We start from the raw sequence: 56115 nt of genomic DNA, 5'->3' as shown, positions 1-56115 counted from the left end.
CGCGCACGATTGATCTTTCTTTTCGTCAGCGGGTTGAAACCCGCGCTGATCTCTCCGCGGCGAAGGTCTATCGACACCGTTTGTCGATTCAGGTGCACGCGGCCGAAAAATGCCGCTTCAGAAGCCAGATGCGGATGAAACCGTCCCAACTCGGCCACGACCCCATGTGCGCAACACCACTGCTGCCATAGCGCCCATGCCGCCTGAAGCCTTTCGCGATCGGAGCACGTGGTCAGGATGCCACCGTACCCATAGGGCGAAATGGCACCTTGCCAATCCGAACGCCCCAAAAAAGGCTGCAAGTGCACCGAGGTCATCCATTCAAACTCGCAATACTCAAGGGCCACGTGGATGCACCGCAACGCCGGACTTCTCCGCGCGTCGGCAGCTGCGAACGCCGGACTCATGCTCGCGACTTGCAAACTCGGTGCAAGCCCCTCGAACCGCCGCTGCGCCTCGTTAAGTTCGATGACGCGCAGTCTCATAAACCCGTCCCCCCAATTGGAGTCGTCGCGCAACATCCAACACTGCATCGGTGGCAGAAAGAGCCAAGTCGCTCGGCAGGTTCTGTTCTTTGCTCAGACCCATCAGAGGTCCCGACCATGCACTTCCCAATTCATCCCACCCCACGGTTCGGGTGGCCACGCCCATCCGGTCAAACGGACTCAACCCATCGAGAATGGAGCCTCGCACCTGCGTAACTGGCCGTCCGGCAAGCGCCGCCTCGACGCCGACCGTGGAAACCGTCACCAGCACCTCGTCACCAGCGTGCAGCCAGGCGTGCAGCGGCACCTCAGCGCCGGCTACGCGGATGCGCGGGTGCGCGAGGGCGGCAACCACGTCGGCTGGCGGCTCGCTGGGGTGGCGGCGCAACCAGAGCGCGAGCCGCGGGTCACCCCGGACCGTTTCGATCAGGCGCTGCTCGATACGTCGCGGCCACTGCGGGTCGCCAACGGCGGTGATTCCCGGGACGCGCGCCGGCTCTGACGAGGTGGCGAGCAAGAGCACGTATTTCCCTTCGAACCCGGCCTCACGACGCAGCCCGGCGCCCAGCGCGGGCAGCGTCGGGTCGCGCAGGCCGTCAAAGGCGGGGTTGCCCGTGGCGAACACTTGCTCAGGCGGGCGCCCTGCAGCGATGAAGGCTGCTCGCACCGCTTCGTTGAGGACGCAGAGCGCGTCGGCATAGTCGGCACGGACGAGGCGTTCGCGCTCCCAGATGCCAAAGAGGTCAAGCAGGCAGAGGCTCGGGATGCCAAGCGCGCGGGCGGATTCGATCGCAGCCTGCTCCGCGCGCGGCGAGTTGGTGGCGAGCACCAGCGCCGGTTGCACGCGCCGCAAGGCTCGCTCGAGGACGGTGAGCGGCAGGAAGGCCAGGCGACCATAGCGCGCGTAGCGCTCGGCCGCCTCGGCCGCGCCGTGCCGTTGCTCGAGATCGGTGTAGGACAGGCCCAGATAGGCCACCGATTCGTCCCGCTCGGCAGCCTGCACGGTGAGTTGATCTGCAAGCCGCTCGCCGATCGCGAGCGCGAGGTGGTCACCAGGTTCGAGAAGGTCACGAAAACCGAGGGTGGGCACCCCCCGGGCGCGGGCGATCGGCGCCGCCGTAGTGAGCGCAAGCATCAGCGGCTCGGCCACGCCCAGAGCGCGCACGCGCTCGGCCACTGGCAACAGGGCCTTTACGTGCCCGCCGCCATAACAGACGAACAGCCAAGTAGGCCGCTGCTTCATACGCGACCCTCCCCAGTCAGCGCCATGCCCAGCCCAAGTCTCTGGGTCTGCGCCCACACCGCCAACGCCGCCAACGCCCGCAACTCGCGCGTGTAATTGGCGCTGCCGGATCGGTGCTTTTCCAGCATCAAATCTATCTCTTTCGCCTGAAAATACTGCATAAGCAGCTCACTATTTTGAAGTAAATCGCACAACCAGGGGTAGCATTCTGCGCGGAACCAGTCGCCTATGGGTACGGTGAACATCTGTTTCTTGCGGTACGCCAGGTCTTCGCCGATCAGCGGGGCCACGGCGCGTTTGAACCAGTGTTTTTTGTCGCCATCGGGCGCCAGCTTGGTCGCGCCGCGGGCACGGAAGGCGAACTCCATCAGGCGCCAGTCAAGGAAAGGCGTGCGCGCCTCCAGGCCCACGGCCATGCCCATGCGGTCGGGCTTGACCAGGTTGTTGCCGCTCAGCAGCAGTTGCATGTCCAGGTACAGCGCCTGGTTGATGCGGTCGAAGTGCTGCGCCTCTTGCAACCAGGGCTGCGCGGCCGCGCTGAAGCTGTCCAGGCCTTCGAGCCGTGCGCGCACCTCAGGGCGGTACAGCGCGTTCTTGGCCGTGGGGGTGAAGAGCGAAATGCTGTCGAAGTAGCGGCGCTCGAATGCCGGCTGCGGCAGGGCCAGCGCGTCGGGTCGGGCGAAGAACTGGGCGTATTTGTCGTAGCCTGCAAACAGTTCATCGCCGCCGTCGCCGGTCAGCACCACCTTCACGTGCCGCGCCGCGAGTTCGCTCACGCGCAGCGTGGGCATGAAGGATGCGTCACCGTGCGGCTGGTCGAGCTGGTGCAGCACCTGCGGCCAGCGGCTCAGCATGTTGAGTACGGCCACCTCGCTGGTGTGCGCGCAGCCAAAGCGCCGCGCCGCCAGTTCGGCATGGCCGGATTCGTCGTAGCGCGGATCGGCAAAGCCGATGCTGAAGCTGCGCACCGGTGCCTGCACATGCCGCGCCATGAGGGCGACAATGGTGCTCGAATCCACCCCGCCCGAGAGAAAGGCGCCAAAGGGCACGTCGGCGCGCAGGCGTATGCGCACGGCGTCGTCGAGCAGGGCCAGGAATTCTTCGGCCCAGTCCTCGAAGCGCTGATCGCACTCGCGCTGGCCTGCCAGGCTCCACCAGCGCTCTGTGTGCACGTGGCGGCCGCGCGTGTATTTGTGCCAGGTGCCGGGCATGAGGTGGCGCACGCCGGCGTAGGCCGTCCAGGGCGGCGGGATGTAGTTGAAGCTGAGGTAATGGTGAATTGCTTCCAGGTCGATAGCTGCTCGTGCCCGCTGCGCAAGCGCTGGCGGCCAAAATGCCTTGATTTCTGAAGCGAATAGCAGGCGCTGCCCGTCGTCGGCCACGTACAGCGGTTTGACGCCGATACGGTCGCGCGCCAGGTACAGCGCATCCTCGCGCGCGTCGTCGATGGCGATGGCAAACATGCCGTTCAGGCGCCGCAGGCAGGCGATGCCTTCGCGCTCGTACAGGCGCAGGATGACTTCGGTGTCGGAGTGGGTATGCAGCCGCACGCCCTGCGCGCGCAGCTCTGCAGCCAGTTCCACGTAGTTGAAGATTTCGCCGTTTTGCACCACGGCGATCCGGCCGCAGTCGCTCACGAAGGGCTGGTGCCCGCCGGCGATGTCGATGATCGCCAGCCGCCGGTTGCCCAGGGCCACGCCGCGCTGCGGCTGGTGGCGGATGCCCTCGTCGTCCGGCCCGCGGTGCGCGAGCGTGCGCGCCATGGCTTGCAGGGCCTCGTGCGGCAAGGCACACAGCGCCCGATCCCAGTAGCCGAAGATGCCGCACATGCTCAGTTTCCCCCTTTGCCTGACAGGCGCTTGCATGTGAGGAGCAGGATTTTCAGGTCGAGCCAGCAAGAGGCCTCGTGCGTGTAGCGCAGGTCGGCGGCGAGGCGCTGCGCCTCGGTCGATTCGGAGCGGTACAGCGCCTGCGCCAGGCCGGTGATGCCGGGGCGCACGCTGCAGCGCTGTGCCCAGTCGGCGTCGGAATACAGCGCGCGTTGCGCCGGCACGTCGGGCCGCGGGCCGACCAGGCTCATCTCGCCTCGCAGCACGTTGCACAGCTGCGGCAGTTCGTCGATGCTGGTGCGGCGGATGAAGCGCCCCACGCGGGTGATGCGCGGATCGTCGGTTTGCGTGAAGTAGGGGCCGATGGCCGCGGCATTCTGGACCATACTGCGGAATTTGAGCATGCCGAAGGGCTCTCCGTGCAACCCCAGCCGGGTCTGTCGGTACAGCACGGGGCTGCCGCTTTCGAGCACGATCGCCAGCGCCGTCAGCAGCAGCAGCGGGCTCAGCAGGCACAGCAAAAGCAGCGACAGGGCCACGTCCAGCAAGCGCTTGCAGCTCATCATTTACGTAGCATTTCCTGCGCTGCAGGCTGGCCTGCGGCGATCGCAGCGATGCGCGTGGCGATGCGTGCGCGGTCGGCCTGTACCTGCTGCGCCGTGCGGCGGGCAAGCGCGGCCTCGGCCTGTCGCAACTCGGCAATGGCTTCTTCGAGGGTTGTCGGCGCATCGCTGCGGTGAAAGGTGCGCGAGAGGATCACGGCTTGCGAGCCCAGGCGCAGGTGCTCGGCCAGCACATCGCGCCCCGGCAGCAGCCCCTCGTCGAGCCGCGCAAGCCCGCCGAAGCCAAAGCGCAGGCCCCGCGCCCGCGCCTGCGCCGCCACAGGCTCGAGCAGGCCCAGCGCCAGCGGCTCGAACATGAAGCGGCAGCCCAACTCCAGGTGCAGGTCGTTGAGCCCCACGAACACCTCGCACAAACCGGGCGTAGCTACCCACGCCTCGATCGAGTGCAGCGCGCCCGCTGTCTCCAGCAATGCGACGATGGGCGCACGCCCCGCGACCAGGGCGCTGAAGGCGTGCAGCTCAGCGGGCGTGTGAAACATCGGCAGCATCAGCCAGTCGGCCCCCTGCGCCAGCACGGCATCGACTTCCTGCGCACTGCCAGGGTGCAAGGGGTTCACCCGCACCATGAGGCGCGCCTTGTGCGCCTTGTTCGCTTTGGGGCCAGCGTCTTGCGCGTGAACCAACGCCTGATCCAGGGCGCAACGCATGCGGCCCACGTCGTCCAGGGTGTGCGTACTGATGAACGTGTTGCGCCCGGCCTGGCGCTCGGCCTTGCCGTGGCGCTCCAGATCGACGAACAGGCGCATGCCCTGCAGCGCAGCGCAACGCCGCGCCAGCACAGGGTCGTTGGTGATCTGCAGAAAATCGATCATGAGGGCGGGATTATGACCGCAAGGCCTCGCGCAACTGCGGCGCCCCGAACCAGCCTGAAGCTATCACTAGAATAGCTGCCCATGCTGAACAGGCAAGCATGAATGCCTGATTTTTCCCAAAGCCCCGCACCAGCGTCGCGTGTCCCAGATCGCCCATTGCCGCAGCCCACCACTGGGCGGCGCAGGCCAGGGCGAGCAGCACCGCCAAAGGCACCAGCATGGCGCGCACTGGCAGGCACTGGCGCGCTGCCGGCCCCAGCCCCCACCAGGCGGCCAAGGCCACGCCGCAAAACAACACGTTCAGCAAACCCATCAGCGCGCCCCCCTGGTGCAAGCCCGCCGCGCCCGCCAACAGCAGCACGGCCAGCGCCAGCGCGTACGCCAGCACGGCCAGGCGCAGCCGCCCCAGCGTGGCCAGCACGGTCAGCGCCACGGCGGCCAATGCCTGCGGCAGCAGCCCCCACGCCCCGGTGGCCCCCCACGCAGCCACTTGTGCGAGCGCCTCGGGCTGCATGCGCCCCCAGCCGAACAGCAGGCTGGCCAGCGCCGGCGCGCCGACGACCAGGGCCGCAGCCGCGGCGCAGGCCAGCGTCCACGCCAACGCCAGAGAACTGCGCACGGCCTGGACCATGGCGGGGCTGTGCAGCCCGTCGGGAGCCTCGGCCGTGGCCGCGTGCGCATGCGCGCGCGCGATCGCCGGGAAGGCCAGCGCAGCCACCAGCTGTATGGCCAGCACCAGCGGCAGTTCGACCAGTTTCCAGGCGTAATTGAACACGGCCAAGGCCCCTGCGCCGGCCGCCGAGGCCAGGCTGCGCGCCGCAAAAGGCAAGGTCAAAGGCAGGCCCGCTGCCAACGCTGCCCACAGCCAACTGTGCCAGCCTGGGAGCCCGCCGACCTTGGAGAGGGCCGGCTGCGAATGCGCCGCAGGCCCGTCCACCCCGTCCACCCCGTCCACCCCGTCCACCCCGGCAGCCAAGGCAGGCCCGAACGCCGTCGCAGGTGCGCGCTTCAGCCTCCTCGCCTTCTTCGCCCCGTGCAGGCGCCAGCCTTGCCAAGCCAGCCGCAGCAGCATCGCGGCCAGCAAGCTCAGCCCCAGCAGCGTGCTGACGCCGTGCGGCACACCCTGCGCGCCGCCCCCCCAGGCAAGCAAGAGCAAGGCCGCGATCACCACGGCGTTCACCACCAGATTGGCGCTGTAGAGCCCGACGAAATCACACTCGTGCTGCAGCCGCGTGCCCCAGAGCCCCGCGAGCAAGGCTGCCGGCAAAGCCAGCGCGCTCCAGACCAGGGCGGCGTTGCGCAGCTGCGGCGCCGCGCCCGGCAAGAGCCATGCGGCCAGCGGCCCCTGCGCCAGCCACAACAGCACAGCAAGCGCTGCCGCCAGCCAAAGCAGGCGCCACTGCACCCACTTTTGCGTGGCGTCCTGCTGCGCGGGCGTCTCGCGCGCCCAGTGCGGCAGCAGCACATACGCGAGCGCCCCGCTGCTCAGCACGCCCGCCAGCCAGTCGGGCAGGCTGAGCATCAACACGGCCACGTCGCCCAAACCCGTAGCGCCAAAAGCCGCCGCCTGCGCAGATTCGCGCACCAGGCCGAGCACGCGGCTTGCCAGCAGCAAGGCAAAGGACAAGACCCCGGCTTTGAAAAACATGGGCGGATTATCCCAAGGCCACAAAAACCTAAAATCAGCCGTTTTTGGCCTCTTCGGTCAGCGCCACGCTGATGCCCCCCCCCATGCCGCACACCCCAAAACCCGCCGCCGCCCCCGCCCAGCCAAGCCACGCTCCCAACCCCATCGCGCACGACGAAAACCAGCTCATCGCCGAGCGCCGCGAAAAACTGCGCGCGCTGCGCGAGCAGCAGGCCGCAGGCGGCCCGGTAGCGTTCCCGAACGACTTCCAGCCCACGCACCACGCGGCCGAGCTGCACGCCGCGCATGGCGAGACGCCGGCCGAGCTGCTCGAATCCAGCCCCATTGCGGTCAGCGTGGGCGGGCGCATGATGCTCAAGCGCGTCATGGGCAAGGCGAGCTTTGCCACGCTGCAAGACGGCTCGCTCAGCGAAGTGGGCGAAGGCGGGGGGCGCATACAGCTCTACATCACGCGCGACGCCGTGGGCGAGGAGCTCTACGCAGCCTTCAAGCACTGGGACTTGGGCGACATCCTCGGCGCCGAGGGCACTTTGTTCAAGACCAAGACCGGCGAGCTTTCGGTCAAGGTCTCGAACCTGCGCCTGCTCACCAAGAGCCTGCGCCCGCTGCCCGACAAGTTCCACGGCATGGCCGACCAGGAGCAAAAATACCGCCAGCGCTACGTCGACCTGATCACCGACGAGCACGCGCGCCGGCGCTTCGTCGCGCGCAGCAAGGCGGTGGCGGGGATTCGCGAATTCATGGTGCAGCACGGCTTTCTCGAGGTCGAAACGCCCATGCTGCACCCGATTCCGGGCGGCGCCAACGCGCGCCCTTTCGTCACGCACCACAACGCGCTCGAGCAGGACATGTACCTGCGCATCGCGCCCGAGCTCTACCTCAAGCGCCTGCTCGTGGGCGGCTTCGAGCGCGTGTTCGAAATCAACCGCAACTTCCGCAACGAAGGCATCTCGGTGCGCCACAACCCCGAGTTCACGATGATGGAGTTCTACGCGGCCTACTGGAACTACCGCGACCTGATGGACTTCACCGAGCAGCTGATCCGCGACGCGGCGCTCAAGGCCGTGGGCAAGCTGCAGCTCTATTACCAGGGCCGCGCGGTCGATCTGGCGCAGCCCTTTGCGCGCCTGACCATCCGCGAGGCGATCTTCCAGCACACCGAAGCCGGCGCACACGTCGATGACCCGGTCTGGCTCATCAGCGCGCTCAAGCGCCTGGGCCGCAGCGAAGAAAACGACCGGCTCTCGAGCCGCTCGCTCGCTGGACTGCAGGTGCTTTACTTCGAGGAGGCGGTCGAAGACAAGCTCTGGCAGCCCACCTTCATCATGGAGCACCCGACCGAAATCTCGCCGCTCGCGCGCGCCAACGACCTGCGCCCCGAAGTCACCGAGCGCTTCGAGCTCTACATCACGGGGCGCGAATTCGGCAACGGCTTTTCCGAGCTCAACGACGCCGAGGAGCAAGCCGCACGCTTTCACGCGCAGGTTGCGGCGAAAAACAGCGGCGACGACGAAGCCATGTATTTCGACCACGACTTCGTGCGCGCGCTCGAATACGGCATGCCGCCCGCGGGCGGCTGCGGCATAGGCATAGACCGCTTCATGATGCTGCTGACCGACAGCCCCAGCATTCGCGACGTGATCCTGTTCCCAGCGCTGCGCCGCGAGGGCTGACCAGCCGCCCGAAAGCGACACGGTTGACGCAGCGCGGATAGACATATACATTTTGGCATATACAACGAAAGCGATGTCATGCCAAATCTATTGACGCCCTCCAGACCCAAAGAGGCCAAGCTGTTTCGCAACAACCGCAGCCAGGCGGTGCGAATTCCTGTGGAGTTCGAGTTGCCGGGGGATCGTGTGCTGATCCACCGCGAGGGCAGCAAACTCATCATCGAGCCAGTGACCAGACCAACGAACATCGTCGAACTGCTGGCCGAGTGGAGAAAAGAAGCGCCGCTGGGGCCAGAAGATCAGTTCCCGGCCATCGAGGACATGCCCGCCCGGCCGGAGGACCTATTTTGAGCGGATACCTGCTGGACACGAACATCATCAGCGACATGATTCGCAGCCCCGATGGGCCCGCTGCACGCCGCATCGAGCAGGTCGGGCCGAAGGAAATATTCACCAGCATCATCGTCGCAGCCGAGTTGCGCTATGGCTGTGCAAAGAAGGGCTCACCCAAGCTGCGTGCCAGGGTGGAGGACATTCTTCAAACGATTCCTGTGCTACCGCTGGATATCCCGGCTGACGCTGAATATGGCGGCATCCGCGCCGAGCTGGAAGCGGCGGGTCAGCCTGTCAGCATGAACGACCTGCTGATCGCCGCCCACGCCCTTGCGCTCGGCCTCACGCTCGTGACGGACAACACGCGCGAATTCCACCGCATCCGGGGCCTCAAGCTGGAGAACTGGCTGGAAAGATAGCCAGCCCAGAAAGCGGGTGCCATCGTTTACTGGAAGTCCGGCAACTTTTTGGCAAAAAATCTGCCTGCAGCGGGAAAGAAAAAAGCACCTACCGCGTCTCCGCCGTAAGTGCTTGATTCATTTGGTGTTTTGGTAGGACGTACAAGATTCGAACTTGTGACCAACGGATTAAAAGTCCGCTGCTCTACCAGCTGAGCTAACGTCCCATTTTTCCCATTTCTCTGCCCAGGTTGGTTTACCTGCGTTCAGGAAAGCCTCGCATTATAGCTTCTTTTTCAGACACCTTGATTTTTTGCGTTGGGCTCGCGAGCTGATCGAGCACCCAGCCGGCGGCGCACAGGCCGAAGGTGGCGGTCACGGTGACGACCGAGCCGTAGCCGTGGCAACTCAGCGTGCCGTCGCCCTGCACGACGCAGGAGACGTCTGGCGGGGCGACGGCCTCGCGGCTGAAGACGCAGGGGGTGCCTATGGGTTTGCCCGCGCGCGGCGCGCCATGGTGTTTGCGCAGGCGGTAGCGCAGCTGCGCGAGCAGCGGGTCGTGCGTGACGGCGCTGAGGTCGGCAATGTCCACCTTGTGCGCCAGACGCTTGCCGCCCGCGGCGCCGGCGCAGATGAACAAAGCTCCGGTCGCACGCGCCCAGGCCGCCATCGCGGTCTTGGCCTGCACCTGGTCGCAGGCGTCTATGACGGCGTGCGGCAGCTCGGGCAGCAAGGCGGGCCAGTTGTCCGCTGTGGCGAACTCTTCGATGCAGGTGACGCGGCAGCACGGGTTGATCTCGGCGATGCGCGCCTGCATGGCCAGCACCTTGGCCTGGCCCAGGGTGGAAGACAGGGCGTGGATCTGGCGGTTGATGTTGGATTCGGCCACGTGGTCGAAATCGATCAGCGTGATGCGCCCGACGCCGCTGCGCGCGAGCGCTTCGGCCGCCCAGGAGCCCACGCCGCCCACGCCGACCACGGCCACGTGGGCCGCACGGATGCGCTGCGCACCTGCGATGCCGTAGAGGCGCTCGAGGCCGCTGAAGCGGCGCTGCAAGTCCACATCTTGCGGCCCCACAAGCAGCACACGGTCTGCATGAGCAGCACTCATTTCAATAGCGAAAGACGCTCTTTGGCCGCCACGGCCGCTTCGGACTGCGGATAGCTGCGCAGCAGGTCTTCGAGCGTTTTGCGCGCGCTGCGCGTGTCCTTGAGCTCGATCTGGCAATTGGCGATGGCAAGCTGGGCCTCGGGTGCCTTGGCATGCAGCGGCGCTTGCGCGAGCAGCTGTTTGAAGCTGTCGATCGCCGCCTTGTAGTCACGCAAGGCGTATTGCGCATTGCCGAGCCAAAAGCGCGCCGAAGGGGCGTAGCCGCTGCGCGGGTATTGCTGCAGGAAACTGGCGAAGGCCGTGCGCGCGTCGGCGAATTTGCCGGCGCGGAAGGTCGCGAGCGCGGCTTCGAAGTCGCGCTTTTCTGCGGGGTCGGCCTGGAACTCCTGGCCATCGACCGACACCTTGACCGGCTCGAACTGGCGCAGGCGCGCGTCCACCCCTTGTGCCATGTCTTTTTGCTGGCGCTGCAGGTCGGCCACGTCGCGCATCAACTGCTCGTTCTGCCCGCGCAACCTGGCCTGGTCGGCACGCAGCGTCTCGATTTGCGCTTGCAGATCGAGCAGGCCGCGCCGCTGCTGTTCGTTGTCGCGCGTCAGTTGATCGACACGCTGGCGCAGCTCCAAAATGGCGCGGCGCGCCTCGCCATCCTCGAACAGGGCCGCACGGCCCGCAGGCAAGAGCGCACAGAACAAGGCCAGCGCCAGCAGCGCTCTGGTCGGCCGCAAGAACGACCATGAATGTGCTGCCATGGCCATCAGCGGTAGGAGATTTCGGCGCGGCGGTTCTTCGCCCAGGCGTCTTCGTTGTGGCCTTCGAGGGCGGGCTTCTCTTTGCCGAAGCTCACGGCTTCCATTTGGCTGTCGGGCACGCCCAGCAGCGCCAATGCACGGCGCACGGCCTCGGCGCGTTTTTGGCCCAGCGCGAGGTTGTATTCACGCCCACCGCGCTCGTCGGTGTGGCCTTCGATCGCAAGCTTGCGGCCCGGATTCGCCTTGAGAAAGCGCGCGTGGGCTTCGAGCAGCGACTGGAACTCGGGCTTGATGACGTAACTGTCGAAGTCGAAATACACGAGGCGGCTCACGCCCTGCGGGCCGGCGGCGTCGCGCGCGCTTTGCCCCAGGTCCACCCCCGCCACGGTGCTTTGCGCGGTGTTGGCGGTATCGGCCCCCGTCGTCGGGACGGCGGTTTTGTCTTCGACGGGCGGCTCGCTCAGTTTGACGCCGGAGCTGCAACCGGCCACGAGGGCGGCGATGGAAATGGCCAGGGTGAGGCGTTGGATCATGGAAGTTCTCCGCAAAGTCATGGATGTGGGATAGGAATTGGGGGAGCAGCGCCCCGAACGGCAATTCATTGTTTTTGGAACGGCCCCCAATCGGGCTCTCGGATGTCGCCGCTCTGCCCGGCTAGGCGCGCCTTGATCTTGCCGTCGAGCGTGGTCGTCATGAGCGCCTCACGCCCTTGGACTTGCGTGGCGTAGAGGATCAGGCGGCTGTTGGGCGCAAAGCTCGGGCTTTCGTCGGCGTTGGTGTCGGTAATGGCGGTGATCGCGCCCGAGCCCAAGTCCATGACGTGCAGCTTGAAGGCGCCGCCGATGCGCGCGATGTAGGCCATCCAGCGGCCGTCGGGACTCAACGAGGGCGAAATGTTGTAGTTGCCCGTGAAGGTCACGCGCTCGACGTTGCCGCCGCCCACGGGCATTTTGTAAATTTGCGGCGAGCCGCCGCGGTCGCTTACGAAATAGATGCTGCGGCCGTCCTTGGTGAAGACCGGCTCGGTGTCTATGCCCGCGCTCTGGATCAGGCGGCGTGGCTCGCCGCCGTTCGCGTCGATGAGGTATAGCTGCGAATTGCCGTCGCGCGTGAGCGTGACGGCCAGCGTGCGACCGTCGGGCGACCAGGCGGGCGCGCTGTTGGAGCCGCGGAAGTTGGCGATCAGCCGGCGCCGGCCCGTGGCCACCTCGTGCACATAGACCACGGGCTTGCGCGACTCGAAGGACACGTAAGCGATCTGCGCGCCGCTGGGCGACCAGGCGGGCGAGATGATGGGCTCGGGGCTCGTGAGCGCGGGCTGGGCGTTTTCGCCGTCGGCGTCGGCGATCCAGAGGCTGTAGCGTCCGCCCGATTTGGTCACGTAGGCGAGGCGCGTGGAAAAAATGCCGCGCTCGCCCGTGAGTTTTTCGTAGATGAAGTCGGCGATGCGGTGCGACACCAGGCGCAGGTCGCCCTGCGTGACGACGAAACCCTGCCCGCCGAGGTCTTGCCCGCGCACCACGTCCCAGAGGCGAAAGCGCACGTCGTAGCGCCCGTCGGCCAGGCGCGTGACGCTGCCCGTGGCGAGCGCGTCGGCAGCCTTTTGCCGCCACGGCGTGAGGTCGGGGCGCGACATTTCGTCGAGCGCCGCGCCCGCGGTATCGACGCCGCGAAACTGCCCGCTGCGCTCCAGGTCGGCCTGCACGATCGCGGCGATCTTCTGCGGCGCCTGTGTCTCACCACGAAACGGCACGATGGCCACGGGCAGCTGCGTCAGCCCCACGCCCGTGACTTCGACGCGAAACTGCGCCAGCGCCGGCAAGGCCGGGCTGACCGCCAAGGCCGCGAGCATCTGGCGACGCAAGAGCCCAGAGCGCTGCGGCAGGGACGAAGGGAAGCGGAGAGAGGAATATGAGTGATCAGTGGTCATGGACTGCCTGCGAAAACCGCGCAAATGCCGCGCCAAGCTGAAAAGCCTCGAATGGTACACACTGCACCCGCCGCGGGCGTGACAAACCGTATGCAAAACCATAGCACCCAGCCTTCGCACCATTAATCCCAGATTGTCCATTAGGCGGCCCTTCGGGCCTCACCAGCGACCAAACTGCCGCGCCAGCCGCCTCGCCATCGCTCCGCGTCCTAATGGACAATCTGGGTTGAGCCCCAGTTCGTTTGACCACAGCACAGCGCTTGACTACAATTGTGGTAAATCAACTTCAGAGGAAATTGCGATGAGCACCGTGTCTGTGCGTATCGATGAGAGTCTGGTCAGCGCCGCACGCGCGGCAGCCAAAGCCGAGTTCCGTACCGTGCAGGGTCAGGTGGAGTTCTGGGCCAAGGTGGGACGCGCCGCGCTCGACAACCCGGATTTGCCAGCCTCGTTTATTGCCGAGAGCCTGATGAGCATGGCCGAGCCACGTGAGGACAGCACCGTCTTCGTACCCCGCTCAGCAGCCAAGGCATGAGCTGGGACGTTCGCCAAACCCGGCGCTTTGCCCGCATCTACAAGAAGCTGCACGACAACGTGGTAGCCGAAGTGGATACAGCCGTCGAGGCCGTAGCCAAGGACCCTGGCATCGGCGAGAAGAAGAAAGGCGACCTCTCGGAGCTGTGGGTCTACAAGTTCCGCTGCCTCGGCCAGCTCTACCTATTGGGCTACACCCGCGATGACGGCGTCCAGCTGGTGTATCTCGAATCCGTCGGCCCCCACGAGAACTTTTACCGCGACCTCAAGCGCTAACCCGAACCTGGCGGGGCAGCCGCCGGGAGGGACTCACGCCCAAAGCGCAACCCCAGGCTGTCCTCACGGCGGTGGTCACCGGCGATCGCGGCATCGACCATCGCGGGGCATCGCCGCCTCGTTCACCGATGGCCTGGGTACGCGACTTGAAGCCGGACTGGATCGCCAGGGTTTCCGCGCGGATGTAACCCTGCCCCCGAAAAACGTGCTCCACAGCTGCGACAGAAAATGAACCGTAGAATCCGCGCGCCATGCAAAGTTCTCCACCACAAGACGCGGCGCAAGAGCTTGCGCCGCCTGCGCCCGCCCCGTCCCCGGCGCCCGCAGCCGGCCTGCGCGCACGGCTGGCGCGGCTCGCGCCCTACTTTGGCAACCAGCGCCTGGCCTGGATCGTGGCCTTTGCGGCCACCATCGCGGGCGCGGCGACCGAGCCCTTGATTCCGGCGCTGCTCAAGCCGCTGCTGGACCACGGCTTTACCGAGCGCGACTTGCCGCTGTGGACGGTGCCCGTGGCCATCGTGGGCATTTTCTTCGTCCGCGGGCTCGCGCAGTTTGCCGGCCAATATGCGCTCGCACGCATCGCCAACGACGGCATGCAGAAATTGCGCCAGCGCCTGTTCGAGCGCATTTTGGTGGCGGACATGGCGCTGTTTTCGCGCAAGACGGCGAGCGCGCTCTCGAACGCCGTGGTCTATGAAGTGCAGACCGGCGCGATGCTGCTGGTGCAGGCGCTGCTGGGCATTTCGCGCGACGGCTTCACGCTGGTGGCGCTGCTGGGCTACCTGATTTACCTGAACTGGCAGCTCACGCTGATCGTGGCCGTGATGGTGCCGGGCGTGGGCTGGATCATGAAGACGCTTTCGGGCCGCGTCTATCGCCTGACCAAGAGCAGCCAGGAGGCCACCGACGAACTCGCCTACGTGGTCGAGGAAAACGTGCTCGCACACCGCATGGTGCGCCTGCACGGCGCGCAAGCCAGCCAGGCCAAGCGCTTTGCACGCCTGAGCCAGCGCCTGCGCCAGCTCGCGATCAAGTCCACCATCGCTTCGGCGGCGACGACGCCGCTCACGCAGCTGCTGGCCGCGGTGGCGTTGTCGGCGGTGATCTGCATCGCGCTGTGGCAAAGCCAGGGCGCGATGGCAAACCGCGAAGTGACCGTGGGCGGTTTCGTGGCCTTCATCGCGGCCATGCTGATGCTGATCGCGCCGATCCGGCGCATGGCCGACATCACGAGCCCGATCACACGCGGCGTGGCGGCGCTCGAGCGCGGCCTGGCGCTGCTCGACGAGGCCGGCGCCGAAAGCGGCGGCAGCTACGCCGTCGCGCGCGTGCAGGGCGCGATCACGCTGCAGGACGTGAGCGTGCGCTTCGACCCCGAGCGCGCACCCGCGCTCGATCACGTGAGCCTGAGCGTGCAGCCCGGCGAAGTGGTGGCGCTGGTCGGCCCCTCGGGTGCGGGCAAGACCACGCTCGTGAACCTGCTGCCGCGCTTCATCGACCCGACTTCGGGGCAGGTGCTGCTCGACGGCCACGCGCTGCCAGAGTGGCGCCTGGACGCGCTGCGCGCACAGTTTGCGATGGTGAGCCAGGACGTGGTGATGTTCAACGACAGCATCGCCGCCAATGTCGCGCTCGGGCAGGAGGTGGACGAGCAGCGCGTGCAGGCGTGTCTGGCTGCGGCCAACCTCGGCGACTACGTGGCCGCGCTGCCGCAAGGGATACACACGCTGGTCGGGCACAACGCCACCCAGCTCTCGGGCGGGCAGCGCCAGCGGCTCGCGATTGCGCGCGCGCTCTACAAGGACGCGCCCATCCTGATCCTCGACGAAGCCACCTCGGCGCTCGATACCGAATCCGAGCGCCTGGTGCAGGAAGCCCTGCAGCGCCTGATGCAAGGGCGCACCACGCTGGTGATCGCGCACCGCCTCTCGACCATAGAGCACGCCGACCGCCTCATCGTGATGGACCGGGGCCGGGTCGTCGAACAGGGCACGCACGCAGAATTGATGGCGCGCGGTGGTCTTTATGCGCGCTTGCAGACGCGGCCCGGGGGGCTGGAGTCCGAAGGTGCTTGAGCCCGAGGCCGCAACGCTGGCGGGTTCATCGTCGCGCAGACCCCCAGACGCTCAACGGTAGCCGCTGAACAGGATTGCGATGTTCGCGGCGAGCGCCAGCGTCCACACGGCGCTGCGCGCCATGGCCTTGTCGGCCACGTAGAGCCAGATATAGACGATGCGCAGCGCGATGAAGGCGAGCGCGAGCGCATCGACCAAACCCTGGCGCGCGCCGAGCTGGTGCGCGATGATCACCGCGCCGATGAAAAACGGCAGCGCCTCGAAGGTGTTGGCCTGCGCAGCGTTGGCACGCGCAGCCGCGCCCTGCTGGCGCGCAAGCCATTCGCGCGGAGCGTGGTTGTCGTAGCCGCCGGCCTGCGGCGCGCGGCCGAAGCCGCCTTTTTTCGCGAGCGTGGCGCAGACCAGCGGCAGCAGTGCCGCGATCAGCACGCACCAATAGGCCAGGGTGAAGTGGGCGGTCGTTGGCATGTTCTCCTCCATGGGTGTCATTGCGGGGGTGGCGATGTTGCCAGAAGCCTGACGCCTGCGCCGTGACCACGGCTGCGTGAAGAAAAAACGCCCTCAGCGCCGGTCGGCGAGCGCGTGCGCGATGGTGCCCAGGTCCACGTATTCGAGCTCGCTGCCCACGGGCACGCCGCGCGCCAAGCGCGTGACGCGCACGCCGCGGCGCTGCAGCGCCTCGCTGAGCACATGCGCCGTGGCCTCGCCTTCGGCGGTAAAACTCGTGGCGAGGATGACTTCCTGCACCACGCCGTCACTCGCGCGCGCGATCAGCTCCTGCAGGCCGATCTCCTGCGGCCCCACGCCGTCGAGCGGGCTGAGGCGCCCCAGCAGCACGAAGTAGCGCCCGCGAAACGCGCCGGTGCGCTCGAGCGCCGCCTGGTCAGCCGGCGTCTCGACCACGCACAGCCGTGTGGCGTCGCGCTGCGGATCCAGGCAGGTGCTACAGACTTCAGCTTCAGTGAAAGTGTGGCAGCGCGCGCAGTGGTGCACCGAGCGCACGGCGTCTTCGAGCGCACGCGCAAGCTGCTCGGCGCCTGCGCGGTCGTGCTGCAGCAGGTGAAAAGCCATGCGCGTGGCCGACTTGACGCCCACGCCCGGCAGGCGTCGCAAGGACTGGATCAGCGCATCGAGCGCATGGGATTGGGTCATGCGTACTGCAAAAAATCAGAAGAAAACGCGCGCAAAGGCAGATAGGTCAAGCGCTAGCAGCTATCGAATTAAAAAGGGAACTTCATCCCACCGGGCAATCCGGCGGTGAGCTTGCCCATTTTCTCGGCCGAGGTCTCTTCGGCCTTGCGCACAGCGGCGTTGAAGGCCGCGGCCACCAGGTCTTCGAGCAGGTCCTTGTCTTCGGCGAGCAGGCTCGGGTCTATGGTGATGCGCTTGACGTCATGCTTGCAGGTCATGAGCACCTTGACCAGGCCCGCGCCCGATTCACCCTCGACTTCGATCTGCGCAAGCTCCTCCTGCGCCTTCTTGAGGTTGTCCTGCATGGCCTGGGCCTGCTTCATGAGGCCGGCGAGCTGTCCTTTGTTGAACATGGAATTTCCTTTGCGAATGAAAAAATGGAGAGGGGAAGTGGATCGCGGCGGCTTTTCGTCAGGCCGGCCGGATGCTGCCGGGCACGATTTTCGCGCCGAACGCGCGCTGCAGTGTCTGCACGTAAGGGTCGTTCATGACGATGGCCTCGGCCTCGCGCTGGCGCGCGCTCGCGGCGGCGGCGTTGCGGCGCGCCGGGCTGTCCGTGACGAGGCCCACCTCCACGCTGATCTGGCTGGCGTAGCCCGCGGCTTCGAGCGCACTGCGCAGGCGCTCGCGCGCCGTGGACTGATTCAGCGCCTCGCGCTCCACGCGCAAATGCCAATGGCGGCCATCACGCGCCACGAGCTGCGCCTGCAAGGCCAGCTCGCGCACGAGCGCGCCGATGGTCTCGCTGGCCACGAGCTGCTGCACCGCGGCGTGCCAGACGTCGCCATCCTCACTACCTTCGCCCGCCACACCACGCGCGCCTGCCACGATCGGCGCTGGAGCGGCCGCCGTGGCATTGCTGGTGGCGCTGGCCAAGGGTGGTGCCGCCGTAGGCGCGGGTTCGGGCATGGCTTCTGGCACCGTGGGCACCCTGGGTTGCAAACGCGGGCTCACCGGCTCGGCCATGTGGCGCACCGGAATTGCTATGACGGGAGGAGCTGCTTGCGCTGTATCCATCTGCCTTAGAGGCGTTTTTTGCTCTATATCGGAAAGCGCAGCAGGCTCCGCAGGGGCATTGCCGGCAGGCGTCGCAGCGGCATGCTGCACCGACGCTCCATTCACTCCCACATCGATAGCTGCTTGCGCAGGTGGAATGGGCGCTAGAGCCTCTTTTGGCTTGAAGTTTGGCGCAGCAGCCGGCGGCATCGGCGCCGCTGCAGCAGGCGCGCGCGCGGCGGCATCAGGCGGCGTCAGTGTTTTTTTTTCCGCGTGGGCGGCACCGCCAGTGCCGCCGGCCGGTTTGAAAGCCAGCAGGCGCAGCAGCACCATGGTGAGCGCGGCGTATTCGTCGGGCGCGAGGCCCAGCTCGGCGCGGCCGTGCAGGCACAGGCTGTAGAGCAGCTGGGTTTCGTCGGCCGGCAGCAGCGCGGCCAGGCGCGCGGTTTCGATGGCCTCGGGGTCTTGCGCATCGACGGCGGCGGCCATTTGCGGCACGGCCTGCAGCACCGCCATGCGCTGCAGCACGGCGCTCATTTCTTCGAGGGTGGAAGCGGCCGAGAGGCCATGCAGGCGCAGCGCCTCGGACGTTTCCACCACCGCGCGGCCGTCGCCCTGCGCCAGCGCATCGATCAGGCGAAAGACGTAGCTGCGATCGACGCTGCCCAGCATCTGGCGCACCGCGGCTTCCTGCAGCTGCCCGCTGCCGTAGGCGATCGCCTGGTCAGTCAGCGAGAGCGCGTCGCGCATGGAGCCGCGCGCGGCGCGCGCGAGCAGGCGCAGCGCCTGCGGCTCGGCGGGCACGTTTTCTGCCGCGAGCACCTGCGCCAAATGCCCCTGCACCGTCTCGGGCGCCATGGGCCGCAGGTTGAACTGCAGGCAGCGCGAGAGCACCGTGACGGGCACTTTTTGCGGGTCGGTGGTGGCGAGCACGAACTTGAGGTACTCGGGCGGCTCCTCCAGCGTCTTGAGCATGGCGTTGAAGGCCGTGTTCGTGAGCATGTGCACTTCGTCGATCATGAAGACCTTGAAGCGCCCCTGCACCGGCTTGTAAACGGCTTGCTCGAGCAGCGCCTGCACCTCCTCGACGCCGCGGTTCGAGGCCGCGTCGAGCTCGGTGTAATCGACGAAGCGGCCGCTGTCGATCGCCGTGCAGGCCGCACACACGCCGCACGGACTGGCCGTGATGCCGCCCTGCCCGTCCGCCCCCTGGCAGTTGAGCGACTTGGCCAGAATGCGCGACACCGTGGTCTTGCCCACGCCGCGCGTGCCCGTGAACAGGTAGGCGTGGTGCAGGCGCTGCTGCGTGAGCGCGTTGCGCAGGGCCTGCACCACGTGCTCCTGCCCCACCATTTCAGAAAAGTTGCGCGGGCGGTACTTGCGGGCGAGCACGACGTAGGACATGCGGCCGATTCTACGGGCAGGCTACAATCGCCGGCGACGGGCCTCCTCGCATGGTGAAGCGGCCAACCGGGTCAGGTGGGGAACCAAGCAGCCCTCACCGTGGAGCCAGTGCCGGGGTCAGGCTCGTCACCTTTCTTCCTTTCCCTTTTTTTCCGCCTTGCGCCCTTTGCGTGCGCAGGTTCGGTTTTCCATGCGCCAGGGGCTTTTCCCCCAGCGCAAGGCTTTTGCCATCGCTGCGGCTCCAGCCCCTCGCTGCCTCATGCATTGCCCCTCCAGCCAGTTCTCCGATTCCTCTCGGCGCAAGTCCTTGTTTTGCAAAGGGCCCGTAAGCCGGCATGACGGCCGGCACGGCGGCTGGCAGTTTGCGCTGCTGGCCCTGTGGCTCTGGGCCTGCAGCCTCCCTACGCAGGCTGCGCCGTGGTTGACCGAGGGTCGCCCCACCGCGCGCGCCCACGAGGCCGTGGAAATTCTTGCCGACGCCGCAAGCGAAGGGCTAGAACCTGAGGATTACAGTGCCACGGCACTTGCGCAGGCCATCAGTACCGCTGCGCAGGGCGTAGTGCTGCATGAGGCCACGGCGCGGCAGCTCGAAGACGCACTCAGCGCCGCACTGCAGCGCTACCTGAGCGACCTGCACTCGGGCCGCGTCGATCCGCGCGCCGTGCACCAGGACTACAGCCTGCCCGCCCCCACGCGCACCGACCCGGCGCAGCTGTTGCAGCAGGCGCTCGCTGCCCCCAGCCTGCACGCCGGCGTGCGCGCCGCGGCACCGCAGCTGCCGCAATACGCCCAGCTGCGCAGCGCGCTCGCGCAGTACCGCGCGCTCGGTGCGCACCCCGCCTGGGCCGCGCCGCTGCCGCCTTTGCCGGCTCCTGCGACGTCCACACCCTCCAAGACTGCGGCGAAGGCTGCGGCGCGCAAAGCCAGCCGCAATCCCAAACTCGATCTGGGCCAGGAGTGGGCCGGGCTGCCGCTGCTCGTGCAGCGCCTCGTGGCCCTGGGCGACCTGCCACCGGACACCGCCGTACCCGCGCGCTACGATGAAAGCGTGCAAAACGGCATCAAACTGTTCCAGGAACGCCACGCGCTCGAGCCCGACGGCGTGATCGGCCAGGCCACGCTGGCAGCGCTCGACGTGCCACCCGCCGCGCGCGCGCAGCAGATCGCGCTGACCATGGAGCGCCTGCGCTGGACACCGCTGCTGCGCGGCCCGCGCATGATCGTGATCAACGTGCCCGAATTCATGCTGCGCGCCTATGAGCAGCAAAATGACCGCATCGTGCTGCGCCTGCGCATGAAGGTGATCGTGGGCAAGGCGCTCGACACACGCACACCCTTGTTCGACGAGGACATGCGCTTCATCGAGTTCAGCCCGTACTGGAACATCCCGCCCTCGATCGCGCGCAGCGAAACCATCCCGCGCCTGCGCCGCGACCCGGGCTACTTCGCGCGCGAAGGTTTCGAGTTCGTCGATGCCCAAGGCCGCGTGCACACCGCGCTCGCGCCGGCCTACCTCGACGCCGTGCTGCGCGGCCAGATGCGCATCCGCCAGCGCCCCGGGCCGCGCAACGCGCTGGGCGACATCAAGTTCATCTTCCCCAACAACAGCAACATCTACCTGCACCACACGCCGGCGACGCAATTGTTCGCACGCCCGCGGCGCGACTTCAGCCACGGCTGCATCCGCGTCGAAGACCCGGTGGCACTGGCGCGCTTCGTGCTGCAAAACGACCCCGCCTGGCCCGAGGAACGCATCCGCGAAGCCATGGCCGCGGGCAAGTCCAGCACCATCCGCCTGGCGGAGCCCATTCCGGTGGTGATTGCCTACATCACCACGGTCATCCAGCAAGGCAAGGTATATTTCCTCGCCGACCTCTATGGCCACGACCGACTGCTGGCCCAGGCACTGCGTGCACAGACTGAACAACGCCGCGCTGCGCCGCTGCCCGTACCGCACATCGCGCCATAGAAAAAGAACGTGGAGAACCCGCTTTTCGATCAGGAAACCGCCATGCCCATTCCGCCGCCCCCATCCACCAGTCACCCCACGCGCCGCCGCCTCCTTGGCCTGGGCCGGTGGCTGCTCGCCGGCGCCGTGTTGCCACAGGCGCCGCGCGCGTTCGCGAGCGTTCCGGATGCACGCCAGCTGTCGTTTCACCACACGCACACGGGCGAGCGCCTGGCGCTGGTGTATGCGCTCAACGACCAGTTCGTGCCCGAGGCGCTGTTCAGCCTGAACCACTTTCTGCGCGACCACTACAGCGGTGCCATCGGCAGCATGGACCCGCAGCTCTTCAACCTGCTGCACCTGGTGCGCCAGGAGCTTGGCACACAGCAGCCCTTCGAGGTGATCTCGGGCTACCGCAGCCCCGCCACCAACAACACCCTGCGCAACACGCGCAGCGGCGGCGTGGCCAAGCACAGCCTGCACATGGTCGGCAAGGCCATAGACGTGCGTCTGCCCGGCGTGCCGCTCACCGACCTGCGCGACGCCGCACTCTCGCTGCGCCAGGGCGGCGTGGGTTTTTACCCGGGCGAGCAGTTCGTGCACTTGGACACGGGGCCGGTGCGGCGCTGGTGAGGTGAATCATGAATTTCAGCATCGAATGCGAAGAAGAAACCGACGGTCGCTGGATTGCCGAGGTGCCTCAGCTACCGGGCGTCCTGTGCTACGGCAACACCGCCGAGCAAGCCATGGCCAAGGCTGAAATACTGGCTCTGCGCACACTGGCCGAGCGCCTCGAAAACAGCGAGGCTCGCCCCGTTCCCATCCATATTTCCATCCCCATCGCCGCATGAGCCAATGGCCGTCCATCAAGGCCAGGCGTCTGCTTACGGTGTTGCTTGGCATGGGCTGGAGGATCAAACGGCAGTCGGGTTCTCACCGCACCTTGGCTCGCGAGGGATGTCCAGATTTCGTCTTCGCCTTTCACGACGGCGAAGAAATCGGTCCGCGGATGCTCGCGCGCATCGCCAAACATACCGGCATCACTCCGGGAGACCTGTAGCCCAGTGGTTGCTTGCTGCGCCTCGACGCGGCCAAGCTACACCACCACCACGCGCCCGTCCCCACTGAGAAAAGCCGCGTACACGGATACATCGCCCGCTGGTGCCACCAAGGCTTTCACCGCCTCGCGGTAATGCTTCAGTTGTGAGAGCAAATCGGCCTGCTGCTCGGGTGCGGCGGCGCTTTTGTAGTCGAGCACCCACCAGCCCGCGAGCTCCGCCGGGCTGTGGCGATAGACGAGGCGGTCCAGGCGCAGGCTCTGGCCCTGGTAGTGCAGCGGCACCTCGTTCGCGGCCTGCGCGATGCCGTCCGGCTCCCAAGCCCAGGCGCCGCCGCCCGCAAGGATGCGCTGCGCGAGCGCGGCCGCCTGCGTGGCGGCGGCCAGGCTCAGGCCGTGTGTTTGCGCAAGCAGCGCGAGCCGCACCGCGGGCCAGCCCGCGCGGCGCCAGGTCTGCAGCTGCAGCGCGCTCGCGACGCCGGCTTGTTCGAGCAACTCGTGCATGGCATTGCCCAGGCGCGCCGCGGGGTCATTCGCTGCGGTGCTGTCCGGCCCCTGCGGGGGATCGAGGACGACGCTGGAAACAGGGCTTGGCACCGCGCCAGCCCCCATGGTCCCGTACGCAGACTCGGCCTGCGCAAAGGCGGGCAGCTCGGGCAGCACAAAAGTCTGGCTTTCGGCAGTGCCCGCGGGCGCTTCGGGCGACGCCTGCTCGGCGGCTGTGTCCTGGTGCTGCGCGCTATCGGGTGCCGCAGCGGTCGCAGACACCGCAGTTGCAGACACCGCAGTTGCAGACACCGCAGCATCCGACGCCGGGGCGACGGACGCCGAGGCCGCGGCGGGCGCATGGAGCGCCTCCGGCGCCACGTCTTCGAGCAAGCCAGCCGCCGCAGCACCGATCTGCTTCCACCAGCTGTCGGACGCGCTGCGGCTGGTCTGCGTGGCCGAGAGCACGAGGCAGCGGCGCGCGCGCGTCATGGCGACGTAGAGCTTGTTGCGCTCCTCGCGCAGGCGTGCCTGCAGTTCGGCCGCGAGCGTTTCTTCGGCGCTCGGCGGCGGCTCGGACTCCTTGGCGAGGAAGACGAGGCGGCGCGGCGCGGCCTGCGCGCCCGGCCAGTCGATCAGCACACCCATGCTCTCGGCCTTTTGCGCGGGCGCGTCGCAGTCGAGCAGCAGCACGCAGTCGGCCTCCAGCCCCTTGGCGCCGTGCACCGTGAGCAGGCGCACGGCCTGCAGATCGGCGCGCAGCGGCGCGGGCACGCCGCCTTTTTTCATGGCGCGCACGAAGGCGTAGGGTGTGAGGTAGCGCCCGCCCGCGTGCTGCAAGGCGGCGCCGAGCAGCGCGCGCAGCTGCGCTTGCACGAGCTGCCGCTGCGCTGCGGGCGCGGCCGCGGCAAAGCGCGCGAGCACGTCGCCGTGCGTGTAGATGGCGTGCAGCGCGTCGTGCGGCGGCAGGCTGCGCACCCAGCCCTGGTATTGCATCAAAATGGGCCCTAACGTGCGTCCATCCTGCGTGAGCAGCTCCTCTTTTTGAAGCAATTCGAACCAGCTGCTGGCTGCCTGCGCGGGCGCGCGGCGCAGGCACGCAAGGCGCACGAGCTGCTCGTCCGCCAAGCCGAACAAGGGCGACTTCAGCGCGCGCGCGAGCGCCAGGTCGTTGCCCGGCGAGACCAGCGCGTCGAGCAGCGCCACCATGTCCTGCACCGCGGGGGCGTCGTAGAGGTCGGCTTTTTCGGGCTGCACGCAAGGGATGTGCAGCGCGCGCAGCGCTTCTTCCATGAAGCCAAGGCGGTCGCGCTTTTGCGCGAGCACCAGCACCTCGCGCGGCGGCGTGCCGCTTTCGATCTGCGCCGCCACCCACTGCGCAGCCTGGGCGCATTCGCGCAGGCGCAGGCTTTCCTCGGGCGTGTGGCGCGGCGTCGTCAGGCTGTCGCGCCATTCGGGCTGGGGCAGCGGCTGGGTCTCGGCTGCGCTCTGCGCCGGGGCCTGCGCAGACGCAGGCAGCGCGTCCTGCCCCTCGACGGCGCTTGCGCCGCTACTTGCGCCGCCACTTTCGCCGCCGCTTTTCATGCCGCCCTCGGCGCCCTCCCCGGCTTTGGCGCCGTCCTGCATGTCGCTCGCTTGGGCGTCCGCGCTGGCCGTGACCGGCGGCAGGCGCAGCAGCCGGCCCGCCTCGGCCGACTCGGTGCTGTGCGCGCGAAAGCCGCTCGTGTGGCCCTGCACCTGCGCGGCCTGCATGACCTGGTTCACGGCGGCGAGCACGCGCCGCGCGTTGCGCCGCGTGTGGTCGCAGCTGAGCAAGTCGCCGCCCAGCGCCGTGCGCACGAAGTCCTGCGCCGCGACGAACACCTGCGGCTCGGCGCGGCGAAAGCGGTAGATGCTCTGCTTGGGGTCGCCCACGATGAACACGCTGGGCGCCGCACCGCCGCCCGCGCCCGCGTAGCCCGAAAGCCAGGCGTGCAGCGCCTGCCACTGCAGCGGGTTGGTGTCCTGAAATTCGTCGATGAGCAGGTGGCGCACGCGCGCGTCCAGGCGCTCCTGCACCCAGCCGCTGAGCACAGGGTCGGCGAGCATGCGTTGCGCCATGCGCTCGACGTCGTTCATGTCCACCCAGCCGCGCGCGCGCTTGAGCGCGGCAAACTGCGCGAGCAGACAGCGCGTGAGCCGCGCCATGCGCTGCTGGTGCTGCCAGGCCGCGTGCTGGCGGCGCGCGCGCAGCAGCATTTGCAACTCGGCTTCGGCTTCTTGCGCCGCAGCAAATTTTTGCAAGTGGTTGCTCAGCCGGTCGGCACTCGCCACGAAAAGCGCCTTGCGCAACCTGTCCAGCCGCGCGTCGAGGTCTGCGCGGGCCAAGGCATCGACGATCGCGGCGGCGGCTTTTTGCGGCGTCTTGTTGCGCTCTGCGGCAAGCGCTTTCGCCCACGCCTGCCAGCGCGCGAGCGCCTCGGGTTGCGCGAGCGCCTGCGCGGGCTCTTCGAACGCCTGCAATGGGGCAAACATCTGCGCGAAATGCGGCACCGATGCCGCGACCACGCCAGCGGCGTCGGCCAGGTCGAACTCCACTCGCTTGGCCAGCACCGCGGCGAGCGCCTTGTGCGTCTGCGTGCGCCCATGCGTGGCCACCACGGCTTCGTAGTCGGCACGCAGCGGCGCGTCCGCCGCGACGGCCTGCAGAAAAGGCTGCCAGACCTCGCGCACGGCCTGCGCGTCATCCTCGAGCAGTTCGAAGCGCGCGGGCAGGCCGTGCTCCTGCAGCACCGCGAGCGGCGCCGTGCCCAGCAGCGCGGCAAACCAGCTGTGGAAGGTGCGAATCTGCACGGGGCGCGCGCTCTCGAGCACGTGTCGGTATAAATTCCGTAGCTGCTCACGCTGATTGGATGCGGCCTGCGGGCTCAAACCCCTGTGAATCAGCTCCTGCGTGAGCGCCTCGGGCGGCAGTTGCGCGAACTGCTGCAGCCATTCCTGCAGGCGCTGGCGCATTTCGCCCGCGGCCTTTTTGGTGAAGGTGATGGCCAGAATCTCGTGCGGCGCGCAGCCTTCGAGCAGCGCGCGCAGCATGCGCGAGACCAGCATCCAGGTCTTGCCCGCGCCCGCACAGGCTTCCACGGCCACGCTGCGCCGCGGGTCGCAGGCGATGGCGTAAAACTCGGCGCGTTCGACGTGGCGGCCATTGTGTTCGTAGGCGGCTTGTTCGGGCAGCAACGTATCTGCATCCGCCTTTTTGTCGGAAGGTTCCATCTCGGTCGGCTTGCTCGTCATTGCCAAAAATCCTTGCGGCACAGGCCGCGCGCGGCGCAAAAGTCGCACACCGGGCCTTCGCCCAGCGCGGGCAGCGGCGCCCCGGCGGCGATGCGGCCCAGGTCGCTGCGGATGCCGGCGCGCAGCAGCGTGCGCAGCGCGAGCACGTCTTGTTGCTCATAGGTCGCGGTTTCGCCGCGCTCGCCCACGTTCACATAGGCCGCGCGCAGGCGTTCGGCGCCGAGCAATGCGGCATAAAACGCGAGTTGCGTGTCCTCGGCGCCGTCTGCGATGCGCTGCTTGGTCTTGGCTGCGCTCTCGGTTTTGTAGTCGATCACGAAGGGAATAGGTTCGCCTTCCGGCGGTTCAGGTACTTCATCGACGCGGTCGAGCTTGCCCACGAGCCGCCACGCGTCGAGCGGCTGCTCGAGCGCCAGCTCCGCCTGCCGAAACACCGCGCCCTGCGCTTCGTGCTCTGCGAGCCAGCGCAAATAACCGTCACGCACCTGCGGCCAGGTCGCGGCAAAGGGCAGAAAGCCGCCCGCGTCCAGCCCCAGTTGCGCCGTCGCGGCCTGCGCCGCGGTGTCGAGCAAGTCCGCACGCGCGGCAGCATCGGACGCGGGCGCGAAAACATCTGACGCTGACGCATCACGCAGCCGCTCATGAAAATGCTGCAGCACGAGGTGCAGCCAGCTGCCGAAGTCGCGCTTGTCGATCTCGGCTTCGAGCTCGCCCGCCTCCTGCAAACCGAGCTGGCGCAGCGCAAAAAAGCGGTACGGGCAGGCGCGCAGGTCGGCGTACATGCTCGCAGAGAGCTTGCGCACGGGCAGCGATGCAGCGCTGGGCGCGGGCCGCAGCGTAGGTGCGGCGCGGACCTCGCGGGCGCAGCGCGCGTCCACGCCTGCCGCGGTCAGGCCGTCGCATTGCAAAGCCTGCAGCAAGGGGCTGGGCAAAAGCGGCTCGCCGCCCTCGTCGCTGCTGCGCCAGAGCACATCCACCGCGGGCAGCTGCATGGCGCTGCGCCAGGCGGCGCGCTGCGCGGCGGCGAGCTGCGCGCGCGTGGGCAGGCTCCAGGCACTGCGCTGCGCCTCACTCCACGGGCCCTGGGGCTCGGGCGCGGCCGGCAGGCGTTTTTCGTCGCAACCGGCCAGCACCAGCGCATCGAAGGGGCGTGCGAGCAGTTGGGCCAGCGGCAGCAGCACTACGCGCGCGTCCGCTGGGGCCGGCGGCACATAGCGCGCGGCCTCGAGCACGGCGTCGGCCCAGCGCGTGAATTCGGCCAGCGTGAGGCGCTGCGCCGCGCCCTCCCAGTCGTCCAGGCCCCACTGCAGCGCATCGTGCAGGCGCAGCGCCTGCAGCACGAGCGCGCCCGCCGCGTCGCCCTCGAGCGGCGCCCACAGGCCGCTGGCCGAAAGCAGCTCACGCAACGCCCGCAGCCAGTCCGCGAGCGGCCGCGCCGCGTGCAGGCGCGCGCGCCAGTGCTCCACCGCGGCGACGAGCGCAGCCACGTGCGCGGTCTGTGGCGGCCCGCTCCGATCACCCCAATCGCGCGCGGCCACGCTGCGCCAGTGCGGCGCAGGGTCGGCGCGCAGACTGCGTTCCAGCGCATCGAGCGTGGCGCCGTCAACCGCCGGCGCCTGCTTGAGCGCGTCGAGCACGGCGTCGCTCGCCGCGTCCCAGGCGCAAGCCTGCAGCAGCGCCATGGTCTGCGCCGCGGCGCGCGTGGTGGCAAGCGTCCAGCCCGTCTCGTCGCGCACGGCCACGCCCGCGCCCTCGAGCTGCGCGCGGATGCGGCGCGTGAGCGCGCGGTCGATCGCGCCCAGCGCCACGGCTGCACGCCCTTGCGCGAGATGTGCGAGCACGCAGGCAGCCGCGCGCTGGGCTTCGTCCTCGGCATCGCTCGCGGCGTGCACGGCAACCTGCGGTTTATCACCACCAGCAACGCGCGATGATTCCTCTTTTTGTAGTGGCAAGACAAGTGCCGGTGTGCCACCCGAAGCATTCCAATGCGCACACAAAGCCTGCGCCAAAGGGTCGGGCTGCAAGCCTTCGAGCAGCATGAGCGCATCCGCCGCCGCGCGCAGCGCGGACGAAAACAGCACGTCCGTGGGATGCGACGAGGCCAGCACCCACTCGAGCGCGATGCGCGCCACGGCGGCCTCGTAGCGCAAAGGCTGACCGGCGTCCGGCGCGGGCAGCAGGCTGCGCGCGCTCTCGCCCCAGGCGGCGCGCTGGGATGGCGGCACGGCGGCAACGGCGGGGGCGAGCTGGCTCGCGGCCTCTTGCAGCGGCGCAGCCAGCAGCGCGCGCTCGGCGCCCAGCCCCGCACGTTCGAGCAGACTGCGCGCGCTCAAGGCGTCGCGCGCCGCTTCGCCCGTGAAATCGCCCGACGCCGGCACCCAGGCCGCGAGCGTGCGCGCCCAACTGCGCGTGGTCACAAAGCGCGGCGCAAAGCCCTCGGGCTGCCAGCGCGCCCAAAAGCGCTGCGCCCACGGCAGCAGCTGCGCAAAAGGCAGCAGCACCACGGTGCGCGCCGCTACCACGCCATGCGCGCGCAGATGCGCTGCGAGGCAGGCGAAAACAGGGCACCAAACGCGCTCGTAGCAATCGTTTATAGCTATCTCGTCCATAGCTTGCGCGGGCGTGCCCACACCTGCTTCCCAGGCACTGCTTTCTGTCACAATGCCCCCAGCTTGAACGACGAGGTAAACAAGGTAATTCCCATGGCCAACGAACTCATCAAACACATCTCCGACAGCAGCTTCGAAGCCGACGTGCTCCAGTCCCCCACGCCGGTGCTGGTGGACTTCTGGGCCGAATGGTGCGGCCCCTGCAAAATGATCGCCCCGATTCTCGACGAAGTCGCGAGCAGCTACCAAGGCAAGCTGCAAATCGCCAAGATGAACGTCGATGACAACCGCGCCATTCCCGCCAAGTTCGGCATCCGCGGCATTCCCACGCTGATGCTGTTCAAAAACGGCCAGCTCGCCGCCACCAAGGTTGGGGCGCTGGCCAAGGCGCAGCTCACGGCGTTCATCGACGAACAGCTCGCTTGACCCTCTTTTTTGATTTTCATTGCGCGGTACGGCAAAGACAGGTTGCCGCACCGCCATCGTTTTGCCGCGCGCCCCGCTGAGGGCGTTTTTCCTGTCATAATCAGCGCCCATTCGGCTGGCATGCAAACGCAGCCGGCCCGAGCCCACCGGGCTCACCCTCCGGGCAGACCCGCAGCGCCGACACCGCGCTTTGCCGGGGCCGCTGCCCAGCCTCTTTCCCCATCGCTTTCCCAGCCACTCCGCCAGGAGTCCCCTTCATGCACCTCAATGAACTCAAGGCACTGCACGTGTCTGAAGTCCTGACACAAGCCGAAGAGCTTGGCATCGAAAACACCGGCCGCATGCGCAAGCAGGAGCTGATGTTCGCCATCATCAAAAAGCGCGCCAAAGCCGGCGAGCAGGTGTTTGCCGACGGCGTGCTCGAAATCCTGCCCGACGGCTTCGGCTTTCTGCGCAGCCCCGACACCAGCTACACCGCGAGCACCGACGACATCTACATCTCGCCCAGCCAGGTGCGCCGCTTCAACCTGCACACCGGCGACATGATCGAGGGCGAGGTGCGCATTCCCAAGGAAGGCGAGCGCTACTTCGCGCTCAACAAGCTCGACAAGGTCAACGACGGCCCGCCCGAACAGAACAAGCACAAGGTGATGTTCGAGAACCTCACGCCGCTCTTTCCCAAGGAGCAGCTCAAGCTCGAGCGCGACATCAAGAGCGAGGAAAACATCACAGGCCGCATCATCGACATCATCGCGCCCATAGGCAAAGGCCAGCGCGCGCTGATCGTCGCGCCGCCCAAGAGCGGCAAGACGGTGATGATGCAGCACATCGCCCACGCGATCACCGCAAACAACCCCGACGTGCACCTGATGGTGCTGCTGGTCGACGAGCGCCCCGAAGAAGTGACCGAGATGCAGCGCACCGTGAAAGGCGAGATCATCGCCTCGACCTTCGACGAGCCTGGCACGCGCCACGTGCACGTGGCCGAGATGGTGATCGAGCGCGCCAAACGCCTGGTCGAACTCAAGAAAGACGTGGTGATCCTGCTCGACTCGATCACGCGCCTGGCGCGCGCCTACAACAACGTCGTGCCCTCGAGCGGCAAGGTGCTCTCGGGCGGCGTGGATGCGAACGCGCTGCACCGCCCCAAGCGCTTTTTCGGCGCCGCCCGCAAGGTCGAGGAAGGCGGCAGCCTGACCATCATCGCCACGGCGCTGGTCGACACCGGCAGCCGCATGGACGAAGTGATCTTCGAAGAATTCAAGGGCACGGGCAACTGCGAAATCCACCTGAGCCGGCGCCTCTACGAAAAGCGCGTGTTCCCCGCGATCGAGCTCAACAAGAGCGGCACGCGCCGCGAAGAGCTGCTCTTGCCGCCCGAAATCCTGCAAAAGACGCGCATCCTGCGCCAGTTCCTCTACAACATGGACGAAATCGAAGCCATGGAACTCATGATCAAGAACATGAAGACCACGAAAAACAATGTGGAGTTCTTCGACATGATGCGCCGCGGCGGCTGAAGGCTGCAACAAGGCCGTATGCGATAATAGAGAGCTTTTCTCGCGGAAAGTACGCTCGACTCTCACGGCGCAGGGGTTGCACCGGGTCAGGCGCGGCTGCCGCAGCATCTCATCCGAGGAAGAATCATGAAAGAAGGCATCCACCCCAACTACCGCGAAGTGCTGTTCGTGGACCAATCCAACGGTTTCAAGTTCGTCACGCGCTCGTGCGTGAATACCAAAGAAACCGCCAAGACCGACGACGGCCGCGAACTGCCGCTCTTCAAGCTCGACACCTCGAGCGAGTCGCACCCGTTTTACACCGGCACGCAAAAATCTGTGGACAACATGGGCGGCCGCGTCGAGAGGTTCCGCAACCGCTTCGGCAAGACGGGCGCCAAGAAGTAATCCCCTGCGTCGGGCTGAATACCGGACGTTTCGGCACAGCCGGTTGCATGCGACGTGCCCTTCGTGCGGTACGCCATACGACCTTATGAACAAGGCAGCGCGGCAGCTCAGGCCACCGCGCTGCTTTTTCTTTGCCTTTCTGCCCAGGGGAAACCGCAAGACGCGCACTGCCGATTGCATGTCCTCACTCGCCTCGCTGCCCTCGCCTTGACCCCGTGAACCTGCCCAACCCCGCCATCGTAAGCCAGGATGCCGCGCGCCCACTTCCGCGCTGGGCGCTGCTGTTGCTGTGCCTGGCGTACGTCGCGAGCGGTTTCATCGGGCGCAGCCCGTGGAAAAGCGTCGATGTCATGTCTCTGGGCTACATGCTGGAGCTCGCCCGCGGGCACACGAATTGGTTTGCGCCGCAGATGCTGGGCCTGCCTGCTGCCGCCAGCGACGGACTGCTGCCGTACTGGCTTGGTGCCTGGGCGATCCGCGCCGCCACGCCTTGGCTCGATGCCGCAGTGGCGGCACGGCTGCCCTTCATGGCCTTGCTCAGCCTCACGCTGCTTGCAAGCTGGTGGGGCGTGTATTACCTCGCGCGTCGCCCGCAGGCGCAGCCCGTGGCCTTTGCCTTCGGCGGCGAGGCCAAGCCCTCGGACTACGCGCGCGCCATCGCCGACGGCGCGCTGCTCGCGCTGCTCGCCTGTCTGGGGCTTGCGCAACTCGCGCATGAAGCGAGCAGCTACCTCGTGCAGCTTACCTGCACCGCGCTGGTGTTCTGCGGCGCAGCAGCCCTGCCTTACCACCGCCGGCTCGCACTCGGCAGCTTTACCGCGGGCCTTTGCGGGCTGAGCCTGTCCGGGGCACCCAGCATCTCGGCGCTGCTTGGGCTGGGCAGCCTGGCGCTGCTGTGGCAGACGCCAGACCACGCGGCGCAGCAAGCTGCAGCTGCGCCGCGCAGGCGCACGAGCTTGCTGATGCTGGGCAGCACGGCATTTGCCGCGGCGCTCGCCGCAGCGCTGGGCCTGTGGCGTTGGAACATGGGCGATTCCTGGCTCAGTTGGCAAGATTGGCGCAATCTGCTGCGGCTGTTGCTGTGGTTCGGCTGGCCCGCGTGGCCGCTGGCCTTGTGGACGCTGTGGCGCTGGCGCCAGCAGCTTTTGCACCCTCCCGGCACGCAGCATTTGCTGCTGCCGCTGTGGTTCGTGCTGGTTGCGCTGGCCTCTACGTTCACCACGTCACCGGCCGACCGCAGCCTGTTGCTGGGGCTGCCGGCCATGGCCGCGCTCGCTGCCTTTGCCCTGCCCACGCTCAAGCGCGCGATGGCGGCGTTGATCGACTGGTTCACACTGCTCTTTTTCACGGCGCTGGCTCTCGCGCTGTGGGTGGTGTGGGTGGCCATGCAGACCGGCATACCCGCCAAGCCCGCGGCCAACGTCGCGCGGCTGGTGCCGGGCTTTGCGCCCGAACTTTCCTGGCCACCCCTGCTGCTGGCGCTGGCCGCGAGTTTTTGCTGGTGTGCGCTCGTGTGGTGGCGGGCCGCGCGCCACCGCGCGCCGATCTGGAAAACCCTGGTGCTGCCCGCGGGCGGCACCACCTTGTGCTGGCTGCTGCTCACCACCGTGTGGCTGCCGGCGCTCGACTATGCGCGCAGCTATGCGCCGCAGATGCAGCGCCTCGTGCATGCGCTTGGTGCAGCGCCGGGCTGCGTGCAGGTGGGGGGCGTAGGCCGCCCGCAGGCCGCGGCGCTGCTGTACCACACGCGGCTGCACCTCGAGACCGCGCGGCCGTCATCGGTCTGCCGCTGGCTCGTGGTCGATGCGGACCACTGGCCCGCCCATGTTCCCGGTGCGGTTCCGCGTGAATGGCAACTCGCCGCGCGCATCGTGCGTCCGACCGACAAGGACGATGCGCTGCTGCTGCTGCGCCGCGCCAGCGACACCGCCGCAGACGCACCATGAGCGAGCGCGCGCTGATCGTGCGCCACGCCCTCACGGTGCTCGTGGTGCAGTGGGCGGTGATGGCCTTCGGACTCGCAGACACGGTCGTCGCCGGTCGCCACAGCGCGACAGCGCTCGCGGCCCTCTCGGTGGGATCGGCGATCTTCGTCAGCGTGTTCATTGCGCTCACGTGCGTGCTGCAAGCGCTGCTACCCCTGTGGGCCGAATGACACGGCGCGCAAAAGCCGGCGCGCATCGGCCACTCGGTGCGACAGGCGCGGTACCTGTGGGCGTTGCTCAGCGCGCAGGGCATGGCGCTTTTGCTCGCGCCCGACGCGCTGCTGCGCTGGGTCGAGGTGCCGCCGCCATCGCGCGCCGAGGTACGGCGCTCCCTGACCGTGCTCGTAATCGGCCGGTGAACCCGTCTTGAATGACCTGTTGGGGTTGAGCAAAATCGTGTGCACGCAAATGAACGCGGACACGATGCTCAAAGACCCTCAGACACCGGCCTTCGTCCCCATCGAGTTGAGCGCCGTAGCGTCAACGAGCGCCGGTGAGCAGCCGTCCATGGACTCCAGGCAAAAGCCCTGGGTGTCAAGGTAGCTGACCAGCGGGCAGTAGCCGTCCACGCCGGCGTAAGTCCGGCCTACGTGTTCCTTGGCGGTGCCACTGTTGTGTTCGGCTGCGCCGAATCCTTCGCTGCGCTCAGTACCGCCACCGCGTGGCGTCCTGCGCCCTTCGGGCTGGTCCATGGCGAAGGTGTCCATGTCCAGCGGCATCCAGCCGCAGGGCAGGGCGGCGAAGTCGATGGCCTGGCTGGCCGGCGATGCGCAGGCCGAGCACTGCGGCATTGATGGCGTCTGCGCGCTCGAACCAGGCTGCGCCGTGGCTGTCCAGACGCTGGCGCTGAGCTGGCCTCAGGCTGGCGCCCGTGGTTGCGAGCAAACTCGCGGGTAATGGTCGAAGGCGCGCGCTTGAGCTTGCGGGCTAGCCCGCAAGCTCAAGCCGTTTTCAAGCCAGACTTGTATCAAGGCGCGCTCTTCCAGGCTCAGATGGGTGTAGGTTTTGGACATGCAACAGATTCTCCAGGATGGGTGTTGCACTTGGTTTTTGAGCGCGGGCGGTAAAAAATGGGCCGCTGCGGCGCATTCGCAGCCGACGATTCCAAAGTCCGACAGGCTTCCTGCACCTACACTCGCGCCATGACGCCCGCGCAGATCGAAGCCTTTTTCACCACGCTACAGGCCGACAACCCCGCGCCGCGCAGCGAACTCGAATACTCCACCCCGTTCGAGCTGCTCGTGGCAGTGCTGCTGTCGGCCCAGGCCACCGACGTGGGCGTGAACAAGGCCACACGCCGCCTGTTTGCCGTGGCGAACACGCCGCAAGCCATCCTCGCGCTCGGGCAGGAGGGGCTCGAGAGCTACATCAAAACCATAGGCCTGTACCGCAGCAAGGCGCGCCACCTGCTCGAAACCTGCCGCATCCTCGTGGAACGTTACGGCGGCGAGGTGCCGCGCACGCGCGAGGCGCTCGAGGCGCTGCCCGGCGTAGGGCGCAAAACGGCCAACGTGATCCTCAACGTGGCCTTTGGCGAGCCCACCATCGCCGTCGATACGCACATCTTCCGCGTCTGCAACCGCACGAGCCTCGCGCCGGGCAAGACGCCGCTCGAAGTCGAACGCAAGCTGCTCGAACGCGTGCCTGAAAAATACCTGCAGCACGCGCACCACTGGCTCGTGCTGCTCGGCCGCTACGTCTGCCAGGCGCGCAAGCCGCGCTGCTGGGAATGCAAGGTCGCGCGCTGGTGCGACTACGCGCCCAAGCCGCCGGCGCCGCAGCGCCCTCGGCCGTAAAGGCCTTGCGCCAAGGTGCAGCGGCAATTTTTGCCATCGTCCCCCATCCGCCCGCGGCCATGTCCGCGTGGCACGCAGCGCATGCGAAAATCGCCGCCCACTGGCGCATCCGCTGCCAACCCTGCTGGAAGTCCGATTTTGGAATTCCAGCCGCCCGGCCCCATCTGGGCAAGCAGGCATTGCAAGCCACATCCCACATTCAAGATTTCAGAAAGAACCACCCATGGACGCAGAACGCATCAACCAGATCGGCAACACCTTGAGCGAGCTCGGCGCGCGCACCGAGGATTTACGGAGGTATCTTTGACTTCGATGCCAAGTTCGAACGTCTGAGAACCGTCAACGCCGCGCTCGAAGACCCGGCGGTCTGGAACGACCCCAAAAGGGCCCAGGAGCTGGGCAAAGAGAAAAAGTTGCTCGACGACGTGGTGCTCACGCTTGAGCGCCTCACGCGCGAGCTGGCCGACAACACCGAGCTGTTCGAGATGAGCAAGGCCGAGGGCGACGAAGCCGGCCTACTCACCATCGAGGCCGAGGCCGCCAAGCTGCAGCCGGCGATCGAGCAGCTCGAATTCCGCCGCATGTTCAACAACCCGGCCGACCCGCTCAACGCCTTTTTGGACATCCAGGCGGGCGCCGGCGGCACCGAGGCCTGCGACTGGGCCAGCATGCTGCTGCGCCAGTACCTCAAGTACGCCGAGCGCAAGGGCTTCAAGGCCACGGTCGAAGAAGAAACCCCGGGCGACGTGGCCGGCATCAAGAGCGCCACGGTCAAAATCGAGGGCGACTACGCCTACGGCCTGCTGCGCACCGAAACCGGCGTGCACCGCCTGGTGCGCAAGAGCCCGTTCGACAGCGCGGGCGGGCGCCACACCAGTTTTGCGAGCGTGTTCGTCTATCCCGAGATCGACGACTCGATCGAGATCGACATCAACCCCGCCGACGTGCGCGTCGATACCTACCGCGCGAGCGGCGCGGGCGGCCAGCACATCAACAAGACCGATTCGGCCGTGCGCCTGACGCACATCCCCACGGGCATCGTGGTGCAGTGCCAAGACAGCCGCAGCCAACACAGCAACCGCGACGTGGCCTGGCGGCGCCTGCGCTCGCGCCTGTACGACCACGAGATGCGCAAGCGCATGGAGGCGCAGCAAAAGCTCGAAGAAACCAAGACCGACGTGGGCTGGGGCCACCAGATCCGCAGCTACGTGCTCGACCAGAGCCGCATCAAGGACTTGCGCACCAGCGTCGAGATCAGCAACACGCAAAAAGTGCTCGACGGCGACCTCGACGCTTTCATCGAGGCCAGCCTCAAGCAAGGCGTCTGACGCCAGCCATTTTTACAAGCCTTTTTGCCATCTAGCTCAGATACCACCTGTGCAAGCAGCTACCAAAACCAATGCAATGGAAACCGCCATGCGTGAAGCCCAAGCCACCGTCACCCGGCGCGAGGACTACGCCCCGCCGGCCTACTGGATCGACAGCGTCGACCTGAGCTTCGACCTCGACCCGGCCAAGACGCGCGTGCTCAATCGCATGCGCGTGCGCCGCAACCCCGACATGCCCGCGCAGCCGCTGCGCCTCGACGGCGAGGAGCTGAACCTCGCGCGCGTGCTCGTCAACGGCCAAGGCACCAGCTTCAAGCTGGACGGCGGCCAGCTCGTGCTCGAAAACCTGCCCGCGGGCAGCGAGCCCGTGGAGCTCGAAATCTTCACCACCTGCGCGCCCGCCAAAAACACCCGGCTCATGGGCCTGTACGTGAGCGAGGGCACCTTTTTCACGCAGTGCGAGGCCGAGGGTTTTCGGCGCATCACCTACTTCCTCGACCGCCCGGACGTGATGGCGAACTACACCGTCACGCTGCGCGCCGACAAGGCCGCGTACCCGGTGCTGCTCTCCAATGGCAACCTGGTCGCGCAAGGCGAGCTCGAAGACGGGCGCCACTGGGCCCGCTGGGTCGATCCGCACAAAAAGCCCTGCTACCTGTTCGCGCTGGTCGCGGGCAAGCTCGTGGCGCGCGAGCAGCGCATCCGCAGCCGCGCAGGCACCGAGCACCTGCTGCAGGTCTATGTGCGCCCGGGCGACCTCGACAAGACCGAACATGCGATGCAGTCGCTCATGGCTGCGATCGCCTGGGACGAGGCGCGCTTTGGCCTGCCGCTCGACCTGGAGCGCTTCATGATCGTCGCGACCAGCGACTTCAACATGGGCGCGATGGAAAACAAGGGCCTGAACATCTTCAACACCAAGTTCGTGCTCGCCAACCCCGCCACGGCCACCGACACCGACTACGCGAACATCGAAAGCGTGGTCGCGCACGAATACTTTCACAACTGGACGGGCAACCGCGTCACCTGCCGCGACTGGTTCCAGCTCAGCCTCAAAGAGGGCCTGACGGTGTTCCGCGACCAGGAGTTCAGCCAGGACATGGCCGGCAGCCCCTCGGCGCGCGCCGTCCGGCGCATCGAAGACGTGCGCGTGCTGCGCACCGCGCAGTTCCCCGAGGACGCCGGCCCCATGGCGCACCCGGTGCGGCCCGACAGCTACATCGAGATCAGCAACTTCTACACCGTCACGATCTACGAAAAAGGCGCGGAAGTCGTGCGCATGATGCAGACGCTGGTCGGCCGCGACGGCTTCGTTGCGGGCATGAAGCTCTACTTCGCGCGCCACGACGGCCAGGCCGTGGCCTGCGACGACTTCGCCCAGGCCATCGCCGACGCCAACCCCGCAAGCGCGCTCGCGCGCCATCTGGCGCAGTTCAAGCGCTGGTACAGCCAGGCCGGCACGCCGCGCGTGCGCGCGCAAGGCGCGTGGGACGCCGCGGCGCGCAGCTACACGCTCACGCTCACACAAAGCTGCCCGCCCACGCCGGGGCAGCCGCACAAAGAGCCCTTCGTGATCCCGCTCGAGCTCGGCCTGCTCGACGCCGCGGGGCACGCCCTGCCGCTGCAACTCGCGGGCGAAGACGCGCCCCACGGCACCACGCGCACACTGGTGCTGACCGAGCCCAGCCAGAGCTTCACCTTCGTCGAGATCGACGCCGCTCCCGTGCCCTCGCTGCTGCGCGGCTTCAGCGCGCCCGTGATCCTCGAAGACGAGGCGAGCGACGCGCAGCTGCTCACGCTGCTCGCGCACGACACCGACCCCTTCAACCGCTGGGAAGCCGGCCAGCGCCTGCTGCTGCGCGCAGCTATTGCTGCGATAGCTGATAGCGCCCTACAGATAAGCGCTAGCGGCCAATTTGATGCACAAATTCTGCCGGCCACACTGGTGCAGGCACTGCGCGAAGTGCTGCGCCACCCGCAGCTCGACGCCGCCTTCAAGGAGCTCGTGCTCACGCTGCCGGCCGAGAGCTACATCCACGAGCAGCTCGCCGAGGTCGATCCGCAGCGCGTGCATGCCGTGCGCGAAGCCATGCGATTGCAGCTCGCGCTTGCGCTGCACGCCGACTGGCAATGGGCCTGGGAGCAGCACCAGACGCCCGGCGCATACCGCCCCGACCCCATGTCCGCAGGCCGCCGCGCGCTCAGCAACCTCGCGCTGCACATGCTGTGCCTGGCCGCGCAGCAGGGAGCCTGTCGGACTTTGGGCGTCGATAGCGAGAATGCGCCCCAGCGAGGCCAGTTTTTGCCGGATTCGCCGCCCCATAGTGGTGCTATGGGGCAAGAAGCCGGTAAAAAATGGACCGCTGCGGCGCATTCGCAGCCGACGGCTCCAAAGTCCGACAGGCTCCGAGGCGATCCGGTCTGGCCCGGCAAGGCCTACCAGCGCGTCAAGACCGCAACCAACATGACCGAGCGTTTTGGCGCATTGAGCGCGCTGGTCGCGAGCGGCCACGAGCTCGCTGCGCCCGCGCTCGAGCGCTTTCATGCGCTGTTCAAAGACGAGCCGCTGGTCATCGACAAATGGTTCGCGCTGCAGGCCGGCGCGCCCGACCGCGGTGGCCAGGTGCTGCCCATCGTGCGCCAGCTCCTGCGGCACCCTGACTTCCACCTGGCCAATCCGAACCGCGCGCGCAGCCTGATCTTCAGCTACTGCCTGAACAACCCCGGCGCCTTCCACCGCCCCGACGGCGCGGGCTACCAGTTCTGGAGCGAGCGCGTACTCGAGCTCGACGCCATCAACCCGCAGGTCGCGGCGCGCCTGGCGCGCGCGCTCGACCGCTGGAAGAAGCTCGCCGAGCCCTGGCGCAGCGCCGCACGGGAAGCGCTCGCGCGCGTCGCCGCCAAGGCCGAGCTCAGCGCCGACGTGCGCGAAGTCGTAGGCCGCGCGCTCGCCGATGAATAATCGGTCGTTCCCAGCGACGTATCAAGGAGACTTTGCATGACCCAACACATCAGCCTCACGCGCTACCTGATCGAGCAGCAGCGCGAAGCCGGCCACATTCCGGCGCAGCTGCGCCTGCTGCTCGAAGTCGTGGCGCGCGCGTGCAAACGCATCAGCCTCACGGTGAACAAGGGCGCGCTCGGCAGCGTGCTCGGCAGCGCCGGGAGCGAAAACGTGCAGGGCGAAGTGCAGAAAAAGCTCGACATCATCGCCAACGAGGTGCTGATCGATGCCAACGAGTGGGGCGGGCACCTCGCCGCCATGGCCAGCGAGGAGATGGACGCCATCTACGTCGTGCCCAACCGCTTTCCCAAGGGCGAATACCTGCTGCTGTTCGACCCGCTCGACGGCTCCAGCAACATCGACGTGAACGTAAGCATAGGCACCATCTTCAGCGTGCTCAAAATGCCCGAGGACGACCGCGGCGTCGATGAAGGCGACTTTCTGCAACCCGGCCGCCAGCAAGTCGCCGCGGGCTACTGCATCTATGGCCCGCAAACCGTGCTCGTGCTCACCGTGGGCGACGGCGTGGCCATGTTCACACTGGACCGCGAGCAAGGCTCCTTCATGCTCACCGAAGAAAAGCTGCGCATCCCCGAAGACACCAAAGAGTTCGCGATCAACATGAGCAACATGCGCCACTGGGCCCCGCCCGTGCGGCGCTACATCGACGAATGCCTGCAAGGCAAGGACGGCCCGCGCGGCAAGGACTTCAACATGCGCTGGGTCGCGAGCATGGTGGCCGACGTGCACCGCATCCTCGTACGCGGCGGCATCTTCATGTACCCCTGGGACAAGCGCGAACCAAACAAGCCCGGCAAGCTGCGCCTGATGTACGAGGCCAACCCCATGGCCTGGCTGGTCGAACAAGCCGGCGGCGCCGCCACCAACGGCCACCAGCGCATCCTCGACATCCAGCCAAGCCAGCTGCACGAGCGCGTGAGCGTGATCCTGGGCTCCAAAAACGAGGTCGAGCGCGTCACGAGCTACCACACGGCGCTATAATTACGGGCTTCGCCGGAGTAGCTCAGTCGGTAGAGCAGCTCATTCGTAATGAGAAGGTCGGGGGTTCGATTCCTCTCTCCGGCACCAATACAGAAAAGGAAACCATGCTATCTAAACGGTAGCATGGTTTTTTCTTTTCTGTTGCTTGTAGGCAATCTGTAGGCAACTTGCTCAAATACGGCATCAGCCGGGGCGGCAAACCAACCCTTGCAATCGGCTTTGCGCAGGTGCTTGCATCGCGCTTGTGGTGCTGCTTTCGTCTGTAACCTCGCTCGTAACCTTGGCTGCTGTCGCTTGGCCAGCGCATCCAGGTGCCAGCGCAGGACGGCACCACGCTGCCCCGGCAAGGTCTTGATGGCCTGCCAGTAGCTGCGCAGTTCCTCGGCTGTCAGTGGGCGCTTGTCCGCGCGGTTGGCGCTTTCGTCGGGCTCAGTGTCTGCGCCTGGGTTGTGGGTGACGTTGTAGCCCTTGAACCGCACTGGGATGCTGGCTTTGGATCGTGCGGCCTTGGCGGTCTGGTATGCCGCCCTGACGTAGCTGCGCAGCTTGTTCGATGTGCGCGCTTTGCCCAGCTCGATAACGCGCCGCATCATGTCCGCCACTTGCTCGCCAGTCACCTGATTGGCAGGCAGCGCCGCTACCTTGGGCCACGGCTCGATCACATGCAGCTCAGTGGGTGTGGTGCGCCAGATAGGCGTGATCGAGTTCTCGCCAGCTCGGGCCGGGTGTCGCCGGGGCCGGATCAGGCGGTGGGGCTGGATCAGGTGCTGGATCAGGGGCTGGTGGTGCGGCATCAACGATCACGCCCATGGGCGGGCGTGCCGCGTCATGCCCTTGGCAGTGTTGCAAGGTCTGCACCATGTCCTGCGCCAAGTCGGGGTGCAGGCCAGCCGCCCGCGCATTGCCGCAGCGGTACGGGCCATCGCCACGCAGGTGTCGGCACTCCAGGCACAGCCGCCTGTCATCCTCCCCACGATCCCGGATCACCAGCTTATCGGCCAGGCGCTCGGCCGCCTGGGGTGATGTGCCGCGCTGCCGGAACAAGTCTTGCCGCGCCATCAGGGTGTCCAGTTCCTGCCCGTTCATGGCGCTGCTGTGCGGCCATGCCCAGCGGTTGGGGTCGGTGGTGGGCGCATTCGCCGCCGGGGTGTCCAGGTTCGCCACAGCCCCGTCGATTTTTTGAATATGCCCTGGGGGGTACGCTACGAAACCTACAAAAACCCCTTTCGGGGCCTCGCTGGGGGTTTTCGTAGCTTTTGTAGCGTGGGGGCCGGGGCCTTTTTGACTTTTCAACCGCGCAAGCCAGGTGCTCATGATTGCCCCCCTGCCAGCAGCGCCGGATGGATCAGGTAGCGCTCGCTGGGTCTGCCTCTGCCCATGGTGTCGCCGGATTGAACGGTCTCGCGTGCCAGCCAGCCGTAATCAGCCAGCAGTTCCGCCGCCTTGCGCACAGCGTCCGGTGTGCCAAGCCCTGCCCAGTGCTTCACGGCCACCAGCCGGGGTGTGAACGACTCCCACAGCACCCCGTCGCCGTCGCACAGCTTGCCGCCCTTGATCTTCGCCAGGAGCGCATGTGCCCCGGTGGTCTCGGGCACCAGCGCTGCCGCATACAGCCGTTCGGCATGGGGGTACAGGTAGTCCGCCCATGCCAGTGCCCGGATCAGTTCGCGCTCGTGGATCACGCCGTTGGTATCCGGGGTGTCCACCAGCGCAAAGATCAGCGCCAGCGCCGGGATCAGCTTGCGCCACTTTGCCAGGTGCGACACCAGGGCCGGGTGCAGGTCATCCCCACGAATGCCGGTCTCAAAGGGCACCAGCCATTCATAGAAGATGGCTTGGGCCTCGGGACTGAATCGCCATTCCTGGGGATCATCTTCGCTGGCGGGTTGCAGTTGGTTCAGGCGCTCAAAGACTGCCCATGCCGCTTGTTTGGCTGGGGTGTCGGGCCACCTGTCCACCAGTTTGAATTCCCGCTCCACGTCAGGCCATACGACCAGGCCAAAGCGTTGCAATAGGCCGTCATCACCAGCCCCACCGTTCACTGCCTCGCGCACGTAGCTTTGCACCTTGCCCGGTTGAATGCCGCCCAGCATCGCCAGGCAGACACGGGGCACGTAGCTATGTCCACGCCCGATGCGGGCCACCGCATGGCCTTGGTTGCCGTCGTAGCCGGTCAGGTAAAAGCCCCGCGCACCTTCCTGCCCCTGCCGATCCATGCTGCACAGCAGGCCGTGGACTTCATCGCGGTACACCAGCGTGCCCCACGGGTTTTCCACCAACAGGTCGGCCAGGGCTTCCACGGTGCTGTCGTTGACCACGTAGCGCCGCATGGTGGGCTCGGTGGGCTGGTCGGTGGGGGCCAGCAGGGCACGGGCTTTGGCGGGGTCTTTGGCGGCCAGGCCTGCCGCTTGCTTCTCGTTCGCCTTGCCTGCCAGCTCGGCCACCTTGGTGTCGAGTTCCCATGCATCATGCGCTGCCTGCCATTGCTCGCGCTCGCTTGACTCCAGCCGGTGCAGGGGCTTCAAGACCTCCCCCAGCGCGGGTGACTTCATCACGCCAGGCCGTCCGACGATCAGCCCCCACAGATTGGGAGGCACGCGCCAATCATCGTGCTGCTTCGGTGCCACCACGGCACGCGCGCCGATCAGGCTCGATAGCGCCGTGACAACGCCCACAGCAGTGAAGTCGGGCGGGCACTGCATGCGCTCGGCAATGTCCATGACCCAGCCGCGCAGGGCTTCGGGCAACAGCTCGGGATCAAACGGGGCCACGGGTGGCAGAGCATCGGGCAGGGGCGTGGGATCAGGCCATGCTCCATCTTCCATGGCCGGAAACGCGGGGCTAATTGCCACTGGTGCCGCAGCATCAATGCACCGGCGTACAGCGCCAAATTGTTCGCGCAAGTGCAGGTCGTTGAAGTCGGTTTCCCCGTCGCCGCGCTCGCCGGTAAACCGGGGCACAGCCAGCAGCCCGCCTACAGCCTTTGCCGCCTCGGTGGCCTTGGTGATACCCGGATTGCCGTCGGTCAAAGCATCATCGTCAGCAGCCACGATCAGGCGCAGCTTGGGGTACTTGCTATGCAGGGCCTGGGCCACTTCCAGCAGGTTCCCCGCGTTCATCGCGCAGGCTACGGCATGGCCGGTGTCCTCATGGATGGATGCGCCCGTGGCAAAGCCTTCGCACACGATCAGCACGCCCTTGGGCTTGCCGATGCCAAAGTAACAGCCCTTGATGCGCCCGCCCGGTTGAAAGCGCTTGTCCCCCTCGGGGCCGATGGCTTGCAGGCTGTGCAAGGTGGTTGATGCATCGCGCAGTGGGATCAGCAGCGCCTCGCCCTCGGTCTTGATTCCGTGGGGCCGGATACCCTTGCGCACTAGATAAGGATGGTCTGCCGGGGCTGGTAGTGCAGCCTCCCAGCGTTTTGCCGCTGCCACTGCTGCATCGTGCTGGCGCTGGGCTTTGTCGGCATCGCGCTGCTGGGCAATGGCTTGCATGCGCTGCTGGTGGGCACTGCGCTGGGCTGGTGTGAGCCTGTTCACATCCTTACTGCACCAGGTGCTGGATACACCAGCGCGCCAGCAGCCGAATGCACCCGCAGCCATGTCGCCGTCATCGTGTAAGACATACCAGCCGCTGGTGTCGCTGCGCTTGCCGTTGGTGCTGTAGCGGTGCAATGCGCCGTCGGCATGGATCACATCAGGCGCGGCCAGGCCTGCCGCTGCGATGGCCGATTGGAATTGGTCGATCACTGTCATCACAGCCGCCCTCCAATCTGCGCCAGAAACAGTGCCGCGTCGTGCAAGCTGGGCAGGTAGCGCGCCAGCCCCCAGCGTTCAGCCCAGTAAGCGGTCGTGCCGTCCGGTGCTGCAACGCGGTGCAGGCTGTGCCCCTGCCGTGCGAAAGCGCTGCGCAGGGTGTTGAATTGCCCTTGCGAGTCGGTAAACTGCGCGGTGTTCGGGGCGCTCGTCGTGATTTCGGTTGCGGCGGGCGTTTTCTTTTGGATCACAGCGCGCCCTCCCAGCTCTTTGCCTGGGCTGCATGGGCCTGCGGCATTCCGCGCAAGGCCACCAGCCCATGCAGCAGGGCGTGACCCAGTGCAGCCCCAGCGCGTTCAATCCTGGGTTGGGCCATGGCACGGATGCCAACACGCTGCCAAAGCTCGCCCAAGGTTTCGATGACCTTGGGTTGGTCGGCGGCGAGGGTGGTTTGCGTGGTCATCGTGACGTCCCTGCTGGTGCTGTCGTGCTGCTGCTTCGCTGCTACAGATGGCTTATCTAAATAGGTGACTCGTGGCGGGGCAAGCTCAGGCTCAAAAACAGGGGGTTTTGTCCCGTGGCGGGACGAAGTGGGTGTTTTTGCTGCCTTTTTGACAGGGGTTCGTCCCGTGGCGGGACGTATTTCGGGTACTTTGTCCCGTGGCGAGGTATCCAAAACTGTTTTTCTGGCCCGTCGCCAGGTCGCAGGATTGGCCTCGGTCGGCGCTTCACTGCCGTGGGCTTTCCAGTCTTGTGTCGTGTAACTGCCGGGCCCGACGTCCAGCTTGTCCACGTCACAGTTCACCGGGTACAGCGCCAGTGCATAAAGATTGCAATCGAGCCTTGAGCCCTGCCGGGTCTTGGCCAGCAGCCCATGCTCCAGCAGCTCGGCCACCGCCATGCGCAGCGTTTCGCGGCCCGACCAGCCCCGAGCCTTCATCACCTTGGGCGACAGGCTCAGGTCGCCATTGCGCGTGGCGTTCGGCCCCAGCAGGGCCAGCAGGTCAAGCAACAGCTTTGCAGCGTGCGGTGACAGTTCTGCACAGGCGCGGCTGCGCAGGAACTCCAACTCGACCGGCAACCATGCGCCATGGACTGCGATGCCGTGCTTTTTGGTGCGGTCGCGGCCCATGTCAGCGCACTCCCTTTTCGCCTGCCTTGCGGGCGCGGTGCGCCAGGTCGCCTTTGAGCAATGCCAGCAGGTCGTGACGCTGGCGGTTGCTCATGGTCGGCAGCTCGGCCAGGAACTCGCGTTGCTCATCGTGCGGTAGCGCCTTTGCCAGCGTCTCGCAGTGCTTCATTGCCAGCAGGCCATCGTGCGCAGCCTTGACCAGCTCAGGGCAACCATAGCGATGCACGGCAGCAGCATGAAAACACATCCGGCGCGAAATGCCATGCTCATCCGCAAGTTGCTGGGCGGTCTTGTTGAAGTGCACTGGTGCACTCTGCAGGGCGTGACCCAGTGCAGCCCCAGCGCGTTCAGATTCAAGGGCGTCTTGGTGGTTGTAGGCGGCGGCGCTCATCACTTCACCCCCAGCACGGCACGGATGCCAGCAACAGGCCAGGCCAAGCGGCCATTGATGCGCACCGGGCGCAGGCCATCGGGGAAAGTTTCAGCGCAGGCCCAGCCGCGCAGTGTCTGCGGGCGGCGGCATAGGTAATGCGCAGCCTGCTCTGTGGGAACGGTGGGGCGGTTTACCAGTTCCAGCGGTGGGAATGGCTGTGGATCAGTGGCAGCGCGGCGAGTGTCTGCGCTGTGTTGGGTTGCTTGCATTGGCTACCGTCTTTCTGCCCGTTGGGGGCGTTGATTGCTGACGGTTTTCGATTGTTCGCATATTTCGATTTATGCAGAACCCTATACTGGGCGCGCCAATAAACGCCGACAGAACTCAATAGAAATTTCCGAATAAACCCTTTTAAAATCAACGGGTTATAAATCAACGGCGGCAGTAACCAATCTATTCACTCAGGTTCTTGACAAGTGAATGTGCCTCACAAGCAAGTGCCTCCATTAGGCCAGCGGGGGCCGGCTTTTCGGCAGGCTTGCGGCCCTACCTAGCTGGGGCGAAACAGGTCAGGCGTGTTCCAGGTGCACCACGCGCAGCTTGCCCGGTTCGGCCTGGGCGTCAAACTGCACTGCGGCAAGGATCAGAATGTGCCCCTCTATCTGCTCCAGAAACGGGCGCAGGGCGTCGATACTGCGCGGTCTGTAGCCCTCGGCGGTTGCGCTGGGCTTGTGTCCCATCACTTGCGCAATGGCCCCAGCAGGTGCCCCGGCTGCCTCCCCCAGCAGCGAAAACGAACGGCGCAGCCCGTGGAATGTCAGGTGTTCAATGCCAGCGTGTCGCAGGGCTTGGGCATGGCTTGCGCGGGCGTCAGTGATTCGCCCTGCCTTGCCAGTGCTGGCAAACACGAACGGCCCCACCCTTGGCAGCGTTGCCAGTAGCTGCGCCATGTATGGCGTCAGGGGGATGGTGCGGGTACTGTCCACTTTGTCGGCAATGGTCAGCTTGCGCCACTGAAAATCCACGTTCGCCCATGTCAAGGCGGCCAGTTCCTCACGGCGAGCACCTGTCAGCAGCAAGGCACGCAGGTAAACACTTGCGGTGCGGTTGTTCAGTTTCTCCACACCAGCCCACCAGCCCGGAACCTGGGCGGCTTCCAGTGCGTCGGTGCGGCGGGTGTTGCTGGGCAGGCTCTCCACGATGGCGGCGGCCTTGCCTGCTTCGCGGTCGGTCAGGCTTCGATACTCAGGACGGGCAGCACACCAGCGCAGAAATCCCCGGAACATCATCAGGGCGCGGGCGGCTTGGTGCTTACCTGCCACGGCCTCGCGGTCGTACCAGCTTTTCAGCGTGTCTTCATTGATGGCAGCCAGGGGCAACGCCAGCAACGGATACAACGGCCCCGGCCTTGTCACGCCCTGCCCTCGCTTCTTTGGCTCACCACCTGGGGCGGCCATTGCTTCAAGGTCGGCACGGTAGCGGGGTTTCCAGGCGTCTTTGCGTTTTGGCTTGCCGTTCGCAAGGTACAGCGGCCACACCTCGCCCACGCGCAGGGCCTTGGCTGTTGCTGCGGCCTTTGCTGCGGCTTTCTCTGCCTGCTGCTGGCGATCAATCTCTCGGGGATCTTGCCCACTGTCCACCAGCACCTTTAGACGCTGCGCCTCGCCCCTTGCCTTTTCAATCGGCCAATCAGCGGCGGTACCAATGTTCACGCGCAAGGTTGCCCCATTCAAGCGCGATTCAAACACGTAGGTTTTGCGGCCTGTAGGCGTCACCCGCAGCGCCAGGGCGGGGGCTTCGGTGTCCCATAGGAAAGCCTGGGACTTGCTGGGCGGGCATGTGAAGTCAGCCACACGGCCTGCGGTCAAACGAACCCGGCTTTTTTGTCCAATCATGGCACCCCTGAAAATCTGTAGGCAATCTGTAGGCAATCTGTAGGCAATTTCCGTAGAAAATGCCGAATTTCAATCAACACACAAGCTGTTCACACATCCAGCAAAAACAATCTAAGTTGTTGATTTACATTGATTCTATCAGCATCAATCAACGCAAGCGAATAACACCATCCCATCATTCGTAATGAGAAGGTCGGGGGTTCGATTCCTCTCTCCGGCACCAGCTAAAACGATAGCAAAAAGCCGCATGTTCCTTTGACATGCGGCTTTTTTGTTGCCCGCCTGGCGCGGCTGCCCGTTGCATGCGCCCTGCGGCACTACGCAGAGCGACGGGGCACGATCAAAGCGTCCAGCGCGAGCACGCCCTGCCCGCGCGGCAGCACGAGCAAGGGGTTGATGTCCATGCTTTCGATCGCGTCGGCGTGCTGCGCGGCATAGACGGACAGCGCCGCGATGGCCGAGGCCAGCGCCTCCACGTCCGCCGGGGGCTGGCCGCGCACGCCGGCCAGCAGCACCTTGCCGCGCACTTCCTCGATCATCGCGCGCGCCTCGGCCACGCCGAAAGGCGCGACGCGGAAGGCCACGTCCTGGAACGCCTCGACGAATACGCCGCCCATGCCGAACATCAGCACCGCGCCAAACACCGGGTCATGCGCCACGCCGAGAATCGTCTCCACACCTTTCGGTGCCATTTGCGCGACCACCACGCCGTCTATGCGGGCCTCGGGCGCGCGTGTGCGCGCACGCTCGTGCAGCGTGCGAAATGCTTCACGCACTTGCGTTGCATCCCGCACACCGACGATCACGCCGCCGATCTCGCTCTTGTGTGCAATGTCGGGCGAGGCGATTTTCAGCACCACGGGGTAGCCGATGTCCGCCGCCACGCGCACTGCCTCGTCTTCGCTCATGGCCACGCGCTCCTGCACCACGGGGATGCCCGCACTCGCGAGCACCGCCTTGGCTTCGACCTCGTTCAGTACCTGCGCGGGCGGCGGCAGCGCCCCCGCGGGCAAAGGCGGCGGCGTGTCGGCTGCACTGCGTTTTTGCCACTGCTGCCCATAGTGCACGAGCGCTGCAGCGGCCCGCACAGCGCGCGTGGGCTCGTCGAACAGCATCGCACCCGCTTGCTCGAACATCTGCCGCACCTCGGGCGAGGCGAGCATGGAGAGGATGAGCGTGCGGTCTGGAAAGCGCTGCAACACGGTCTTGAGCTGTTCCAAAATCGCGCGCCCCAGCTCCGCCACCTGCCCCACGCTCGAGAGAAAGGCCACGATCACGTCATAACGCCCCTCTTGCAGCATGACCTCGAAATTGCGCTCGAACAGCGTCAGGTCGTTGACCAGCTGCGCCGTCATATCGACGGGGTTGCGCGGCCCGCAAAACGGCAGTAGCTCCTTGAGGCGGCGCTGCGCATCCTCGGGCATGGGCGGCACATCCAGGCCCACGTCGGCGGCCACGTCGGCCATCAAGGCCCCGACCCCGCCCGAGACCGTGAGCACACCAAGCCGCCGGCCGCGCGGCAGCGGCGCAGCCGACGCGGCCGCGTAGGCGGTGTCGAAAAACTCATCGATGCTGCGCGCACGCAGCACGCCGAACTGGCGAAACACCCCTTCATACACCTGGTCGGAGCCCGCGAGCGACGCGGTATGCGAGGCCGTGGCATGCGCGCCGGCCTCCGAGCGCCCTACTTTCATGACGACTACGCGCTTGCCGCGCTCGCGCGCCAGCGCCAGGGCATGAAACAGCCGCTCCTTGTCCGTCGCCGCCTCGAGGTAGCCGGCGATCACCTGCGTTTCCTCGTCGAGCGCAAAGTGTTCAATGCAGTCGGCAAAATCCACGTCGCACTGGTTGCCGGTGGTGATCCAGAGGTTCAGCCCCAGCCCGCGCTGGCGGATCAGCGACAGGCAATAGCCACCAAAGGCACCGCTCTGGCTGACCACGCTGATGCGCCCCGGCACGAGGCCAAAGCCTGCAGCGCTCGGCGTAAACGTGCCAAGCAGGCGCCGCCGCACATTGATCAGGCCCATGCAGTTGGGCCCCACCACGCGCATGCCGGTGCGCCGCGCGAGCGCGCTCATCTCCTCCTGCCAGGCTGCGCCCGGCCCGCCGACCTCGGCAAAGCCCGCACTCAACACGACGGCCCCGCGCACGCCATGCGCGGCGCAGTCTTCGAGCGCTGCGAGCACCGCCGGCGCAGGCACGGCGACTATGGCCAGGTCCACCGCGTCGGGCACCGCGGCCACCGTGGGATAGGCGGGCAGGCCCTGAATCTGCGAAGCCTTGGGGTTGATCGGATACAGTGGGCCGTCGAAGCCGCTTTTTTTGAGAAAGTCGAGCGGACGCCCACCGATCTTGCTCGGGTCGGACGAGGCGCCATAAATGGCAATCGCGCGCGGATCGAACAAGGGGCCGAGGGATGGTCTGGCGGCTGGGGCTGGCATCGTGTGGTCTCCTTGGCTTTGTTGGTATGCCATGTTTTATACACCGCGCATCCATTTTTCGCCCAAACCCGAAAGAAAGGAGACCGCAGCCGTCCAGTGCCCACGAATGAATTCAGCCGATGCAGCGCATATTTCATCAAAACCCATCACATTTACAAGGAGCAAATAGATGTTCAGCGGAAAAGCACTCGAAAACAAGGTTGCCATGGTAACGGGCGCGGCCCAGGGAATAGGCGCTGGAATCGCCCGCGCTTATGCCGCGCAAGGCGCCAAAGTGGCCGTCGTGGACTGGAATGGCGAAAAGGCGCAGGAAGTCGCAGAGGAAATCCGCAGCCGCGGTCAAAATGCGATCGGCGTGGCCTGCGACGTATCAGACCGCGCCTCGGTCGATACGGCCGTGGCTGAAATCACGACTAAATTCGGCCCCGTGGATATTCTCGTCAACAATGCCGGCATTACACGCACCGCGATGCTGCACAAAATGAGCCGCCACCAATGGGATCAGGTCCTCAACGTGCACCTCGGCGGCAGCTTCAATTGCCTGCAGGCCGTGGTCGGCGGCATGATGGAGCGCCAGCGCGGCTGGATCATCAATACCGTGTCTTCTGCGGGCATTCTGGGCACCATAGGCCAGATCAATTACGGCTCGGCCAAAGCAGGGCTCATAGGATTCACCAAGTCCGCAGCGCGCGAATTGGCGCGCTACAACATCGTCGTCAATGCCGTCGCACCCGGCGCCGCGACGCCCATGACGGAAACCATCCGCACGGACGAGCGCTTCAAAGACCGTTACCTCGAACGCATTCCGCTCGGCCGCTGGGCCGAACCCGAGGAAATTGCGCCAGTGTTTGTTTTTCTCGCGTCACCCGGCGCAAGTTACGTCACGGGGCAAATCGTCGGCGCGGATGGCGGTATGTCCATCCACTGAAATCCAAATTCTGAATTCATGAAATTCTCATGCTGGCGCGCACCGATCCGAAGGCCACCGACAAGGTGCGCGTGCCGCGCAGCAATCTGGTCGGCGCCATGCATGCGGGCTGACCTCGAACTGCCGGATTGAGCGCTGCACTCCACGCCGCTTGCACTCATCCTTCCCACGGAACGACCCTCTGCACCATCGGCGCGTAGCCATGGTTCAGCGGCCCGTGGCCGTGGCCGGTGCGCACTTCAGCCCCGGCAGCAATCGCGCCGAACACGTAGGCGCGTGCCTGCTCCACCGCTTGCGGCAGTGCAAGGCCGCAGGCCAAGTAGGCGGCCAGCGCGGACGAGAGCGTGCAGCCGGTGCCGTGCACGTTCTGGCTTGCGATGCGCGGCGACTGATAAGACTGGCGCAAGCCCTCCGCCGTGGCGAGCCAATCGGTCACGCGCTCGCCCGCCAAGTGCCCTCCTTTGAGCAACACGGCAGGCGCACCCAAGGCCAGCAGATCTGCCGCGGCACCTTCGAGCGCGCTCGCGCTGGCAAGAGAGCGCCCGAGCAGCCACGCAGCCTCGTCGAGGTTCGGGGTGATCACTTCGGCCAGCGGAAAGAGCTCCGCCACGAGCACGGCCACGGTCTCCTCGGCCATCAGGCGGTCGCCGCTCGTGGCCACCATGACGGGGTCGAGCACCACGTGCGGCATGCGATGCCGGCGCAGCGCGTCAGCCACCACGTGCACGATCTCGGGCGCATGCAGCATGCCGATCTTCACGGCATCGACGCCTATGTCTTCCGCCACGGCGTCGATCTGCGCGCGCAGCATCTCGGGCGGCACGCCGTGGATCGCGCGCACGCCTTGCGTGTTCTGGGCCGTGAGCGCGGTGATCGCCGTCATGCCGTAGCACCCCAGGGCGCTGAAGGTCTTGAGGTCGGCCTGGATGCCGGCCCCGCCACCGCTGTCGGAGCCGGCGATGGAGAGCACGCGCACGTAGCGACGGGAAGGGGTCTCTGAAGAAGGTAATGGCTGCATGGTGAAAATTATGGTGGCTGCGCCAGGTCAAGCGGCGCAGGGTTTGGCTGTGCTGTAATTCTTTTTCTCAGGCGATACAAGGGCGCCACACGCTCTCGGATTGCACGTGGAACGTCTTGCGTTTCGCAAGCTGCCGTCTTGCCCCGTTTCGTCCTCTGCGAAGCAAACCCATGCTCACCCCTTCTTCCTCCATCACCATTTTGGGCGCAGGCCTCATGGGCCGCCTGCTCGCGGTCGCATTGGCCCGCGCAGGCCATGCGGTCGAAGTGTTCGACCGCGGCGGCCCGCAGGCCGAACATGCGGCCGCCACCGTGGCCGCTGCCATGCTCGCGCCGCTAGCCGAATCGGCCGTGACCGAGCCCAACGTGGTGCGCATGGGCCAGTACGCACTCACACGCTGGCCCGCTTTGCTCGGCGCACTCGAGCAACCCGTGTTTTTTCAGCAAAACGGCACCCTCGTGGTCTGGCACCGGCAGGACGCGGCCGAGGCGCAGCGCCTGCGCCGCGTCTTCGAGCGCACGCACGCCGCGCTGCCGGGACTCCCGGCGCCCGAGGCGCTCGACGCGGCGGGGCTCGCGGCAGTAGAGCCGGCACTCGCCGATCGGTTCGCGCAGGGCCTTTACCTGCCCGGCGAAGGCCAGCTCGACAACCGCCAGCTGCTCGCGGCCCTTGCGCAGGAAATGCAGCGTCTGCAGGTATGCGTGCATTGGCATACGCCGCGTGAGGTCAGCGACTTTGCGCCCGGCACGGCAGGCCAGCCCGATTGGCTGATCGACTGCCGTGGCCTGGGCGCGCGCGCGCAATGGCCGGCGCTGCGTGGCGTGCGCGGCGAAGTGCTGCGCGTGCATGCGCCCGAAGTGACGCTGCAGCGGCCGACGCGGCTCGTGCATCCGCGCTATCCGATCTACATCGCACCCAAGCAGGAGCATTTGTTCGTGATCGGCGCCACGGAGATCGAGTCCGAAGACCTTTCGCCCGTGAGCGTGCGCTCGGCCCTGGAGTTGCTCAGCACCGCCTACACCGTGCACAGCGGCTTTGCCGAAGCGCGCATCCTCGAAATCGCCGCGCAGTGCCGCCCTACCCTGCCCGACAACCTGCCCGCGATCCGCTGCAGCGCCCCGCGGCTGCTCGAAGTCAACGGCCTGTACCGCCACGGCTACATGATCGCGCCGGCCGTGCTCGACGCCACCCTCGAATGGCTGCACACCGGGGCATCGCCGCTCGCCGAGCGCCTGGGCCTGCACATCGTGCACACTGCTACCCATGCCAGTGCAGCCCCCGAAGTGACACCATGAACGTCCTCATCAACCGCCTTCCCCACACCCTTCCCGAAGGAGCTACCGTGGCCGATGCCATTGCGGCGATTGCTGCGCGCGCCCCTTTTGCAGTAGCAGTCAACACCCGCTTCGTGCCCCAGTCGCGCTATGCCGAACAGCTCTTGCAGCCAGGCGATGAAGTCGAAATCATTGCGCCTGTGACGGGCGGCTGAAATGCAGCAAACCATGACCCCCTCCGAAGCGCCACCCGCCCACGCTGCCGCCGATGCCCTCGTGCTGTATGGCGAATCGTTCGCCAGCCGCCTGCTGCTGGGCACGGCGCGCTATCCTTCTCCTAGCGTACTCGAAACCGCGGTGCGACGCGCACGCCCGGCCATGCTCACGGCCTCCTTGCGGCGCCAGGGCAGCCAGGCAGCCGAGGCCGGGCGCGGCTTTTGGGAGCTGCTGCGCGCGCTGCAAGTGCCCGTGCTGCCCAACACCGCCGGCTGCCACAGCGTGCAAGAGGCCCTCACCACGGCGCAGATGGCGCGTGAGGTGTTCGACACGCCGTGGATCAAGCTCGAACTCATTGGCGACGACTACACCTTGCAGCCCGACACGCTGCACCTCGTCGATGCCGCGGCGCAGCTGATCCGCGACGGCTTCAAGGTCTTGCCCTATTGCACCGAAGACCTGGTGCTGTGCCAGCGTCTCGTCGATGTAGGCTGCGAGGCCGTGATGCCTTGGGCTGCGCCCATAGGCACCGGGCGCGGCCCCATGAATCCTTATGCGCTGCAATTGCTGCGCGAGCGCCTCTCGGTGCCCTTGCTCGTCGATGCCGGCCTGGGCCGCCCCTCGCACGCCTGCCAGGTCATGGAGTGGGGCTACGACGGCGTGCTGCTCAACACCGCCGTGGCACTGGCGCAAGACCCGGTCGCGATGGCCGGCGCGTTTGCCGACGCCGTGCAGGCCGGGCGCAGCGCCTACCTGGCGGGCACCATGGCCGAGCAGGATTCCGCGCAGCCGAGCACGCCGGTGCTCGGCACCCCTTTTTGGCACCAGGCATGAGCACAATGACCGCCGACATCGACCGCATGGCGCAAGACATCGTGCGCCACCACGCTGCCACTTTTGCGGGTTTTACCCCGCAGCCCGTGCCCCGCTGCGACACGCAGGAGCCCGTGTACCGCGCCGCCCTGCAGGCCTGCAGCACCCTGGGCTTCATCGCAGCCGATGCGCATTGCCTGGCCCGCGCCTGGCAGGCGCGCACGCAGCGCGCCGGGCAGTTCAGCGCCGCGGACTGGCCCGACGACCTGCGTGACTTCGGCCTGCGCCTGCGCAGCGGCCCCGAAGCCTTTGCCGCCTGCCCCATGCAATTGGGCCTGTACGCTGTGCTGCCCGACGCAGCCTGGGTCGAGCGCATGGCGCACGCAGGCGTGCCCACGGTGCAGCTGCGCTTCAAGTCCAGCGACCCGGCGGCGATCGCACGCGAAGTGGCCGCCGCCGTGCAGGCCGTGCGCGGCACGCCGGCGCGGCTCTTCATCAACGACCATTGGCGCGCCGCGCTCGCGGCTGGGGCCTACGGCGTGCACCTGGGGCAGGAAGACCTGGACGCGCTGCAACCCGAAGAGGTGCAAACGCTGCGCGCGAGCGGCCTGCGCCTGGGCGTGAGCACCCACGGCTACGCTGAAATGCTGCGCGCCGACGCCCTCGGGCCAAGCTACATTGCTCTAGGGGCCGTATTCCCGACCACGCTCAAGGCCATGGCCACCGCGCCGCAAGGGCTGGGGCGCCTTGCAGCCTATGCCCGACTGATGAAAAGCTACCCGCTCGTGGCCATAGGCGGCATCAGTGCCGAACAGTTCGCGCCCGTGCTCGCCACCGGCGTAGGATCGATCGCCGTGGTGCGCGCGCTGCTCAACGCCGCCGATCCGCAGGCGGAGGCAAAGAAATTGATGAAGCTGATGGCGGCGGCGCCGCGCTGAAAGGCGCTGCTGCAGACAGGGGCGCAGAAAAGCCACGCTGCCGAGCATCAAGACCCGCAGCGATCGTTACTTTGAGTTCGAACCGTCCTTGTCCCGGCCCCATTCAACCCGCGCCTCGAACTTGTCGCTGGCCACGCCAAACCCCACGGGCTGGTCAGGATGCGGGGGCGCCGTCACGGGAACCGGCGGCAGGTCGCTGCGCGTCACGGGCGGCAGATCGGACAGGTCCAGATCGAGTTTGGGTTCGGCACCACTGGGTGGCGCCGGCTGCGCAGCCATGGCGCCAAAATCGAAATCGATGTCCAACGGGACGTCGGCTTTTTGCACTGAAGCGGCCGCTGGCTTGACCATGGGTGCAGCGCTGGCGCCCTGAGATTGAGGAGCGTCTTGCACGGCCGGAGACTTCTGCGCCGGCGAGGCACTTATTTTTGCCTTTGGTTTTGCCGCTGCGCGCGCGCTCGGGGGCGTCGTCTGCACGATAGCGAGCAAAAGCAGCAAGTCATCGAAAGCCGCCAAGTCAAATGGCGCTGCGCCCGTCCCGCCGTCACGCTCGAACAAATACTGCTCGAGCAGTTCTTGCACCTCTGGCGTGGCCCACGCGGCCTCGATCGCCTCCAGCGCCTGCGGATAGTGCTCCAGATTCTTCCCAGGACGCCCGAACTCTTTGAATCCCGGCACCTGCGCGTTGAAGTAACGCTGAAACTGCACACGCAAGCGCTCGAAATCTTCTGCGCGGCCGAGCACATGGTAGAGCTGCAATAGCTCCAGGTACGCCAAAGGAGAGGTCTCCTCATGCTCGGCGATGTGTTTTTTCAGCACATCGATGGCCTGCTCGTGCTCGCCCACCGAAACGAAAAATTCGGCCTGCTGCTGCACATCGAAAAGCTCCTCCGGGTGGACGATATGCGCCGCCGCATGCCCGGACGAGAACTCCGCCGAAAAATCTATGGGAACCGTCAAAGGCCCTGCACGCGATTGCACATCCTGGCTTTGGGGCATGTCCAAAAGCTGGGTCGCCAGGGGGGCCGAATGATCTTTTTGTGCGGAAGGAGCGACTTCTTGTGCATCCTGGCTGCCACGCACCGAAAGCGGCATTGCCTCTTGCGCCGCAGCCTTTTCCGCGGCACCACTGCGGCCCCCCGCAGCGACCGCATCGTGCCAGGCCTTTACGGCGCGTTGGGCCTCTTGCCGCGCCCGC

The 56115-nt window shown here is 66.6% G+C and carries 50 protein-coding genes, 2 tRNA genes, 1 other RNA gene and 2 pseudogenes (2 of these 55 cut by a window edge); 27 read left to right on the top strand and 28 right to left on the bottom strand.

Translation table 11 applies throughout. The features are described from left to right. The 6 genes in view from FK527_RS02340 to FK527_RS02315 are tightly spaced (at most 10 nt apart) and all read right to left on the bottom strand, a layout consistent with a single transcriptional unit that may run on beyond the window. Positions 1-485, bottom strand: partial view of a hypothetical protein gene (locus FK527_RS02340; protein ID WP_144729250.1) — the 5' portion only. 520 nt of this gene lie to the left of the window's left edge; the window shows 485 of its 1005 coding nt (coding positions 1-485); the start codon lies at positions 483-485; its stop codon lies beyond the left edge, outside the window. After that, complete coding sequence (locus FK527_RS02335) at positions 460-1728, bottom strand: UDP-glycosyltransferase (protein ID WP_144729248.1); 1269 nt, start codon at positions 1726-1728, stop codon at positions 460-462. Before FK527_RS02335 ends, FK527_RS02340 begins: the two co-directional genes overlap by 26 nt. Beyond that, positions 1725-3557 carry an asparagine synthase (glutamine-hydrolyzing) gene (gene asnB, locus FK527_RS02330; RefSeq protein WP_144729246.1) on the bottom strand — a complete coding sequence of 611 codons (1833 nt, stop codon included), beginning with the start codon at positions 3555-3557 and terminating at the stop codon, positions 1725-1727. The genes FK527_RS02335 and asnB overlap by 4 nt, the downstream gene beginning before the upstream one ends. A 2-nt stretch (positions 3558-3559) precedes the next feature. Next, positions 3560-4123, bottom strand: a complete 564-nt coding sequence (locus FK527_RS02325) for a sugar transferase (RefSeq protein WP_281287811.1) — start codon at positions 4121-4123, stop codon at positions 3560-3562. Next, positions 4120-4992, bottom strand: coding sequence for an aldolase/citrate lyase family protein (locus FK527_RS02320; protein WP_144729244.1), 873 nt, complete (start codon positions 4990-4992; stop codon positions 4120-4122). Before FK527_RS02320 ends, FK527_RS02325 begins: the two co-directional genes overlap by 4 nt. Positions 4993-5002: 10 nt before the next feature. After that, positions 5003-6640, bottom strand: coding sequence for a lipid II flippase MurJ (locus FK527_RS02315; RefSeq protein WP_144729242.1), 1638 nt, complete (start codon positions 6638-6640; stop codon positions 5003-5005). Between the two features lie 83 nt (positions 6641-6723). Between FK527_RS02315 and lysS the strand changes: the two genes are divergently transcribed. The 3 genes from lysS (at position 6724) to FK527_RS02300 (ending at position 9065) form a co-directional block, all read left to right on the top strand. After that, positions 6724-8313, top strand: a complete 1590-nt coding sequence (lysS, locus tag FK527_RS02310) for a lysine--tRNA ligase (protein ID WP_144729240.1) — start codon at positions 6724-6726, stop codon at positions 8311-8313. A gap of 78 nt (positions 8314-8391) precedes the next feature. Further along, a complete protein-coding gene (locus tag FK527_RS02305) occupies positions 8392-8664 on the top strand; it encodes an antitoxin (RefSeq protein ID WP_144729238.1) in 273 nt (90 codons plus the stop codon). Then, positions 8661-9065, top strand: coding sequence for a type II toxin-antitoxin system VapC family toxin (locus FK527_RS02300; RefSeq protein WP_144729236.1), 405 nt, complete (start codon positions 8661-8663; stop codon positions 9063-9065). Before FK527_RS02305 ends, FK527_RS02300 begins: the two co-directional genes overlap by 4 nt. A 130-nt stretch (positions 9066-9195) precedes the next feature. On the opposite strand, the gene FK527_RS02295 is transcribed toward FK527_RS02300, so the two are convergent. The 5 genes from FK527_RS02295 to tolB form a co-directional block, all read right to left on the bottom strand. Further along, positions 9196-9271: transfer RNA gene (locus FK527_RS02295), tRNA-Lys, on the bottom strand. Between the two features lie 29 nt (positions 9272-9300). Next, positions 9301-10155: a tRNA threonylcarbamoyladenosine dehydratase gene (locus tag FK527_RS02290; protein ID WP_144729234.1), complete on the bottom strand. Its 855-nt coding sequence runs from the start codon at positions 10153-10155 to the stop codon at positions 9301-9303. Next, positions 10152-10913, bottom strand: coding sequence for a tol-pal system protein YbgF (gene ybgF, locus FK527_RS02285; protein WP_144729232.1), 762 nt, complete (start codon positions 10911-10913; stop codon positions 10152-10154). Before ybgF ends, FK527_RS02290 begins: the two co-directional genes overlap by 4 nt. Continuing rightward, on the bottom strand, positions 10913-11440 hold the full coding sequence (gene pal / locus FK527_RS02280) for a peptidoglycan-associated lipoprotein Pal (protein WP_144729230.1): 528 nt from the start codon (positions 11438-11440) through the stop codon (positions 10913-10915). The genes ybgF and pal overlap by 1 nt, the downstream gene beginning before the upstream one ends. 65 nt (positions 11441-11505) lie before the next feature. Further along, complete coding sequence (tolB, locus tag FK527_RS02275; protein WP_144729228.1) at positions 11506-12837, bottom strand: Tol-Pal system beta propeller repeat protein TolB; 1332 nt, start codon at positions 12835-12837, stop codon at positions 11506-11508. Positions 12838-13138: 301 nt separating this feature from the next. Between tolB and FK527_RS02270 the strand changes: the two genes are divergently transcribed. The 3 genes from FK527_RS02270 to msbA all read left to right on the top strand — a co-directional run bounded on the left by FK527_RS02270 (position 13139) and on the right by msbA (position 15722). Next, positions 13139-13372: a TA system antitoxin ParD family protein gene (locus FK527_RS02270; RefSeq protein ID WP_144729226.1), complete on the top strand. Its 234-nt coding sequence runs from the start codon at positions 13139-13141 to the stop codon at positions 13370-13372. After that, positions 13369-13647 carry a type II toxin-antitoxin system RelE/ParE family toxin gene (locus tag FK527_RS02265; protein WP_144729224.1) on the top strand — a complete coding sequence of 93 codons (279 nt, stop codon included), beginning with the start codon at positions 13369-13371 and terminating at the stop codon, positions 13645-13647. The genes FK527_RS02270 and FK527_RS02265 overlap by 4 nt, the downstream gene beginning before the upstream one ends. A 251-nt stretch (positions 13648-13898) precedes the next feature. After that, complete coding sequence (gene msbA, locus FK527_RS02260; RefSeq protein WP_144729222.1) at positions 13899-15722, top strand: lipid A export permease/ATP-binding protein MsbA; 1824 nt, start codon at positions 13899-13901, stop codon at positions 15720-15722. A 51-nt stretch (positions 15723-15773) separates the two neighbouring features. Here the strand turns inward: msbA and FK527_RS02255 are convergent, their stop codons facing one another. From FK527_RS02255 to dnaX, 4 genes are all read right to left on the bottom strand, one after another. Next, positions 15774-16190, bottom strand: a complete 417-nt coding sequence (locus tag FK527_RS02255) for an MAPEG family protein (RefSeq protein ID WP_144729220.1) — start codon at positions 16188-16190, stop codon at positions 15774-15776. A 93-nt stretch (positions 16191-16283) separates the two neighbouring features. Then, positions 16284-16874, bottom strand: coding sequence for a recombination mediator RecR (recR, locus tag FK527_RS02250; RefSeq protein ID WP_144729218.1), 591 nt, complete (start codon positions 16872-16874; stop codon positions 16284-16286). Between the two features lie 68 nt (positions 16875-16942). Continuing rightward, positions 16943-17266: a YbaB/EbfC family nucleoid-associated protein gene (locus FK527_RS02245; RefSeq protein ID WP_144729216.1), complete on the bottom strand. Its 324-nt coding sequence runs from the start codon at positions 17264-17266 to the stop codon at positions 16943-16945. Positions 17267-17324: 58 nt separating this feature from the next. Beyond that, positions 17325-19313 (bottom strand): DNA polymerase III subunit gamma/tau, encoded by a 1989-nt coding sequence (gene dnaX, locus FK527_RS02240; protein ID WP_144729214.1) that lies wholly within the window; start codon positions 19311-19313, stop codon positions 17325-17327. Between the two features lie 35 nt (positions 19314-19348). Between dnaX and ffs the strand changes: the two genes are divergently transcribed. From ffs to FK527_RS02215, 5 genes are all read left to right on the top strand, one after another. After that, positions 19349-19444: signal recognition particle sRNA small type (ffs, locus tag FK527_RS02235), an RNA gene on the top strand. A gap of 128 nt (positions 19445-19572) precedes the next feature. Beyond that, the gene (locus tag FK527_RS02230) at positions 19573-21282 is read left to right on the top strand and encodes a L,D-transpeptidase family protein (protein WP_144729212.1); all 1710 of its coding nucleotides are present in this window, start codon (positions 19573-19575) and stop codon (positions 21280-21282) included. A gap of 42 nt (positions 21283-21324) precedes the next feature. Then, positions 21325-21894, top strand: coding sequence for a peptidoglycan L,D-endopeptidase MepK (mepK, locus tag FK527_RS02225; RefSeq protein WP_144729442.1), 570 nt, complete (start codon positions 21325-21327; stop codon positions 21892-21894). Positions 21895-21902: 8 nt separating this feature from the next. After that, positions 21903-22112, top strand: coding sequence for a type II toxin-antitoxin system HicB family antitoxin (locus FK527_RS02220; protein ID WP_144729210.1), 210 nt, complete (start codon positions 21903-21905; stop codon positions 22110-22112). Beyond that, complete coding sequence (locus FK527_RS02215) at positions 22109-22321, top strand: type II toxin-antitoxin system HicA family toxin (protein ID WP_144729208.1); 213 nt, start codon at positions 22109-22111, stop codon at positions 22319-22321. The genes FK527_RS02220 and FK527_RS02215 overlap by 4 nt, the downstream gene beginning before the upstream one ends. Before the next feature lie 36 nt (positions 22322-22357). Here the strand turns inward: FK527_RS02215 and FK527_RS17430 are convergent, their stop codons facing one another. Then, positions 22358-26056 (bottom strand): UvrD-helicase domain-containing protein, encoded by a 3699-nt coding sequence (locus FK527_RS17430; RefSeq protein ID WP_246072641.1) that lies wholly within the window; start codon positions 26054-26056, stop codon positions 22358-22360. A gap of 17 nt (positions 26057-26073) precedes the next feature. After that, entirely contained in the window at positions 26074-28686 is a 2613-nt protein-coding gene (locus FK527_RS02205; protein ID WP_144729438.1) for a PD-(D/E)XK nuclease family protein, read from the bottom strand. A gap of 93 nt (positions 28687-28779) precedes the next feature. Between FK527_RS02205 and trxA the strand changes: the two genes are divergently transcribed. The 5 genes and pseudogenes from trxA to FK527_RS17425 all read left to right on the top strand — a co-directional run. Beyond that, positions 28780-29112: a thioredoxin TrxA gene (trxA, locus tag FK527_RS02200; RefSeq protein ID WP_144729206.1), complete on the top strand. Its 333-nt coding sequence runs from the start codon at positions 28780-28782 to the stop codon at positions 29110-29112. A 257-nt stretch (positions 29113-29369) separates the two neighbouring features. After that, a complete protein-coding gene (gene rho / locus FK527_RS02195; protein WP_144729204.1) occupies positions 29370-30632 on the top strand; it encodes a transcription termination factor Rho in 1263 nt (420 codons plus the stop codon). 126 nt (positions 30633-30758) lie between these two features. Further along, the gene (locus FK527_RS02190; RefSeq protein WP_144729202.1) at positions 30759-31019 is read left to right on the top strand and encodes a type B 50S ribosomal protein L31; all 261 of its coding nucleotides are present in this window, start codon (positions 30759-30761) and stop codon (positions 31017-31019) included. 215 nt (positions 31020-31234) lie between these two features. Then, a complete protein-coding gene (locus tag FK527_RS02185; protein ID WP_144729200.1) occupies positions 31235-32965 on the top strand; it encodes a hypothetical protein in 1731 nt (576 codons plus the stop codon). Next, positions 32962-33348, top strand: a pseudogene (locus FK527_RS17425) (MATE family efflux transporter); the annotation flags it as partial. The gene FK527_RS02185 and the pseudogene FK527_RS17425, both read left to right, overlap by 4 nt. A 168-nt stretch (positions 33349-33516) precedes the next feature. Here FK527_RS17425 and FK527_RS17765 read toward each other — a convergent pair. Further along, positions 33517-33886 (bottom strand): annotated as a pseudogene (locus tag FK527_RS17765) (hypothetical protein); the annotation flags it as partial. A gap of 129 nt (positions 33887-34015) precedes the next feature. Between FK527_RS17765 and FK527_RS17675 the strand changes: the two are divergent. From FK527_RS17675 to FK527_RS02150, 6 genes are all read left to right on the top strand, one after another. After that, entirely contained in the window at positions 34016-34150 is a 135-nt protein-coding gene (locus FK527_RS17675; RefSeq protein WP_281287810.1) for a hypothetical protein, read from the top strand. After that, the gene (gene nth, locus FK527_RS02170) at positions 34147-34800 is read left to right on the top strand and encodes an endonuclease III (RefSeq protein WP_144729196.1); all 654 of its coding nucleotides are present in this window, start codon (positions 34147-34149) and stop codon (positions 34798-34800) included. Before FK527_RS17675 ends, nth begins: the two co-directional genes overlap by 4 nt. A 223-nt stretch (positions 34801-35023) precedes the next feature. Next, a protein-coding gene (prfB, locus tag FK527_RS02165; RefSeq protein ID WP_144729194.1) for a peptide chain release factor 2 occupies positions 35024-36128 on the top strand; the annotation gives its coding sequence in 2 pieces (ribosomal slippage) (positions 35024-35104 and positions 35106-36128; 1104 coding nt in all). An 88-nt stretch (positions 36129-36216) separates the two neighbouring features. After that, a complete protein-coding gene (pepN, locus tag FK527_RS02160) occupies positions 36217-39090 on the top strand; it encodes an aminopeptidase N (RefSeq protein WP_246072627.1) in 2874 nt (957 codons plus the stop codon). A gap of 36 nt (positions 39091-39126) precedes the next feature. Next, positions 39127-40134, top strand: a complete 1008-nt coding sequence (locus tag FK527_RS02155; protein ID WP_144729190.1) for a class 1 fructose-bisphosphatase — start codon at positions 39127-39129, stop codon at positions 40132-40134. A gap of 11 nt (positions 40135-40145) precedes the next feature. After that, positions 40146-40221 (top strand) — tRNA-Thr (locus FK527_RS02150). Positions 40222-40241: 20 nt separating this feature from the next. On the opposite strand, the gene FK527_RS02145 is transcribed toward FK527_RS02150, so the two are convergent. The 8 genes from FK527_RS02145 to FK527_RS02105 all read right to left on the bottom strand — a co-directional run bounded on the left by FK527_RS02145 (position 40242) and on the right by FK527_RS02105 (position 49730). Continuing rightward, a complete protein-coding gene (locus FK527_RS02145; RefSeq protein WP_144729188.1) occupies positions 40242-40796 on the bottom strand; it encodes a hypothetical protein in 555 nt (184 codons plus the stop codon). Between the two features lie 7 nt (positions 40797-40803). Continuing rightward, positions 40804-41298 (bottom strand): hypothetical protein, encoded by a 495-nt coding sequence (locus FK527_RS02140; RefSeq protein WP_144729186.1) that lies wholly within the window; start codon positions 41296-41298, stop codon positions 40804-40806. Between the two features lie 146 nt (positions 41299-41444). Continuing rightward, positions 41445-43889 carry a DUF3987 domain-containing protein gene (locus FK527_RS02135; protein WP_144729184.1) on the bottom strand — a complete coding sequence of 815 codons (2445 nt, stop codon included), beginning with the start codon at positions 43887-43889 and terminating at the stop codon, positions 41445-41447. Beyond that, on the bottom strand, positions 43889-44140 hold the full coding sequence (locus tag FK527_RS02130; protein WP_144729182.1) for a hypothetical protein: 252 nt from the start codon (positions 44138-44140) through the stop codon (positions 43889-43891). Before FK527_RS02130 ends, FK527_RS02135 begins: the two co-directional genes overlap by 1 nt. Further along, positions 44137-45021, bottom strand: a complete 885-nt coding sequence (locus FK527_RS02125) for a hypothetical protein (RefSeq protein WP_144729180.1) — start codon at positions 45019-45021, stop codon at positions 44137-44139. Before FK527_RS02125 ends, FK527_RS02130 begins: the two co-directional genes overlap by 4 nt. Position 45022: 1 nt before the next feature. Beyond that, a complete protein-coding gene (locus FK527_RS02120) occupies positions 45023-45412 on the bottom strand; it encodes a hypothetical protein (RefSeq protein ID WP_246072626.1) in 390 nt (129 codons plus the stop codon). A gap of 551 nt (positions 45413-45963) precedes the next feature. Continuing rightward, positions 45964-47289, bottom strand: a complete 1326-nt coding sequence (locus FK527_RS02110) for a tyrosine-type recombinase/integrase (protein ID WP_144729176.1) — start codon at positions 47287-47289, stop codon at positions 45964-45966. A 317-nt stretch (positions 47290-47606) separates the two neighbouring features. Continuing rightward, positions 47607-49730 (bottom strand): acetate--CoA ligase family protein, encoded by a 2124-nt coding sequence (locus FK527_RS02105; RefSeq protein ID WP_144729174.1) that lies wholly within the window; start codon positions 49728-49730, stop codon positions 47607-47609. Positions 49731-49899: 169 nt separating this feature from the next. Here FK527_RS02105 and FK527_RS02100 point away from each other — a divergent pair, with 169 nt between their 5' ends. Continuing rightward, entirely contained in the window at positions 49900-50658 is a 759-nt protein-coding gene (locus FK527_RS02100) for an SDR family NAD(P)-dependent oxidoreductase (RefSeq protein WP_144729172.1), read from the top strand. A 157-nt stretch (positions 50659-50815) separates the two neighbouring features. Here FK527_RS02100 and thiD read toward each other — a convergent pair whose 3' ends face one another. Continuing rightward, a complete protein-coding gene (gene thiD, locus FK527_RS02095) occupies positions 50816-51676 on the bottom strand; it encodes a bifunctional hydroxymethylpyrimidine kinase/phosphomethylpyrimidine kinase (RefSeq protein WP_144729171.1) in 861 nt (286 codons plus the stop codon). Positions 51677-51846: 170 nt separating this feature from the next. Here thiD and FK527_RS02090 point away from each other — a divergent pair, with 170 nt between their 5' ends. The 4 genes from FK527_RS02090 to thiE are packed head-to-tail and all read left to right on the top strand — an operon-like array spanning position 51847 to position 54917. Beyond that, positions 51847-52971 (top strand): FAD-dependent oxidoreductase, encoded by a 1125-nt coding sequence (locus FK527_RS02090; protein ID WP_144729169.1) that lies wholly within the window; start codon positions 51847-51849, stop codon positions 52969-52971. Then, positions 52968-53165: a sulfur carrier protein ThiS gene (thiS, locus tag FK527_RS02085; RefSeq protein WP_144729167.1), complete on the top strand. Its 198-nt coding sequence runs from the start codon at positions 52968-52970 to the stop codon at positions 53163-53165. The genes FK527_RS02090 and thiS overlap by 4 nt, the downstream gene beginning before the upstream one ends. Positions 53166-53178: 13 nt before the next feature. Beyond that, complete coding sequence (locus FK527_RS02080) at positions 53179-54000, top strand: thiazole synthase (protein WP_144729165.1); 822 nt, start codon at positions 53179-53181, stop codon at positions 53998-54000. Positions 54001-54005: 5 nt separating this feature from the next. Then, positions 54006-54917: a thiamine phosphate synthase gene (thiE, locus tag FK527_RS02075; RefSeq protein WP_144729434.1), complete on the top strand. Its 912-nt coding sequence runs from the start codon at positions 54006-54008 to the stop codon at positions 54915-54917. Between the two features lie 66 nt (positions 54918-54983). Here thiE and FK527_RS02070 read toward each other — a convergent pair whose 3' ends face one another. Continuing rightward, positions 54984-56115: the 3' portion of a type IV pilus assembly protein FimV gene (locus tag FK527_RS02070; RefSeq protein WP_246072624.1), read on the bottom strand. Its footprint extends 1016 nt past the window's final position; only the last 1132 of its 2148 coding nucleotides appear in the window; the start codon falls outside the window, past its right edge; the stop codon is at positions 54984-54986.

The sequence above is a fragment of the Extensimonas perlucida genome, from assembly GCF_007655255.1.
GTDB classification, from domain to species: domain Bacteria; phylum Pseudomonadota; class Gammaproteobacteria; order Burkholderiales; family Burkholderiaceae_C; genus Extensimonas; species Extensimonas perlucida.
The sequence above is the reverse complement of the archived record's forward strand: the minus strand, read 5'-3'. Positions and strand labels throughout refer to the sequence as shown.

Bases quoted from the DNA above. Each gene is read 5' to 3' on its own strand.
- FK527_RS02335 (WP_144729248.1), bottom strand. From the start codon at position 1,728: ATGAAGCAGCGGCCTACTTGGCTGTTCGTCTGTTATGGCGGCGGGCAC.
- asnB (WP_144729246.1), bottom strand. From the start codon at position 3,557: ATGTGCGGCATCTTCGGCTACTGGGATCGGGCGCTGTGTGCCTTGCCG.
- FK527_RS02325 (WP_281287811.1), bottom strand. From the start codon at position 4,123: ATGATGAGCTGCAAGCGCTTGCTGGACGTGGCCCTGTCGCTGCTTTTG.
- FK527_RS02320 (WP_144729244.1), bottom strand. From the start codon at position 4,992: ATGATCGATTTTCTGCAGATCACCAACGACCCTGTGCTGGCGCGGCGT.
- FK527_RS02315 (WP_144729242.1), bottom strand. From the start codon at position 6,640: ATGTTTTTCAAAGCCGGGGTCTTGTCCTTTGCCTTGCTGCTGGCAAGC.
- lysS (WP_144729240.1), top strand. From the start codon at position 6,724: ATGCCGCACACCCCAAAACCCGCCGCCGCCCCCGCCCAGCCAAGCCAC.
- FK527_RS02305 (WP_144729238.1), top strand. From the start codon at position 8,392: ATGCCAAATCTATTGACGCCCTCCAGACCCAAAGAGGCCAAGCTGTTT.
- FK527_RS02290 (WP_144729234.1), bottom strand. From the start codon at position 10,155: ATGAGTGCTGCTCATGCAGACCGTGTGCTGCTTGTGGGGCCGCAAGAT.
- ybgF (WP_144729232.1), bottom strand. From the start codon at position 10,913: ATGGCCATGGCAGCACATTCATGGTCGTTCTTGCGGCCGACCAGAGCG.
- pal (WP_144729230.1), bottom strand. From the start codon at position 11,440: ATGATCCAACGCCTCACCCTGGCCATTTCCATCGCCGCCCTCGTGGCC.
- tolB (WP_144729228.1), bottom strand. From the start codon at position 12,837: ATGACCACTGATCACTCATATTCCTCTCTCCGCTTCCCTTCGTCCCTG.
- FK527_RS02270 (WP_144729226.1), top strand. From the start codon at position 13,139: ATGAGCACCGTGTCTGTGCGTATCGATGAGAGTCTGGTCAGCGCCGCA.
- FK527_RS02265 (WP_144729224.1), top strand. From the start codon at position 13,369: ATGAGCTGGGACGTTCGCCAAACCCGGCGCTTTGCCCGCATCTACAAG.
- msbA (WP_144729222.1), top strand. From the start codon at position 13,899: ATGCAAAGTTCTCCACCACAAGACGCGGCGCAAGAGCTTGCGCCGCCT.
- FK527_RS02255 (WP_144729220.1), bottom strand. From the start codon at position 16,190: ATGCCAACGACCGCCCACTTCACCCTGGCCTATTGGTGCGTGCTGATC.
- recR (WP_144729218.1), bottom strand. From the start codon at position 16,874: ATGACCCAATCCCATGCGCTCGATGCGCTGATCCAGTCCTTGCGACGC.
- FK527_RS02245 (WP_144729216.1), bottom strand. From the start codon at position 17,266: ATGTTCAACAAAGGACAGCTCGCCGGCCTCATGAAGCAGGCCCAGGCC.
- dnaX (WP_144729214.1), bottom strand. From the start codon at position 19,313: ATGTCCTACGTCGTGCTCGCCCGCAAGTACCGCCCGCGCAACTTTTCT.
- FK527_RS02230 (WP_144729212.1), top strand. From the start codon at position 19,573: ATGCATTGCCCCTCCAGCCAGTTCTCCGATTCCTCTCGGCGCAAGTCC.
- mepK (WP_144729442.1), top strand. From the start codon at position 21,325: ATGCCCATTCCGCCGCCCCCATCCACCAGTCACCCCACGCGCCGCCGC.
- FK527_RS02220 (WP_144729210.1), top strand. From the start codon at position 21,903: ATGAATTTCAGCATCGAATGCGAAGAAGAAACCGACGGTCGCTGGATT.
- FK527_RS02215 (WP_144729208.1), top strand. From the start codon at position 22,109: ATGAGCCAATGGCCGTCCATCAAGGCCAGGCGTCTGCTTACGGTGTTG.
- FK527_RS17430 (WP_246072641.1), bottom strand. From the start codon at position 26,056: ATGGAACCTTCCGACAAAAAGGCGGATGCAGATACGTTGCTGCCCGAA.
- FK527_RS02205 (WP_144729438.1), bottom strand. From the start codon at position 28,686: ATGGACGAGATAGCTATAAACGATTGCTACGAGCGCGTTTGGTGCCCT.
- trxA (WP_144729206.1), top strand. From the start codon at position 28,780: ATGGCCAACGAACTCATCAAACACATCTCCGACAGCAGCTTCGAAGCC.
- rho (WP_144729204.1), top strand. From the start codon at position 29,370: ATGCACCTCAATGAACTCAAGGCACTGCACGTGTCTGAAGTCCTGACA.
- FK527_RS02190 (WP_144729202.1), top strand. From the start codon at position 30,759: ATGAAAGAAGGCATCCACCCCAACTACCGCGAAGTGCTGTTCGTGGAC.
- FK527_RS17675 (WP_281287810.1), top strand. From the start codon at position 34,016: ATGCAACAGATTCTCCAGGATGGGTGTTGCACTTGGTTTTTGAGCGCG.
- nth (WP_144729196.1), top strand. From the start codon at position 34,147: ATGACGCCCGCGCAGATCGAAGCCTTTTTCACCACGCTACAGGCCGAC.
- pepN (WP_246072627.1), top strand. From the start codon at position 36,217: ATGCGTGAAGCCCAAGCCACCGTCACCCGGCGCGAGGACTACGCCCCG.
- FK527_RS02155 (WP_144729190.1), top strand. From the start codon at position 39,127: ATGACCCAACACATCAGCCTCACGCGCTACCTGATCGAGCAGCAGCGC.
- FK527_RS02135 (WP_144729184.1), bottom strand. From the start codon at position 43,889: ATGACAGTGATCGACCAATTCCAATCGGCCATCGCAGCGGCAGGCCTG.
- FK527_RS02125 (WP_144729180.1), bottom strand. From the start codon at position 45,021: ATGGGCCGCGACCGCACCAAAAAGCACGGCATCGCAGTCCATGGCGCA.
- FK527_RS02120 (WP_246072626.1), bottom strand. From the start codon at position 45,412: ATGAGCGCCGCCGCCTACAACCACCAAGACGCCCTTGAATCTGAACGC.
- FK527_RS02110 (WP_144729176.1), bottom strand. From the start codon at position 47,289: ATGATTGGACAAAAAAGCCGGGTTCGTTTGACCGCAGGCCGTGTGGCT.
- FK527_RS02105 (WP_144729174.1), bottom strand. From the start codon at position 49,730: ATGCCAGCCCCAGCCGCCAGACCATCCCTCGGCCCCTTGTTCGATCCG.
- FK527_RS02100 (WP_144729172.1), top strand. From the start codon at position 49,900: ATGTTCAGCGGAAAAGCACTCGAAAACAAGGTTGCCATGGTAACGGGC.
- thiD (WP_144729171.1), bottom strand. From the start codon at position 51,676: ATGCAGCCATTACCTTCTTCAGAGACCCCTTCCCGTCGCTACGTGCGC.
- FK527_RS02090 (WP_144729169.1), top strand. From the start codon at position 51,847: ATGCTCACCCCTTCTTCCTCCATCACCATTTTGGGCGCAGGCCTCATG.
- thiS (WP_144729167.1), top strand. From the start codon at position 52,968: ATGAACGTCCTCATCAACCGCCTTCCCCACACCCTTCCCGAAGGAGCT.
- FK527_RS02080 (WP_144729165.1), top strand. From the start codon at position 53,179: ATGACCCCCTCCGAAGCGCCACCCGCCCACGCTGCCGCCGATGCCCTC.
- thiE (WP_144729434.1), top strand. From the start codon at position 54,006: ATGACCGCCGACATCGACCGCATGGCGCAAGACATCGTGCGCCACCAC.